Source organism: Mesorhizobium sp. M8A.F.Ca.ET.218.01.1.1 (assembly GCF_004791165.1).
Taxonomy (GTDB): Bacteria; Pseudomonadota; Alphaproteobacteria; order Rhizobiales; family Rhizobiaceae; genus Mesorhizobium.
Genome location: NZ_SRUZ01000005.1, coordinates 57,672 through 112,987 on the forward strand (window position 1 = coordinate 57,672; position 55,316 = coordinate 112,987).

A 55,316-nucleotide genomic window follows, 5' to 3' on the forward strand; every position below is an offset into this window, starting at 1 on the left:
TCATCGGGGTTACGGCGTGCGCCTATTGCCATTTTGCCTATATGCGTGAACTCGGCATGCGCGTTGAACCGATGCGTGTCCGGCTCATGGCACTGCAGAGAGATTTCTAGCGCAGCGTGGCCGAGGCCAAAGCTAGTTTATCTTGTGATAGGTGACCTTGCCTTCCGGGGATACGATCCGCTGGTAGTTGGAACTTGGCGGGGGAGGCGCTGCCGGAGCCGGCCTCCGTCGCGTTGTGCGCGGCATATCCTCGGTGGCCGGTTCCGCCTCGGTGGCGCTGGCAACCGCCGCCGTATCTTCGGCGGGCGGGGGGAGCTCCACGACGCGCGGCTCGTCGCCACCGTGATTTCCCGACATTTCCGGTGCCTGCTTGGCGATGCTGGCGTTGACCTCGCCGAAGCTCGCCCGCAACCGGTCGTCCAGCGCCTCGAACCGGCTTTGAAATCCGTTGTTGACCGTGTCCAGCCGCGCGCTCATTCGCTGCTCGAACTGGCCGAGGTCCTCCAGCCGCGCCTCGATCGTACGCAGGTCGTTGATGCCACGGTAGAGATAGACGGCAGCGGTGGCGTTCAGAAGGGCAAACAGCGCCAGGCCGACGCAGACGGCAACGGCCACTCTGAACCGGCTCTTCTCCTTGTCGAGCAACGGCGGCTCGACCGCCGCCACCAGTTCGTCGGGATCGCTGATCGTTGTCATTGGACCACCACCTTGGTGCCGACAGGCACGCGCCTGAAAAGATCGATGACATCGGTATTGGTCAAGCGAAAACAGCCCGACGTGCCGTCGAAACCCACGCCCGAAGGGTCGTTGGTGCCATGGATGCGATAGAGCGTGTCGCGACCGTCCCGAAGCAGATAGAGCGCCCTTGCGCCGAGCGGATTGTACGGCCCCGAGGGAACCATCTCAGGCAACTCCGGCCGGCGGGCGCGCATTTCCTTGGGCGGGCGCCAAGCCGGCCATTCCGTCTTTGACCCCACCTGGACCGTACCCGTCCAGCCAAACCCATCGCGTCCGACGCTGATCCGGTAGCGCAGGGCCTCGCCCTTGCCGGTCACCAGGTAGAGCGCTTTTTCCTGCTTGCGGATGATTATGGTTCCAATCTTCTCGGCCGTGGGAAACGCCACTATCTTGCGCAGGCTGGGACCCATCGCCGGCAAAGGCGGGCGGCTGTCCGCCCACGCGCTCTGTCCGGCTGGAAGAGCCAGCGCCAGGCCGAGGAGGCAGGCGGCCGTCAGTCGAAAGCGATGGCCGCTAGCGGGCCGCATCGTCGAGCCGCTCGCGGAACATCTTCTTCAGATCCTTGTTGAAGCGGGCCCGGCCATCCACTTCGGACGGCAGCATCGCGCGGTTCAGGGCGTCGGCAAGCAGGGCATTGTCGAGGCTGACCGATTTGATGTTCGGCGCCTTGAAGATCTTTTCCAGCTCGCCGCGCGAGAAGTGGTTGCCGAACCATTTGCGCTTGTGCTTGTTGGCCACCAGCGTGATGCTGACGTTATTGCCGCGCAGCTCGCGGATCTTCTTGTACAGCCGTTTGCCTTGCCGCAGCGAAGCGACATTGAGCTCGAAGACGATGAAGATCTCGTCGCTCGTCGACAGCACGGAATTTTGCCAGGGCGTTTCGATGTTCGGCAGGTCGATGACGATGTCGTCGAAACGGTAGGCGACAAGATCGAGCAGCCGGAAGACGAAATCGGCGCCCTGCCGCTCGAACGGCAACTGCGGCCGCTCGAAGGCATAGAGCGTCAGGCCGGAAGGCCGCGACAGCTTGATGACATCCATCAGTTCGACATCGAGCCGTTCCGGCTGGCCGATGATGCCGGCAAGGTCGAACTGGTTGAACAGGTTGAGATAGGCGCCGCAATTGGCACTCTGGAAGTCGAGGTCGACCAGGCAGGTCGAGGCCGCGCGCTCGGTCGATTTCGAGGCCAGGAATTCAGCTGCCGACAACGCCAGCGTCGTGGCGCCGGCGCCGCCGCTGGCGCCGACGAAGGTGATGATGCGGCTTTTGGTACCCTGGTTGCCGCTGTCGTGGAAGGTGACGGCGTTGAGCAGTTCCTTGCCGTCGAGCGGCTTGTGCAGCCAGTCGGAGGCGTTCATGCGCACCAGCACGCGCGTCTGTTCGGACGTCAGCTCGTCCGAAACCGCGATCAGCGGCACGGTTGCCCACAGTCCACGCGCCTCGACGATGCCTGGATTGCCAAGCAATTCGCCATTGCCGAGATCGAGGATGACGATGCCCGGGCGCGTCTCGGCCGGTGGGCCTTTGAGGAAGTCGCCCGTCTCGGCAACCCGCACGTCATAGATCGCCAGCGCATCGAGCCGGGTCGCCACATCGCGCTTGAAATTCGGATCGGAGGAAAACAGCGCGACCTGCTTTCGCTTGGTGGGCAGGACCTTGGTGTTGATGGCGTTCATGGATACGTGCTCTTCATGTCTTCGCCCGTGACCGTGCTCAGCATGGAGGGCATGGTGATGGTTCCGAATCCGAGAAACCCGGCCAGAAAGAAGAACTGGAAGGGATGATTGACGATGCTGACGGTGATCGTTGGCACCGGCCCGCTGGGGCGAGTCCAGTAACCGAGGCCTGAAGCCTGATATTGGATCTGGACCTCGGATTTCAGAAGGGTTGGCAGGAATGTCAGCATGCCCGGCCGGGAGCTGCTGCCGCTAAAGATAAAGTCGAAAGCGGCTTGGCTCACATTGAGGTTCTGGCACGTGGCGCCTGTTCCGCAGCTGCAAGATACTGCTCCGGCGGCACTGGCGGTACAGATGTAGCTGTAAGTGTTGGCTGGAACCGCCTTTCCCACGTCCAGTGGGTCGCTGGGGGTTTTTGCCTCCAGCAGAAGTCCGCTGGCGATCGGAGCGGAAATCTGCGCCAGCCTGGCGCCAGCCTGCACCGCCTTGTTTCCGGCATTCCATTGGTAGAAGGCGTAACCGAAGTCGACGAAACCAAGCAGCAGAGTGAGCAGCACGGGCATTGCGATGGCCGCCTCCACCATTGTCGCGCCGGATTGGTTTCTCCAGAACGTGCCGCCCGACATCACCATCCCAAGACACGCTCCTGATGGAAAACATTGAGCGTAAGGGCACCAAAGCCAAGATAAGACCAGAGGCCCAGAGTGGGATACGGATATGCGGTGCTGACCTTCACCACAATGACCGTGCCGGTGCTGCTGAGATAGAGCTCGGTGCCGGTCGAATCGATCGCCTGGATCGATTTTGCTTTGGTGATGGAGACTTGACCCGTGGTCCACCCGGTAACCCTAGCGCTACCGTTCGTGACGGCCCCGTTCACGGCCAGGTTTGTTGCCAACGCGGAACAAGTATCCCAGTCGCTGCTGCAGCGCGCCATATAGCGAGCGGCATCCTCGACGCCAGCTGCGAGAAGCAGACGCGTGTTGAAGATGTTCGAGAATTCGAAGACGCCGGCCGACAGCAGCAACACGAGTGGCATGACGATCGCTATCTCGACCAAGGCAGAGCCTTGTTCGTCATGGTGGAACCGCTGGAGGAACTGCCTTAGTTTGATGAACATGGCGCTACCGGTACAGTTGCGCTTCGTTGCGAAACGCCTTGTCGACAAGGGTATTATTGGCAAAGGCGCCATCCACGTCGACGATCTCCAGACTGATGGGTTTCTCGCCTGCGGAAGGATCGTCTGGATCCTTCGTGTTGTCCTGCTTCTGAACCGGCGTGTTAATGAACACGCTGACATAGCCGTCCGGCTTGATCGAGACGTGACCGTTTAGCTTGTCCTCGTTGGCGAGGCAGTTGACGATCGCCATGTTGAGCAGCCGGCGATCTGGATCGAGTGTCGGGTTAGGACCCTTGTAGCAGGATGGATCGCCGCTTTCCTTGGTCGGATTCAGCGACTTGTCACCGACAAGGCTTTTGGCGATCTCGTACTTGTAGACGTCATATCTTGATGCGGGAGCGCTCGTGGAGCCGGTCGGGTTGGTGGTGCTGGGGACGTTCGGATACGCCGTCCCGTGGTTGACCTGCCAGTAGCTTGTCCAGAAGCTCTGCGATCCGATCGCGTCGGACATTCCCTTCGCATCGACGTAGTTGGTGCCCGGAGGCAAAGGCAACGCGGTGTTGTCCGTCACGGGATCGTACTTGCTGCAGCCGGTCTTCTGGCCCTTGCGAACGTTGGTCGCCGGCCTGTAATTGAAGTCCTTGCTGTCGTTGTTCAACGAGCCGCTGTAGAGATCGAATCGGGTGTTGAGGCCAGTGTTGACCTGGCCAAGGGTGACGCCGGTCTTCGTGGTCAGTGCGTTGCGATTGTAACAGGTTCCCGAGGTGCCGATCGCAATGGCATCTCGCAGCGAGCTGAGATTGTTGTCGATCAGGCCGAAATTGCCGGGGCCAGGATTGGAATCGACTTTCAAAATACGGAACTCTCGCCCGTAAGTATCGCCCGAGGCAAAGGCTTGCTGGATCGTCTTGCTGGTCGAAGAATCCGCTGTCTCGAACGGGTTGCACATGAACAGGGGAACGGTTTCGCAGATTGATTGAACGAACCCGGCCACCGCCTGCGGCTGGATATCCATGGTGTCCCTGCTGCCGACCAGACTTGCCGGAAAGATCGTCGCGAAGGCACCTGCGCCAGCCGCAACGCCGGAAGCGTTGATCGTGACTTCAGCGAATGAAACAGCCTTGGGATCGATGCTTGCCCAGTTTGTGCCATCGGCATCGACGCCGGCAGCACTCAATGCGGTTTCGTCGCTGGCGGGGATGCCGGTCAGATAGGTGACGGTCATATCGGCTAAAACCAGCGGATGATCCCCCGATGTCGAAAACAGGGTGTTGTTGGTGACGAGGGTTGTCACGGCCAAGTTGGCCCGGGTGATGGAATCCGATCTGCCGTCGAGTTCCGCCGCGGCGGCAAGCGCCATCGCGTCGACGCCCTTCTGCAGATCGTTGTGGAGCCCGTTGACCCGGCTCATGTCGATGGCAAGCACCGAGAAGCCGATGAGCACAGGTATCATAATTGCCACGAGGATCATCGCTATGCCGCGTTGATCGTTCCAGAAGGCTCGAATGGTCCCCAACATGACCTTACTCTCTGCTCTCTCGCGCAAGGGCCCCTCGCATGCCCAGCGCCCTCCGCATCCTTCCGTTCAGTTCACGGCGTCGTCACACCCGATCCACCGACATTGACCGTGATGGCCGGCGGTGGCGGGGGTGGCGGCGGAAATTTGTAGTTGTGCGCGATAGCGGCGGCGCGCGTGCCGTCGCCTTCGATATGCGTGTTCCTGGAGGCCGGATTGAGCGGGTCGACCGTCTGAAGCATCGAGTTGAACTTCTGCGTGTCGCCGGCGGCCAAGGTCACCGTGTCGTAGTGGTTCAGATAGTCCGCGGCGCAGCCCGAAAGCGACCCGGCGCACAGAATGAGGATCAAGGCGCTATTTCTTGACATAGAGCATCTTGTCCTTCGATTTGAAGTCCAGCATGTGGCCGTACGGGCCGGTGACGCCGTCGCCTTTTTCATATTTGCGGATCATGTCCTTGTTCACTTCGAGCTGCCCGAGCAGGAAGAGCTCCGGGTCGTTGGCGGGCCGGGTCTTGTCGAAAGGCGTCGCCAGCTGTTCGCCGGGCTTCACCGGCCGCACGAGGTGCGGCGTGACGATGACGACCAGTTCGGTCTCTTCCTTCTGGCTGCTCGAGTTGCGGAACAGTGTGCCGATGACCGGCACCTGACCGAGCCACGGCACCTGCTCCTGCAGCCTGGTGATCTTGCTGGACAGCAGCCCGCCAACGGCAAAGCTCTGACCATCGCGCAACTCGACCACGGTTGACAGTTTGCGGTTGGTGAAGATCGGATCGCCGGCGCTGGTGAAGCCGGTCAGGTCGCTGACCTCAGGGGCAAGGCTGATATGGATTTTGTCGTCGTCGAGCACGACCGGCGTGAACAGAAGATTGACGCCGAATTGCTTGTACTCGATCTGGACCTCGCCATTGGCGTCGACGCTTCGGATGGGGACCTGGCCGCCGGCGTTGAAGCTAGCTTGCTCACCGGAAAGCGTGGTGAGGTTCGGATTAGCGAGCGTCCGCACGACGCCCTTCTCTTCGAGCGCTTCAATAATCAGGTCGACCTTGATGTTGCTGTCGATGATCTGGGTGATCAGTGTCGCGAAAGGATTGCTTTTCGACAGCAAACCCGTGAGCAGGGTCCCTGGGGCCGTTCCTGTTGGCGTGGTAGCTGCGATGCCCGTTCCAAAATGAGTTGCATTGCTGTCCCTGCTTCTGAACGACACACCGAGATCGCGGCCGGCGTTGCGCTTGGCTTCCAGCACACGCACTTCGAGATTGACCTGCTGGCTGTCGTCGACAGTGACGGAATTGATGATGGCGTCGGGACCATATTGCTGGGCCACTTCCATGATCGCCGACAGCGTGGCGCCGTCCTTGACATGGCCGCCAAGCCTGACCTTGCCGTTGATCGAGCCGATTTCGATGCGCGACCTCGGCGAAACCTGACGGATCGCCGCCGCCATGTCGCTGACATCGACGCCGACCTCGATCTGGATGACGCCGAGCGAGCGCTTGTCGGGCGAGAACAGGTTGACCGTGGTGGTGCCGGCACCCTTGCCGATGACATAGAGCGTGCGGTCGGTCATTGGCTGCGCATCGGCGATCTTCTCGTCGCCGACGACGATGTCGCCGAGATTGGCATTTACCTGGATTGTCACCGATTGCGACATCGGCAGGAAAACACGATGGACGCTGGGGTTGGACACGTCGATGAAGCGGTCAGCCGCCTCGGCCACGAGGCTCGACAGCAAAAACGCCACCAGACAGGCCAACGCGCCCGCCGCCATCCTCAACCAAGTCCCCTGCATCCCCGTCTCCCAAATGCTGCTTAAGGCAGCCACCGTGTCGCGCGGTACTATGCCGCAATATTATCATGGTTGTCGCGGCACGTCATATGTCTCGAGCTTCACGCCCCGGAACACGCCCACCGACACATTCTTCGGCGGCTCGGGCTGCACATACTTGACCACTTCCTTGACGACTTCCCGCACTTCAGCTGCCGCCGCTGGAGCGGGCTTAGCCTTGCCCAGCTCGTCAAGCCGGCTTCCAACGCGCTCCACGGCCTGGGTGAGCCCGGCAATCTTGTCCTCGGCACGCTTGCGCTCAGCTTCCGCCAATGCGTCCGCGGCAGCTTTCTTCTCGAGCTCGGCCTGTCGCTTGGCGACGTCTTCTGGCATTTCGCCGGTCAGGTCGGAAAGCGTCACCCGTTCGGTGGCCTCGCCCTTGCTGGCCGCCGCCTGGCGCAGCGCCAGAGACAATTGGCCGGCGCCGGCTGCCAGGGTCAGCTTCTGTGCGTCCTTGGTGCTGACCTCGAGCGTCACTGACTTGACGACGGTCGGGCTGTCCTTGCTCACATCTGCAACCTGGTCGATGGCGAGCACCTTCATGCTCTGCAGCAGCACGTCGACGAAACTCTTGTCCGCACCGTCGTCGCCACGCACCGTGCGCGTCAGCAGAATATCGACGCGGTCGCCGGGGAAAACGAATCCAGCCACCCCAAGCACGTCGTTGACCCTGATGGAAACGGCTTTCATGCCTTCGCCCAGCACCGCCGAGAGCGTGGCGCGCTGGCCGGGGCCGGTGATCTTGGTGGCGAGAACGGGCTCGTTGGTGCCGATCGCCTGCAGCGCCTGCTTTACGCCTTCGCCAGCCAGCATCTCTTTCGTTGTCTTGAAAGCGCCGGCCGGAACCGCGCCCGCCGGCCACGCTATCTCGCGCAACTTGTCGTCGGTCAGCGTGTCACCGAATTTCAAAGGTACGGCCGCCACCACCACCGTATCATGCGGGACGTCATCCGTCCGCGCCATGGCATTGCGCTGGCTGGCCAGCCAGATATTGGCGAGCACCACCGCCAGTACGCCGAACACGCCGGCGAGGACAATCATGATAAGCGTATTAGCGCGCATCTTCCCACCCCACCATCGCCCGCCGGGCGAATGTCAGCCCCTTCAAAGCGCAGAATTCTGGGCCGAAATCGAGCGATTCCGGCCCAGAAGGTTTTTAGCAAGTGCCACCGGCACTACCATCAGCCTTCAGGCCCTTGCCGTTCAGGTTCGCGCAAAGGCCGGTGAATTGACTGCCGACCCATCCGCCGATGGCAATAACCGCAATGATCGATGCCGCCGCAATGATGCCGATCAGGATCGAGTATTCCACCATGGCAGCACCGTTCTCATCATCGCGGAACTGCCTGGCTGCAATGATAAGCCTTTTCATGGCTGTATCCTTCGCCTCAGCAGGTGCCGCCAGCGGTACCATCAGCCTTCAGGCCCTTGCCGTTCAGCTTCGTGCAGAGGCCGGTGAACTGGCTGCCGACCCATCCGCCGATGGCAATAACCGCAATGATCGATGCCGCCGCAATGATGCCGATCAGAATGGAATATTCGACCATGGCAGCGCCGTTTTCATCGTCGCGGAACTGCCGGGTCATCGTCATGAGCTTCTTCATGTCAATTTCTCCCTTTGGAGGTTTGAACCCGACGAGACAGAGCCAAGGATGAACTCCATACCCAAGCATCCCCCGTCATCTCGATCCTAGGTCCCGAGAAATTGCGGAGTCAAACGGGATTAACGGTTCCTTAACTTCCCAATACATGAACTTGCGAGTTGAGAGCGGCTTTAAATTTCAGCAAGAGCTTGATTCGTCTAATTTTTCAAGCGCCCTTAACCATTCGTTCACAATTATGCGTAAGGCCTAATAAAGTGACAGCTACTTTAGATGTGTAGCATATCCCTTTATATCTAGGGGGTTATAGCCAGATATGGAGTGGATTCCGATGTCGGAGCACGCAAGGGCACAGGAGGATCTAAAGCTTAGTCGCACACTCATGTTTGGCAACGCGGGGATCATAAATAAAAACGATATTTTTTGGGTGCGCTCCTTAACTATGTTGAAAGTATTGCCGGCATGTGAGGCGCCCCGGCGCTTGTGCGTCGCTTGGTTAACGTTTAGTTTCCGCTAATATGCGCTGGAGGGGTATAAGGGATTATGCTGGGGCGGTTTATCAAGGGACCAAGCGAGCAGCAGGCCGCGACAAAGGCCGAGCCGCTGACTGTACTGCCCATCGTTCCGGCTGTTTCTCCAGTTGTTGATATAGAACCCCATGGCGACGACTTCCTGACGCTGAAAGTCGAACTGCATCGCCATTTGATTGACAGGTTCAACCTATCCGCGCTCGAAACCGCGTCCAAGGACGAGATTCTGAACGAGATCCGCCCGATCGTGCGCGAGTTCGTGCGCAGCCACAGTGTGCCGCTGAACGCTCGCGAGCTTGATCAAATTACCAGCGAGACTGCCGACGAGATGCTGGGACTCGGCCCGATCGAACCGTTGCTCAAGGATGACACGATCACCGATATCCTGATCAACACCCACAAACGCGTCTTCATCGAGCGGCGTGGCCTGGTTGAAGAGACGGCCATCCGGTTTCGTGACGAGGCGCATCTGCTGCGGGTCATCAACAAGATCGTTTCAGCCATCGGCCGGCGCGTCGATGAATCCTCGCCGATGGTCGATGCCAGGCTGGAGGATGGATCGCGCGTTAACATCGCGGTGCGGCCGATCTCGGTCGACGGCCCGCTGGTGTCGATTCGAAAGTTTTCCAAGAATCCCTATTCGCTCGAACGCCTGGTGGCGCTCAATTCGATCCGTCCGCCAATGGTCGATCTGCTGCGGATCGCCGTGCAGGCGCGCAAGTCGGTCCTCGTTTCGGGAGGGACGGGCAGCGGCAAGACGACTTTGCTCAACGCGCTGTCGAGCTACATTCCGTCCAGGGAGCGCCTGATCACCATCGAGGACGCGGCGGAACTGCAGCTGCAGCAGCCTCATGTCGGCCGGCTGGAGACACGCCCGCCCAGTGTGGAAGGAAAGGGAGAGGTTCGCCAGCGCGAGCTGGTCAAGAACGCGCTCCGCATGCGTCCCGACCGTATCATCGTCGGCGAGGTTCGCGGCGAAGAGGCCTTCGACATGCTGCAGGCCATGAACACCGGCCACGAGGGCTCGATGACCACCATCCATGCCAACACGCCGCGCGATGCGATCTCGCGGCTTGAGCAGATGGTCGGCATGGCGGGAATGCCGATGACGCATGAGTCCATCAGGGCGCAGATTGCTTCCGCCATCGACGTCATCGTGCAGACACAGCGCCTGTCCGACGGCGGCCGGCGCGTGACATCGATATCGGAGATTACCGGTATGGAAGGAAATGTCGTCCAGATGCAGGAGATCTACACCTTCGTGCGTCGCGAGGTGACGGTTGACGGTCAGATCGTCGGGGAATTTCGCGCTACCGGCGTTCGCCCACGTTTTGCCCCGGAAGCGGCGACTCTCGGGCACCATTTCGCCAAGGACGCCTTCAATCCCCAGGTTGCGCTCTAATGCCCACCGGCCAGACCTTGCTCTACTTTATTTACACGCTTACGGCCGCGGCCGTCATTCTCGCCGGCGAGGCGCTTTATCTGTCTTTCGCCGATCGCCGATCCCGTGCCGGCATGATCAACCGGCGGCTGAAGCGATTGTCCGATGAGGTTCCGGCCGAAAGGACCTTGCAGGGATTGCTGCGCGAACGCGGCCTGACGGATACCGGTGATTTTCTTTTCGGCATGGTCGGCTTGAACAGGCTCTACACCCAATCCGGCATTACCGGAAACCCGCTGACTTTCGCCGCGATGTTCCTGGCCTCAGCCCTTGCGATCGCGCTGCTTTTCTCATTCCTTCTGCGTTTTTCCATATTGCCTTGCATCCTGATTTTTCTGGTGACCGGATTTGTCCTGCCACTTCTGCTTCTGCGTCGTGCGCGCAGGAAACGGATCCAGAAATTCGCGAAACAGCTCCCGAATGCACTCGACATGATCGTGCGTTCGCTGCGGGCGGGGCACCCGGCAACGGTGGCCATAGGTCTGGTCGCGCGCGAAATGCCCGATCCGATTGGCACGGAATTCGGCATCGTCTCCGACGAAATCACCTTCGGACTGAGCATCGAACAGGCGGTGCGGAAGCTTTCCCAGCGCGTGGGCTTCGAAGGCCTCCACCTATTGTCTGTGTCGCTGTCGATCCAATCGAAAACTGGCGGCAACCTGACCGAGATCTTGGCTAATCTTTCGTCGGTTCTGCGCGAGCGTCAAAAACTCAGGATGAAGATCAGGGCGCTTTCGTCGGAGGGCCGGGTGTCCGCGTGGATCATTTCGCTTTTCCCGCTCGTAATGTTCCTGCTCCTCCAGCTCGCCGCTCCGACATATTACGGCCAGATATGGCACGACCCTTTGATCATGCCGGTGTTCGTGATCTTCGGAACATGGGCGCTGCTGGGTGACTTCATCATGTATCGCATGGTCAATTTCGATTTCTGACAGGAGCGAGCCATAAACCTGCTATCGAATATTCAGGGACTGAGTTTCCTGGTTTCCACCGCGGTGTTCGTGGCGGCTGCGTCGCTGTTTCTGTTCGGTGCGCTTGTCTTCTTGCCGGCGTTGCAGACGCGCAAGCTGGTTGCCCAGAGCCTGACGTCGGAAGGCATCGTCGACCGCCGCTCGCTCGCGGGGCAGGAACAGTTGCTCAAAATCTCGGCGCAGCGTCCAGTTGACGCCTACTTTCGATCGATGGAGAAGGAACGCAACGAGCCAAATGCGCTCGAGGCGAAGCTTTTTCGCGCCGGGTTTTATCAACCCAGTGCTCCGCTCATCTACACCTTGTCGCGGCTGGGCGCGGTCTGTATCGGCTTTTTGGTTGCCTATGCCCTCCTTGTACGAGTACTCCCGCCTCAACTCCCTGCTTTCATGGCCTTTGCCGGTTCCGCGTTGTTCGGTCTCGCCTGCATCGTGATCCCGGCTATCCTGCTCGACCGCTTCGAGAATGCTCAAAAAAATATCTACCGTCGCGGATTCCCCGATTTCATGGACATGATGATCACCTGTGCCGACGCCGGCATGAGCCTGGAGGCGGCGGTCGAACGTGTCGGCGCCGAACTGGCCGGCACCCACAAATGGCTGGGCATCCAGCTTGCTATCATGAACCTGCAATTACGGGCCGGCAAACCGTTGCGGGAGGCGCTGCGTGAACTCGCGGACCGCATCGGGCTGGAAGAGGCGCGCTCCCTGGCCGTGCTGTTCCGGCAGTCGGAGGAACTCGGCACCAGTCTGACGGATGCGCTGCGCGTCTATAGCGACGAGATGCGCGGACAAAGAATTCTGAGCGCTGAGGAGAAGGCCAACGCCCTGCCTGTCAAAATGATGATCCCGTTGGGATTATGCATCTTCCCGGTGGTCATGATGGTGATCATGTTGCCGGTGATCATCCGCATGAAGGGCATTTTCTTCTAAACGGTTCTATGCTTTGATTCTAAAATAGAGTCGCCGGACTCTGGGGGATAAAATGACAGGGCCAATGCGCCTCGCAACCGTCGTCGCTGCCAGTCTCTTGATGGCAGCCCTTGCCGGCTGCCAGACAAACGGCGCCGACACCACTGGCGGTGTCGTGCGCACCAATGAACCCTCGAAAGGCGATGTGACGTCCTTTGGCGATGCGTTCGACGGATTGAAGACGGTCAGCGACGTCGAATATTACGCATCGGACCAGGCCGTGGCCGAAGCCAAGAACCAGTTCCGCGCGGAAAACTATGGCAACGCCGGCGCGCTGTTCTTCAAGGCGACGCAACTCGCCCCCAATGACGGCGGCGCCTGGATGGGACTGGCCGCTTCGTGCGACCGGATCCACCGCTTCGACCTCGCCGACCGTGCCTATGGCCGCGCCTTCAAGCTGATGGGGCCGTCGCCCGAATACTACAACAATGTCGGCTATTCCGATCTGCTGCGCGGCAAACTGCAGGACGCGCGCGGCAATTTCCTCAAGGCTTATGAGCTGGCACCAAACGATCCGACCGTAGCCAACAATCTGAAGCTGCTGTCGTCGAGCGTGCAGAACATCGAGCGCTAGCATGCTGCTCGTCGAAGCGCTGCTGTTGAAGGCCCTCGCCATCCCGCTGCTCGCCAGGATTGCGTGGCTCGACTTCACGACGCAGAGGATTGCCAATCGCGATGTGCTGCTGCTGCTCTGCCTGGGAGTGGGGTCCCTGTTGCTGCTTGTGCTCCGATCCGGATCCTGGTTGGACATGGGCTTGAGCGCGGCTGCCGGCCTCGTGCTGTTTGTAGCCTTGTTCCCGTTCTGGCTCTTGCGCAAGATCGGCGCCGGCGACGTCAAGCTGATGGCGGTCGTGCCTTTTCTGACCGGCGGCGAAGACCTCGTCGTTTTTTCCGTGCTGCTCCTGGTTTTCGCCCTCGTCACCGCAGGGGCAATGAAGAATCCATTCCTGCTGCCCGCGGGCGCCTTCCGCATCTACGTCCAGCATCTCGATCGCAAAGGCGTTGTGCCGTTTGGCGTGCCGATCTCGGTCGCGGCGATCTGCACGACAGCCCTCGTGATCTATGAAAATATGGTGTTGGCGAACAGTTCTGGAATCCTGAATCAGCTTAACTAACCCCGGCAGCGCGGGCAGCCGCCATCGACCAGAAGATTCCGGTTGTGATCGTCGATTGGATGGCACCTGCGCGATCGACTGCCAAGGGGTCAACGGACATAGGCTTGGCGCCCTTGATCTGGTCCTTGCAGGTACTTCGCTTCGTTGCCGCGCTGATGGTCGTATATGTCCACGCGGCCCAGACCGCCGTTACGGCCACCGGATCCAATGGCCTGTTGCCTCACGATTTGCAGGTGGCCGGCTTCGCGGGCGTAGACATCTTTTTTGTCATATCCGGGGTGATTATTGCCAGGACGGCACCTGGCCTGACCTGGCGATCCTTCGCTTGGAGACGGTTCCGGCGCATCGTTCCGCTCTATCTGCTGATCAGCATCCCCTATGCGATCGTCGCCTACAAAACCGGCTTCGGCTGGCGGGACGCGGTGGCGACCCTCCTGCTGTGGCCCGCTACGGATCAAATGACCGCGCCAGCATTGCCCGCGGCCTGGACGCTGTGCTTCGAAATGCTGTTCTACGCCGCCGCAACCGTGGTTCTCGTCGACCGGCGGCTGCTATGGGGTCTCCTCGGTATCTTCGGCCTCGCAATGATGTTTCGCTCGGCGGGCCCGGTGCTGCAGTTTCTTGGCAACCCGCTGATCATCGAGTTCGGCTTTGGCATCGCTCTCGCCTATGCACCCAAGTGGAAACCGGCGGTATGGTGCCTGCCGATCGGCGCCGCGGCGATGATCACGGTGGGATTCATCGGGATGGCGCCGCAAGGGGGAACGATGGAGTTTCTCGCCGGCGAGAACGGGTTCCAGCGCGTGCTGGTTTACGGTCTCCCGGCGGCGATGATCGTCTTCGGCACTATGCAGATCGACGCACAGCCGAGCGCATGGACGGTTCTCGGTGATGCCTCCTATATGCTTTATCTGATCCACACACTGCCGATAACGCTGCTTCTGGTGGTGTGGACCGTTTTTCCGATTCCTGCCGACCTCATCATCGTGATCGGCACCGCAACATCAGTTCTTTTCGCTTGGCGGATGTACATCCTGTTCGAGTTGCCGCTGCGCAAATTCCTGCGCCGGTATGATCCCCAGCTGAAGACTGGCCGCCATCCAACTGGCCTGGCACTACGGGATTGACGCATGCGCTTCGACAGAAGCTGCCCAGCTTCGAGACGGAAATCTTGTTCCCGACGACTTCTCCATGATCGGCGGCGGCAGTCACGAAATATTACGTGAGGGAACGCCCGGGCCGCCAGTAGCTTTGACAATCGAGGCGGTTGTCGCCTCGTTCAAAACTCCAAAGGAGATCAAGAATGCCCAATCAAGGTGGAAGCCATGAGCAGCATGTGAAAGCAGGCCAGCAGAGCCATAAGAACATGGACGACAAGAACCGTCAGCAGCAGGCGGCGGGCGGCAGCCAACGCCAGCAAGGTGACGGGTCGGGCACGCGCGGCGGGACCCATGAACAGCATGTGAAGGCTGGCCAGCAAAGTCACAAGAATCGCTAGCCAGAGCTTGATGGCACCGAGCCCGTCCCGAGCAATCGGGATGGGTTCTGCATGTCACACCACTCATCGAAAGCCGCCCGGTTCACTGCCGGCCAGCAAACCGAGAGAAAAGGATTTTGATGCCCGATCCGAGAGAACCCGATCCCAACCGCGATGTGCCCATGCCGGCTCCCAATTGGAAGCCCGAGCCGATCGGCGAACCGGAGCCGGACCGATTGCCCGACGAGGCGCCGCTACCCAATCCCGACGAGAATGAAGAGCCCCCGATGCATGCGGCCGGCTGACCGGATTGCGCACGTCGTTGGGGTCACTCTTCGTCGAAGCGGCCGCCTTCCCTCGAAGGATCGCGTGAAATGACCGCCTCCTCGACATCGTCGGGCAATGCCTCGTCGCTTTCCTGGTAGGGGTTGTCGTCGTCTTCCTCGGGCAAGTCGCCTTCCTCCTCGGCCCCGTCTTCCACCGCCGCATTGTCGGGAAGGATTTTCGCCCCTGCGAGCGCGTCCCAGTCCTGCTGCCCCATGGCGGGACCTTCGGTTTCGTCGGGGTCTTCGGCCTGCACCGCCGGTTGCTCTGTTTTGCGGGGGTCCATCGTCGTTCTCCGAAATCCTGAGGAGTTGCCCCGGTCGCCTGGCGCCCGGGGCACAAACTTGCCAGCTAGGCGGCCTGTTCCAGGGCACGCTCGTTGACGCCGCCCTCGCCAAGGCTGGAAAGGGCCTCGTCGGTCGCCATCTCCTCCTCGAGGGTCGCGTTGAGGAGGTTGACCACCTCGCCCTTGCCGAGCTGTTCGGCCCAGGCGATCAGCGTGCCGTAGCGCGCGATCTCGTAGTGTTCGACGGCCTGCGCCGCCCCAACCAGCCCGGCGTCCAGCGCGGGGGCGCCCTTGTATTCCTCGAGGATTTCCGAACCCTCCTCGAGGATGCCGTCGATGGCGGGGCAGGTCTTGCCCCGGGCCGGCTTGTCGAGAAGCTCGAAGACCTGTTCGAGGCGATCGACCTGGCCCTCGGTCTCCGCCAGATGTTTCTCGAACGCCGCCGCAAGGTCCTCGGATTCGGCGCCCTTTGCCATTTTCGGCAGCGCCTTCAGGATTTTCTTCTCGGCATAGTAAATGTCCTTCAGCCCGTCGAGGAACAAGGCTTCAAGGCCCTTCGTTGCCGCTTTCTTCGCAGTCGCCATAATTGTCATCTCCAATTGTCGTGAAGCCCACCATCGGTGTAGCTGGGACTCAACTTGCTATCGGGACGGTTGTTCCAGCCGTCTCGCAAAGAGGCTGCCTCCGGCTCGGCCCACGCGCCGCCGCGGGGCGAACTCCCTCACTGGATCTGCCGCATGGTGCACTGGCGCGGCGCCTTGTCCGGCCGCCAGCGCAACAATTTGGTGCCATGCCGGAACCTGTCGCCGGTGACGTGATCGAAGCGGACCTCGACCACCAGTTCCGGCCGCAAGGGTTCCCATTCGCCGCTGCGCTGCGTGCTCCAGCGGCTCGGTCCGCCTGGCGCCTTGCCGGTGAAGCCAGGTCCGCCACGCAGCTTTTCCAGCTTTCGGGTGACGCCGGCCCGGTCGTCCCTGCCGATGGTCGAGGTAAAGCCGACATGGTTGAGTTTGCCGCTCTCCTCGTAGAGGCCGAGCAGGAGCGAGCCGACCTCCTTGCTGCCGGCCAGATAGCGAAATCCGCCTACCACGCAGTCGGCCGTACGCAACCGTTTGACCTTGACCATCGCGCGTTCGCCAGGCCGGTAGGGGTCGGCCAGCAATTTGGCGACGACGCCATCGGTGGGGCCGTGGCCGGCCCCTTCCAGCCAGCGCCTGGCGGCCGCCGGATCGGTCGCGCTGGGCGAGAGCCGCAAGCCGGGTTTGGCGCTATCCCGAACCAAGCCTTCGACCGCCCGGCGGCGGCTCGACAACGGTTCGTCAAGCAGGATCGTCCCGTCCGGCGCAACCGGCATGTCGAACAGGATCAGCCGCGCCGGCGTTTGCACGCTCAGCTTGCGGATACGGCTTTCGGCCGGGTGAAGCCGCATCTGCAGTGCGTCGAAAGAAAGCTGGCCTTCGAGTTCGATGACGATTTCGCCATCGACAACGAAGTTGCGGGCCTCGACCTGCTGCAGCATGGCGACGAGCTCCGGGAAGTAACGGCCGAGAGGTTTGCCGGATTTCGCGCGCAGGTCGACATCCCTGTCGCCTTTGAAGGCGAGGCAGCGAAACCCGTCCCATTTGGGCTCGTATTGCCAAAGGCCTTCGCCTTCCGGGAGGGCATCGGCGGCCATGGCCTCCATGGGAGGCGTGTCCAGGGGGAGGGCAAACCTGTCCTTCATTGAGCCGTTCAGTGGGCGTGGTGTTCGGCATTCCTCTTGCGCGTCGCAGCCGCCTTCTTTGCCGATTCGGACCGGCTCGCGGCCGATCGGGAAGCCGACGCCTTTCCGCCGCTCTTGCCGCCCTTGTGCGCTGCCGGATGGCCCGTGTGCTTGCCACGCCCGGAGCCACCTTCCTTCTTGCCGCCACCATCGTCCTTGTTGACCGTTGCCCATGCGCGGCGCTCGGCTTCCTTGTCGGAGACGCCACGCTTCTCATAGCCTTCGGCGATATGGTCGGCCTTGCGTTCCTGCTTGTCGGTGTATTTGGATTTCTCGCCTCGTGGCATGATCGCTACTCCTTCTCGCTGGAGGTTGAACGTTAGGCCGGCGCCCGGGTTCCAACGCGGTCGGCGAACCGCCGTTCCCGACATCGCCCATGACCGCGGCCTGGCTGCTACTCCTCAGGCGCCGTCGCTGGTGCGGTGTAGCGCCGCCGTACGGCATCGAGCACCCGTTTGCGGCTCTCTTCCGCCGAAAGCTTCCTGTCCTTTTCCGCCTCGGCGGTTTCGCGGGCGAGGTCCTTGTCCCTGATCTGGTGGCGGAACCATTTCGAATAGTCGCCCGCGCGCAGATGGAACTCCCAGGTCTTGTCGTCTATGCCTTCGGCCATCTGGGCAAAGATCATCAGATTATGGGCCCTCAGGTTCATTGCATCGTCGGGACCGCGGAAATAGAAGCTCCCGGTCTCATCGAGTTGGCCCTCGGCATATTTGCGGCTGTGGCGCTTGAGAGACTGGCGAGGTTCGATCACCTTGACCGTCGTGAGTTTTTTGCGCACCTGCGGCCGCCAGAACAGGACGCGGTCGCCCTTGGGCGTGGGAATGTCCTTCGGTGGCTCGATGCCGGTCTCGCGGCAGAAGGCCTTCACCACGTCCTTCGCCGTCGGTCCAAGGGCGATAACGGCCGTAACCAGGCGCAGGGCGTCGGTCGAAATCGCTTCGGGATGGACGGTGATCAGGATTGTTCCCGGCAGTTCCAGGGAGAGCACGGAGCGCGTATCGTCGCGCCGCTTCGGAAGAAGATGGTGCGCTTCGTCGATGACCAGCCAATGCGGTCTCGCGGTGCGGCGGCGGAAGCTGCCAAGGCCAGGCAGCAGGTCGGCAAAGAAATCAGGCCGTTCGTTGACACGCAGCGAAAGCCCGTTGACGACGACATTGCTGTCGGCCTTGGCGACCAGATCCAGCACCTGCGCCTTTGTGGGCGCGCTCGATCCGTCCCCCAGCCGAACCGCACCCTCGAGGCCATCATAGTCGCCCTCAGGGTCGAAGACGCAAAACTGAAATCGGTTCTCGACAAAGCGTTCCGTCAGCGCGGTGGCCAGGGTGGATTTGCCGATGCCCGAACTGCCGGCGATGAGCACGCTGTCGGTCGGCGACAGATAGATGTCGTCGCCACCTGACGATCCCAGAACAATGCCGTCGTGGCGCCTCGGCACGATCCCATGGTCGCGCTTGATCAGCTTGGCGATCAGTTCCTCGACGCCTTTGCCGCGTGCACCGCTCGTGACCAGGGTTGCGGTGCTCTTGACCGCGGGAATGGCATTGTCGACCGCAACGCTGCAGCCGCAGGCCTGCAGGAAGGCATGATCGTTCTCGGCGTCGCCGATACCCACCACATTGTGCGGCGACAGGCGAAGATCCTCGAGCGCGGCAGCCAGCCCGGTGGCTTTGTTGACCCCGCTCGGCAGGATCATCACCGCACCCTTGTTGAAGATGATTTCGAGCTCGAGCCCCATCTTCTTGATGACTTCGAGCACGGTCGCCTGATGTGGCTCCCAGGTGGCGACGATCGAACGTCCCACCGAAAGTGGCTTCACCCCCTGCTTTTTCAGTCTGGCGACGAATTTGGGCTCCGGCGATAGCGAGATCACCCGCTCCTCCTCGCTCGCCGGGGTATAGATCAGGGCACCGTTCTCGGCGACGACCTTGTCGAACAGGCCGACATCGGGAAACACGCGCTTGAGGTCGGGCAGCTCGCGTCCGGTGACCAGAAGCAGTTTACGGCCACTTTTCTTGAACCGCTCCAACGCGGCGAGCGTCTTCTCGGAGACAGCCCCGTCATGCGCGAGCGTCCCGTCATAATCGGTCGCCAAGGCAATGAAATACATTGCGATGACCTCAGTAGCCGCCGACGATCGGCAGGATCTCGCCGGTGATGTAGCTCGAGCAGTGCGGAGAGGCCAGGAACACATAGGCCGGAGCCAGTTCCTCCGGCTGTGCCGGCCGTTTCATCGGCGTGTCCGCGCCGAATTTCGAGACGTCGCCGGCTTGCTTGTCGGACGGATTGAGTGGCGTCCACACCGGGCCAGGCGCGACCGCGTTCACTCTGATGCCCTTGGCGATGAGATTGCCCGAAAGCGCGCGCGTGAAGGCATGGATGCCGCCCTTGGTCATCGAATAGTCGACCAGTTGCTTCGAGCCGTCTATGCCGGTAACCGAACCGGTGTTGACGATCGCCGAGCCCGGCTTCATGTGCGGCACCGCTTCCTGCGCCATATGGAAATAGCCATAGAGATTGGTCTTCAGCGTCGTGTCGAAATGTTCTTCGGTCAGGTCGCCGAAGTCGCTGGAATGGATCTGGAAGGCGGCGTTGTTGACCAGCACGTCGATGCGGCCGAATGTTTTGACCGTGGCCGCCACGGCATCGTGGCAATCCTGCCGTTCGCTGACGTCGGCCTTGATCAGGATGCAGCGTCGACCTTCTTTTTCGACGGCGGATTTCGTCTCTTCGGCGTCCCTGTCCTCGGCCAGGTAGACGATCGCGACATCGGCGCCTTCGCGGGCGAACAATACCGCCACCGCACGACCGATGCCGGAATCGCCGCCGGTGATGAGAGCCACCTTCTCCTCGAGTTTCCTTGATCCGAGATAATAGGGAGCATCGTAGAGCGGGGCAGGTTCGACCGCCGCTTCATGCCCGGGTTTGGCCTGATGTTGCTTGGGGAAGGGCGGCTCGGGATAGGTGCGCGCGCCTGCCTGCATGGCGTGCTCCGCCTTGCCGTTGCGCTTCGATTTGTCCCTGGCATCGACGCCGCGCTGGATATGGCGCTGCTTGGCGGCTTCACCGGCGGTCCGGGATTTCGTCTCCATGGCTGTCTCCTCGGCTGAAGAAAGTTCGCGCGCCAAACCGAAAGGTCAGCGCGACGCATAAGCTTGTCGAAATGTGTCGCCGCCCGTCCGCGTCAGTCCTTGACATAGGCGCCGAGTTGGCGGCCCGATTTTGGAGACTTCGCGTCCTTCGAACGTTCGGAGATCGCCGGGCCCGCACCGGATGTCTTTTCGGTTGCAGGGCTGGGTGTCGCCTTGCCAGGCGGGTTCTGGCCTTCGGACTGATGTGTTTTCTCATTTGTCTGATCCGCCTGTCGCGTGAGCCCCATCCCGCCTGCCGGCGGCTTGTTGCCCGCCGCATCGGGCGAGAAATCGTCGCTCGGATCCGGGCCGGTCCTGGCGGGATACTTCCGTGCGCCGGTTTCATATTCGGTCCTGTCGCGTGCCATGGCTGCCTCCGTGTTTGCCTGAACGCAAAACAGCCGCGGGCCGATCAGGTTCCGAACAAACGCCTTTGAACCGCCATGCAGGCTGTGCCGCCAGGGCAAGTGTTTCGCATCGGTCGCCAAAAACAGAATGTCGTTCCTTACGGATCGCATAAGTGCGATATAAATATCGGCTACTGGCGATATACGGGGAATTCATGGATCACGATGCCATCCTGAAGGCGTTGGCCCATCCGGTTCGGCGCCAGATGTTGAACTGGTTGAAAGAGCCGGAAATGCATTTCACGAGCCAGGAACATCCACTGGCCATGGGCGTTTGCGCGGGGCAGTTCGAACGTTGCGGTCTGTCGCAATCAACCGTGTCGGCCCATCTCGCCACGCTTTCATCGGCGGATCTGGTGACCACACGCCGCCTTGGTCAATGGGCCTTCTACAAGCGGAACGACGAAACGATCGCCGCTTTCCGCGCTTCGCTCTCCGATATCTGAACCTGCATTTGCTTGAGTATGAAAGGCCTTCCGATGACCACACTTTTCGACCCGATAGCGGCCGGCGACCTCGCCCTCGCCAACCGCATCGTCATGGCGCCGCTGACGCGCAATCGCTCGCCGAATGCGGTTCCAGGGGATCTGTCCGTCACCTATTACCGCCAGCGTGCCACCGCGGGCCTGATCGTGACCGAAGCGACCGCGATCACTCATCAGGGCCAGGGCTATGCGAACGTGCCGGGTCTTTACGCGCCAGAACAGCTCGCCGGGTGGAAGAAGGTCACCGACGCAGTGCACGCCGAAGGCGGCAAGATCGTCGTTCAGCTCTGGCATGTGGGTCGGATTTCCCACACATCGCTGCAGCCGGGAGGCGGCAAGCCAGTTGCGCCGTCGGCGATCCGCGCGAAATCCAAGACCTTCCTGGTGGGTGCCGACGGCAGCGGCAGCTTTGCCGAGACGTCCGAGCCGCGGGCCCTTGAGGAAGGCGAGATCCAGGGTATCGTGCAGGATTTTCGGCGTGCGGCGAAAGCGGCAATCGAGGTCGCCGGTTTCGACGGCGTCGAGATCCACGCGGCCAATGGTTATCTTCTTGACCAGTTCCTGCGTTCGGGCAGCAATCATCGGACCGATGCTTATGGCGGTTCGATCGAGAACCGTGCCCGCTTCCTGTTGGAGGTGGTGGAGGCGGTCGTCGGGGAAGTCGGCGCCGGCCGGACCGGCATTCGGCTCTCGCCGGTGACGCCGGCCAATGACTCCTCCGATCCCGAACCCCAGCCGTTGTTCGAATACGTGGCCAGGAAACTCGGCCGTCATGGATTGGCCTATGTCCATGTCATTGAAGGCGCGACAGGTGGGGCCCGTGATTTCCAGCAAGGCGAGCGGCCGTTCGACTATGCCTCCTTCAAGGCGGCCTACCGCGATGCGGGCGGCGCCGGCGCCTGGCTGGTCAACAATGGCTATGACAGGGAACTCGCGGAAGCCGCGGTTGAGGCAGGGCGTGTCGATCTGGTCGCTTTCGGAAAATTGTTCATCGCCAATCCCGATCTCGTAGGCAGATTACAACAAGGCATCGCGCTGAACGCCCCCGACAGCAATACATTCTACGGGGGCAGTTCGAAGGGATATACAGACTATCCGACGGCGGCATAGCAGGTCGCCGACTGAACCGAAGTTCCGGCGGATCGCGGTCAATCCCGCCATGCCGGAACTTCGACCGATCACTCAATGCCGCTCGGGATGCCCAGCCCATGACACATAAAAAGCAGCTGCGGCTCGGCGCGTTCATGCGCCCGGTCAGTTTGCACACAGGCGCCTGGCGTTATCCCGGCGCCTATCCGGACGCTAATTTCAACTTTGCCCATCTGAAGCGCTTCGCCCAGACGCTTGAGGCGGCGAAGTTCGATGCCTTCTTCATGGCCGATCATCTGGCAGTGCTCAACATGCCGATCGAAGCGCTGCGGCGCAGCCACACGGTAACGTCGTTCGAGCCATTCACGCTGCTGTCGGCGCTGGCCGCTGTCACCGATCATATCGGGCTGGTCGCCACGGCATCGACGACCTTCGATGCGCCTTATCATGTCGCGCGCCGCTTCGCCTCGCTCGATCATATCAGTGGCGGCCGCGCCGGCTGGAATATCGTCACCACGTCCAATCCCGACGCGGCGCTGAACTTCGGTCTCGACGAACATGTCGAGCATGATGAGCGCTACCGGCGGGCGCGGGAGTTCCACGATGTCGTGACGGGGCTGTGGGACAGCTTTGCCGACGACGCCTTCATCCGCGATCCTGAAAGCGGGCTCTATTTCGATCCGGCGAGGCTGCATGTGCTGGATCACAAGGGCGAGCATCTTTCGGTGCGGGGCCCCCTCAACATCGCTCGGCCGGTGCAGGGCTGGCCCGTCATTGTCCAGGCCGGCGCGTCGGAAGCCGGACGGCAACTGGCGGCCGAGACGGCGGAGGTCATCTTCGCCGCGCATGCCGACCTCGCCGCCGGGCAGCGTTTCTTTGCCGACGTCAAGGGCCGGGCGCAGAAACTCGGCCGCTCGCGCGACGACATCAAGATCCTGCCCGGCGCCTTCGTCATCGTCGGCGACAGCGCCGAGGAAGCACAGGCCAAGCGAGCCAGGCTCGACAGCCTCGTCTATTACGAAAGCGGCATCGCCTCGCTGTCGATCGCGCTCGGGCATGATGCGTCCGGTTTCGACCCGGACGCGCCCTTGCCGGACATTCCCGAAACCAACGCCAGCAGGAGCGGCCGCGAGCGCGTCATCGAACTGGCGCGCCAGGAGAAGCTCACCGTCAGGCAGCTCGCGCAAAGGCTGGGCGGCTATTCCGGCCTTGCCTTCGTCGGCACGCCAGGGACCATCGTCGACGACATGGAGGAATGGCTCGTCGCCGAGGGCTCCGACGGGTTCAACGTCATGTTTCCCTATCTGCCCGCCGGACTTGATGATTTTGTCGGCAAGGTCGTGCCTGAACTGCAGCGGCGGGGCATATTCAGGCAGCAATATGAAGGATCGACCCTGCGCGAGAACCTCGGCCTGAAGCGGCCTCCCAACAGGTTCTTCGCGTAGAACATCATCCGGGGAGGGCTATGCAATGTCGACGCTGACGAACACCCGCATCGTGCTCGCGGCGCGGCCGCAAGGCCGGCCCAAGCGGAGCGATTTCCGCGTCGAGTCCGTCGCCATCGGCGAGCCGGGGGAGGGCGAACTGCTGTTGCAGATCCTCTATCTGTCACTTGATCCATATATGCGCGGCCGCATGAACGCCGCCAGGTCCTATGCCAAGCCGGTCGAGATCGACGGCGTGATGGAGGGCGGCACGGTGGCTCGTGTCGTCAGATCCCGCCATGCCGGCTTCGCCGAGGGCGATATCGTGCTGTCCCACTCGGGATGGCAGAGCTTTGCCGTGTCCGACGGCGTCGGCCTGCGCAAGCTTGATCCTGCGGCGGCGCCCGTCACCACCGCGCTTGGGGTGCTCGGCATGCCGGGCTTCACCGCCTATGCCGGCCTGCTCACCATAGGACGGCCTAGGGCCGGCGAGACCGTGGTCGTGGCGGCCGCCAGCGGCGCGGTCGGATCGGCCGTCGGCCAGATCGCGCGCATCAAGGGGGCTCGTGCGGTCGGCATTGCCGGCGGCCCCGAAAAATGTGCCTTCGTGCGCCAGGAACTCGGCTTCGACGCGGTTGTCGATCATCGCGCCGATAATTTTGCCGAGCAACTGAAGGTTGCCTGTCCCGGAGGCATCGACGTCTACTTCGAGAATGTCGGCGGTCCGGTCTGGGATGCGGTGTTTCCGCTGCTCAACGAGTTCGCGCGTGTTCCGGTCTGCGGATTGATCGCGCAGTACAACATCCCTGCGGATTCCGGCGCCGACCGGCTTCCGGCGCTGATGCAGCAGGTGCTGCATCGCAGCCTGACGATAAGGGGCTTTATCCAGCGCGAATTTGTCGATCAACGCCCAGCCTTCTATCGCGAGATGGCCGAATGGATAGCGTCCGGGCGTGTGCGGTACCGGGAAGATATCGTGGACGGCATAGGGAATGCGCCACAAGCTTTTCTGAGGCTTCTCGAAGGAAAGAATTTCGGCAAGCTCATTGTGCGGGTCGCGAGATAGTCATCTCCCGGACGGCCAATTTCGGGAGGCAGTCTTTTAGGAATGAGAGCGTGGCGATACACTTCCGTGCCTGCCGGCCCGCTTCATGGCCGGGCTCGCCCCCGCAGGCAATCCCGTCGAGCAGATTGATGCGCGCGCTGCCAGACACCGCCATGCTTCTTCTTCAGCGCGTCCCGGGAAGAAAAATCTTCTCCGATTTCCTCCTACGGCGATCGTCAATTCCTTTCGTTCGATACCAATGTCTATAAAAACTATGGACATTCTGGCACACTGGCTCGAACATACAACAAGGCGTCCATCATGACCAATCCGGCCATTGTCGGCTTCTCCGGCAATTTCACGCGGCCCTCCAAGACCCGTGGCTTCGTGGACCATATCGTGACGGAGATTGCCGGGCGATACGGCCTCTCCGCCAGCACCCATGACATCGTCGATCTCGGTCCCAGTCTTGGCGGTGCCAAAGGGACGCGCGACCTGGATGGACAGGCCCGCGCCATTCTCGAGCGGATCCTGGCCGCCGATGTCCTGGTGGTCGGCTCGCCCACCTACAAGGGCAGCTATACCGGTCTGTTCAAGCATTTCTTCGATCTCGTCGACCCGGCCGCCCTCAGGGGCAAGCCGGTGCTATTGGCGGCGACCGGCGGCGGCGACCGCCATGCGCTGATCGTCGAGCATCAGCTGCGGCCGCTGTTCGGCTTCTTTGAAGCCTTTGCGCTGCCGACGGCCGTCTACGCCTCGGAGAAGGATTTCGTCGACGGCGTGCTGGCATCCGAAGCGATCCGGGCCCGCGTCGGCCTTGCGGTTGACGATGTCGGCCTGGCGCTCTTCGGCAGGCAGCGCGCCAGGATCGCTGCCGAGTAGCGTGCTCCGGAATATATCCCGCGCGCCAACCTCGTCAGGCGCGCGGTGGTGCGACTTCCAGGCGCTGCCTGAACCTCTTGGCCGTCCGGGGTAGCAATCGGACGTAGCCAGCAATCCAAATGTCCAATCCGTCACGGTTGCCGTGGTCCCAGCCGATGCCGTAGACAAGCGGCGGTGAATCACGTTTTCCGTTGGCGGAGAAGAAACACATGTCGGATCGGATGAAGATCATCTCCGCTGCCAGGTCGCATGGCGGCGTGCAGGGCGTCTATTCCCATGTTTCGGAAGTCTGCGCCTGCGACATGACGTTTGCCGTCTTCGTGCCGCCGCAGGCCCGTGAAAGACCTTGCCCTGTCGTATGGTACCTCTCCGGTCTCACCTGCACCCACGTCAATGTCATGGACAAGGGAGAGTACAGGCGTGTGGCCGCCGAGCTCGGCCTGATCGTCGTCTGTCCCGACACCAGTCCCCGCGGCGCCGATATTCCCGACGAGAAGGACAATTGGCAGTTCGGCAGCGGCGCCGGATTCTATGTCGATGCGACGCAGGAACCCTATGCCAGGAATTATCGCATGTATTCCTATGTCACCGAGGAATTACCGGCGCTGATCGCAGCGGAATTTCCGGCCGACATGAAGCGTCAGGCGATCTTCGGCCACTCGATGGGTGGACATGGCGCATTGACCATCGCGCTGAAGAATCCCGAACGCTTCAAGAGCTGTTCGGCCTTCGCGCCGATCGTGCAGCCCAGCACCGCCGGCTGGTCGAAGCCGGCCTTCGAAAAATATCTCGGTTCCGACGAGAAATCATGGCGGCGCTACGATGCCACCTTGCTCATCGAGGATGGCCACCGCTTCCCCGAGTTATTCGTTGACCAAGGGACATCGGATGGATTTCTCGACGACGGACTGAGGCCCTGGCTCCTGGAAGCGGCCTGCGCCAAGGCCGGTATTGCGCTGACGCCGCGCATGCAGGACGGCTACGATCACTCGTATTTCTTCATTTCGACATTCATGGACGACCATCTGAGATGGCACGCCCAGAGATTGTTGGATGCTGAAGTCTGAAGTCTAGTCCCGCAGCAGGTCGAACATCAGCTTGAAGAAACGGTCGGCGTCGACCTCATAGGCGATACGCGCATTGTCTTTTTCACCGCGCTCGCTCCAGAAATCGGCAACCGTCGCGCCGAACGCATAGGTGCCCGACAGATCGACGCCGATATGGGCCGGGCGCGTGCGCACCAGTGTCGGGTCGATGGCGAGCGCCAGAGCCAACGGGTCGTGCATGGCGCCGCCGACGCCCATCGAGTTGCGATGCAGCTTCTCGTAGAACAGTAGCCAGTCGTTGACGAGCTTGCCGAGCGGCGTGTCGATCGTGGCAAGCTCGGCATATTGCGGCGCCTCGATCAGCACCTGCATGGTGACGTCGAGGCCGACCATCAGGATCGGTACGCCCCTGTCCAGCACGATCTTCAGCGCCTCCGGGTCGCAGAAGGCATTGAATTCCGTCGGCGTGATGATCTCGCTCTTGCGGTAGAACACACCGCCCATCCAGATCAGTTCCTTGATCTTGGGCAGCACGTCGCGATGCTTGAGGATCATCAGGCCGATATTGGTCAGCGGGCCGGTGGCGACGACCAGGATCGGCTCGGGCGCGGCGCGGAGCTTGTCGGCCAGGAAATCGACAGCGTGCCGGTCGACCGGCTTGATCGTGGCCTGCGGCAAATAGGGCGAGCCCTCGAGGCCGCTCGGGCCGTCGGCGGTGCCGAGGACCAGCGGCCGCGCCAGCGGACGGTGGCACCCCCGCGCGACCGGCACGTCGCCGGCGCCGATGTACTCCAGGATGCGCAAGGCGTTGGCGGTCGTCTTCTCGACCTCGGCATTGCCGCATGTCGTGGTGACGCCGACGAGTTCGATGGCCGGCGAGCGATGCGCCATGACCAGCGCAATGGCGTCGTCGTGGCCGGGATCGCAGTCGAACAGGATGGGAGTTGCAAGGGTCATTTTATCGGTCCTCACGCCACTTGTTCGTAGCGCGCGATGGTTTGCTTGAAGATGTTCAGGAAGCGGCGGCCGTCGAGATCGGTGCAGATGCGCGTGGTCTTCGGTCCGCCGCCGGGCAGCAGTTGCCGGCCGCGATGGGCAACCGTCTGTCCGCGCGCGAGGCGCCCGTCCAGCACGACATCGACGAAGAGCGGTTCGGTCATCGTGGCCAAGGCCGGGTCGAAGGCCAGCGCCACGGTGATGACGTCATCCATCGGGAAGCCGACGAGGTCGAAGAACTCGCGCCAGATGTCGATGTAGATCGGAAAGCTGTCGGTGATCATCTCCAGGACGGCATTCTTCCGCGCCACGGCCTGCATGTCGGCGATGTCGTCGCGCGTCAGCATCGAGGCGGCGACGCGGTTGTCCTCGCAGATGTCGAGCGGCACCAGGATCTTGTCGACGTCGGCGTTGAGCACGATGCGCGAGGCCTCAGGATCTGCCCATATGTTGTATTCCGACAGCGGCGTGATGTTGCCGGGCGTCTGGAAGTTGCCGCCCAGCACCATGAGCCGCTTCAGCGCGCCGGTCAGGCGCGGCTCCTGCAGCAGCGCCATCGCCGCATTGGTCAATGGGCCTGTGGTCACCAGCGTGATCTCGCCCGGATTGGCCATTACGGTATTGATGATGAAATCGACGGCATGCCCCGGCGTCGCCTGACGCGACGGGGTCGGCGCCGGCGGGTTGAACTTCTTCAGCCGGTCGCCGAAGCGGGCAACGAGCCGCTTCTCGAAATGGACCGGCGCCTCCATGTCGGCCTTGGCATTGCCGACGATCGGCCGCCAGGCGCCGGCATGAACCGGGATGTCGTCGCGCCCGGCAAGCGTCAGCGTGTTGAGCACGACATTGGTGACCTGCTCGATCGGGCCTGCCGCGCCGGTCACCGTGGTCACGCCTTCGAGCCGGACATTCGGGTTCGCCGCGGCAAACAGCACGGCCAGAATGTCGTCGCCGGCGGAATCCACGTCGAGGATTATGCGTTCCATGGGAGTTCCTTCATTGCGGATTTTTGTCGACCGAGGCGCTGTTCCTGTCCGTCGACAAGAGTTTCTGCATCGACGCCAGCGTCTCCTTGATGATCTTTGGCCGTGCCTGGTAGGACAGCACGAACAGCGCCGTCAGTGCCACGACATAGGGCACGGTCAGCACCAGATAGGACGGAAACCCGAAGGTCTGCAGGCGCAGCGAGAAGGCGTCGGCGAAGCCGAACAGCAGGCAGCCGGCCAGCACCTTGAGCGGATCGCCGTTGGAGAAGATCAGGATCGCCACCGCCATGAAGCCGCGGCCGGAAGACATGTTCTCGGTGAACATGGTGATGTAGCCGAGCGACAGATGCGCGCCGGCCAGCCCCGCCAGCAATCCGCACAGCAGCGAGGCGATGTAGCGGACGCGGGTGATCGAGATGCCGAGCGCCTCGGCCGCCTCGGGTTTCTCGCCGACGACGCGGATATAGAGCCCGAGCCGGGTGCGGTTGTAGAACAGCACCAGCAGCGGCACCGCGATGAACGCGACATAGACGATCGGCGTGAACCCCGAGATCAGCGGCGCCCATGAGCCGAGCAGTGCCTGCGCGCCGGGTATCTGCACCTTCGGCAGGCCGACAATGCCGTGACCGACGATCGATCCGCGCGTGCCGAAAATCGCTTTCATCAGCGAGATCGTCATGCCGCCGGCGAGGATGTTGAGCGCCAGCCCGACGACCACTTCATTGGCCCGGAAGGTCACCACCAGAACGGCAAAGGCGAGCGCGAAGGCAAGTGCTGCGGCCACACCGCAGGCGACACCCGCGAAGGCCGAACCCGTCCAGATCGAGCCGATGACGGCGAAGAAGGCGCCGGCCAGCATCTGCCCCTCGAGACCGATGTTGAAGATGCCGGCCTTGGTGGTGAACGACCCGCCAAGAGCGACCAGGAGAATGGGCGCGGTGGTGCGCAGCGTCGCCGCGATCAGCGCGACGTTGATGAGCTTATCTAGAATTTCCATCGCCGCTCCCCCGCCTGGCTGTCGCCGCGGCGTTTGATCAGAACCTGCGCCGACACGCTGAGGATGATCAACGCCTGGATCACGGTGATGATTTCGCGTGACGCGCTGGTATCGACCTCGAGCAGCAGCGACCCGCTGCGCAGCGCGCCAAAGAACAGCGCCGTGACGATGGTGGCAACCGGCGAGCCGTTGGCGAGCAGGGCGGCGATCAGCCCGTCGAAGCCGAAGCCAGGCGCAAAGCCTTCCATGAACCGGTGGTGCACGCCGAGCGTCTCGACGCCGCCGGCCAGTCCGCCGACGGCGCCCGAAAGCAGCAGGACCACGAAGCCCTGACGTTTCACGTTGACGCCGCCATATTCGGCGAATTTCGGCGCCGAACCGACCATGGTCACGCCGTAGCCCCAGCTGGTGTAGCGGAAGACCAGCGCGACGCCGACCGCCAGCAGCAGGCCGATCGCCAGTCCCCAGTTCAGCCGCGAGAATGAAAAGATCTCAGGCAGATAGGCCGTCGCCAGGATCGGCGGTGTCTCCGACCAGCCGCCGGGCCGCTTGAACAGGAAGATGGTGAAATAGGAGGTGAGCAGAACGGCGATGTAGTTCGACAGGATCGTCGAGACCACTTCGTTGGTGTTGTAGCGGGCGCGGAAATAGGCAGGGATGGCGACCCAGGCGGCACCTGCGGCGATCGCGAGCGCCAGCGCAGCCAGCGTATGGATGCCTGGCGGCAGGGAAAAGCTGAAGCCGACCCAGGCGGCGGCAAATCCGCCCAGGAAAAGCTGGCCCTCGATGCCGACATTGAACATGCCGCCGCGCAGCCCGATGCAGGCGGCGACGCCACAAATCAGGATCGGTGTCGTCTGCAGCAAGGTACCGGCAATTTTCTCCTGGTCGCCGAAGGCGCCGCGCAGCAGCGTCATCAAGACACGGACCGGGCTTTCGCCGACCATGAGGATGATGATGGCTCCCAGCAGCAAGGCAACGCCGATGGCGATGATCTGACCGGAAAAGGCGCGCAAGCGGTCATTCATCATGCGGGCTCCAGCTCAGGCGACACGCCCGCCATCATCATGCCGATACGGTCCTCGTCGGCATCATCACCGGCGACTTCGCCCATGATCCGCCCGTTGAACATCACCAGGATGCGATCGGCAAGCGCCGCCAGCTCATCAAGCTGCACGGAAATCAGCAGGATCGCACGGCCGGCCGCGCGCTGGCGCATGATCTCGTCATGGATGGCCTCCTGGGCGCCGATGTCGACGCCGCGCGTCGGCTGATCGATCAGCAGGAAGTCGGCACCATTGGTGAATTCGCGCGCCAGCACGACCTTCTGGATATTGCCGCCCGACAGCCGCTTGACGGGATCGCCCGACCCTTGCGCGCGAATATCGAAGCTCTTGATCAGCGCTCCGGCATTCCCGGCGATCGCCTTCCAGTCCAGCACGCCGCCGCGGCTCCACGGTGCACGATGCTGGCGGCCCATCAGCGTGTTTGCCGCGATCGACGCATTGCGATCGACCCCGCGCACCATGCGGTCGCCCGGCACATGGGCAAGGCCCGCCTCGCGTATCGCGGCTGGGGAAAGCATGGTGAGATCCCGGCCTTTCAGCCATGCCTCGCCATGGCTTGCCGGCCGCAGGCCGGAAAGCACCTCCGCCAACTCCGTCTGCCCATTGCCGGCCACGCCGGCGATTCCCACCACTTCGCCAGCGCGAACGGTGAAACTGGCGCCGCGAACAGCCGGCAGCCGGCGGTCGTCACGCGCCCACAGATCCTTGACCTCGAGGACGGCGCCGCCATGCAGCGCCGCGCGCGGCCGGCGGTCGAAACTGACCTCGCGGCCGACCATCATGCGCACCAATTCGTCCTTGCTGAGTTCCGATGTCGGACGAGTTGCCACCTTCCTGCCGTTGCGCAGCACCGTCACCGTGTCGGACACCTCCATCACCTCTTCCAGATGGTGCGAGATGAAGATCACCGTCATGCCTTCGGCCACGAAACTGCGCAGTGTCTGGAACAGCTCACGGCTCTCCTGCGGCGTCAGCACGGCGGTCGGCTCGTCGAGGATGATGGTACGGGCGCCGCGCACCAGAACCTTGAGGATTTCGATGCGCTGCTCGATGCCGACCGAGAGCAGTCCGACGCGCTCCGTCGGGTCGACATGCAGCCCGAAACGCTTCGACAGGTCGCGTGTGCGTTCGATCTGGGCGGCATGGTCGATCAATCCATGACGGCGGATTTCCATGCCGAGAAAGACGTTGTCGGCGACCGAGAGCGAAGGCACCAGCTTGAAATGCTGGTGCACCATGCCGAGCCCGGCCTTGATCGCGGCGGCCGGATCGGCGACCACGGTCGTCTCGCCATTCAGCCGGATCGAGCCCTCGTCCGGCTGGAGCAGGCCGAACAGGATGTTCATCAGCGTCGTCTTGCCGGCGCCGTTCTCGCCGATGATGGCGTGGATTTCGCCCCGGCGTACGACCAGGTCGATGCCGTCATTGGCGATGAAGGCGCCAAACCGCTTGGTGATGGCAGCCAGTTCGACGGCCATCGCGGAGGTGCTGTGGAGGGGCGGTGACCCCGGCGCGTTCGACACGATGCTCTCCCAGATTGGGGGCTCACATAAACTGGACGCTGATCCGTCGCGGCAAGCCGCGGCGGATCAGCGTAGCGCTTTCTTGGGAGGGATGCGCTGGTGTTGGCCTATTTCGCCTTGGTGATCGCGATCTTGCCGTCGACGATGCCCTTTTTGATGTCGTCCAGCTTGGCGGTCACGTCGGCCGGGATCGTGGGGGCAATATCGTCGCACACCTTGAACTCGACACCGCCCGAAGCGAGGTCGAACGTGCGGGTGCCGGCGGTCACCTTGTGGCCCCCGACTTCGTCCTTGATCAGCGTGTAGACCGCGATGTCGCCCCGCTTCAACATGCTGCCGAGCACATTCCCGGGAGCCGTGCCGCACATGTCGATATCGACGCCGATCGAATATTTGTCGGCGGCGGCACTTGCCTGCATCACGCCTTCACCCGTCGGGCCGGCAACGTTGTAGACGATGTCGGAGCCCTGGCCGTAAAGCGCCTGGGCAAGTTCGCTGCCCTTGGCCGGGTCGTCGAAGGTTCCGGCGAACACGGAATTCACCTTCACATCGGGCGCGGCATATTTTGCGCCCTGCTCGTAGCCGCCGAGGAAGTTGCGGATCACCGGGATATCGCGGCCGCCGACGAAACCGATTGCCTTGCCGTCGCCGATCTTGGGAAATTCACTGCCCTTGGCCTCGACCATGCCGGCCAGCGCGCCGGCGACGAACGAGCCCTGCTCCTCGGCGAAGTTGGCGTAGATCATCTTGGGATTGTCGAGCACGCCGTCGATGAACACGAAGCGCTGGTCGGGATATTCCTTGCTGACCTTCTGCAACGAGTCCACCAACTCCCAGCCCATCACGAAGATGAGGTCGTATTGCTTGCCCTTGGCGAGGTTTTCGAACTGCTCCTCATAGTCGAGGGCACGATTGCCGGTGTCGACCAGCTTGAGGTCGATGCCGAAATCGGTCTTGGCCTTGTTGAGGCCGTTGACGATCGAAACGCCGAAGCCCTGTGCGAAATATCCCGAGATGGCGGCCACGGAAACCTTGGACTGTGCGGCGGCCGATCCCAACGAAACGGCAAGCATCGTGCCGGCCAGAAACAAACTCTTGAGTGCCCTTGTCATGTCATTCCCCTTCAGCTTTTTTCAGCTTTTGAAGCCACGCCTTGACCATCCCCTAAATATCGCCGGGACACTGGCGAGTTCGTTGATGGTCATATGAGTTTATGAGCGGCCAAACAGGCTGTCAATCGTCCTCCGGTGCAGTTTTCTCACCGCTTTGTCCGCATGGTCCTTGTCGACGCTTGACAAATATCGGCGATGCATAATTGTTGGTACTCTAACGAGTTTCATCAGAACGACGGGACGAAGGAAACGCGCCATGCCGGCTGTTGTGGTCAGGAAATTTCTGGTTCAGGTCGAAGAGATCTTCCATGAGGGCGGCCCCCTCGCGGCCCGCCCGCCCAAGCGCGGCGCGATCGTGGCGGTCATCGCCAACCCATTTGCCGGACGCTACGTGGAAGAGATCACCGGATTCATGGAGGACCTGAAGCCGCTCGGCCTCGACATGGCCCGGCGCCTGATCGACGCCATGGGCGAGGGGGTTTCAGCCATCGAAGGCTATGGCAAGGGCGCCGTCGTCGGCGCCGCCGGAGAGCTCGAACACGGTGCGCTCTGGCACAATCCGGGCGGCTACGCGATGCGCGAACTTCTCGGCAACGCCAAGGCTATCGTGCCGTCGACCAAGAAGGTCGGTGGCCCGGGAACGCGCATCGACATTCCGATAACGCACATAAACGCCTCCTATGTGCGCAGCCATTTCGACGCCATCGAGATCGGCGTCGGCGATGCGCCGCGCAGCGACGAGATGGCTGTCATCCTGGCGATGACCACCGGGGCGCGCGTTCACGCTCGGGTCGGCGGCCTGGCGGCAGCCGATATCAAGGGCGAGGACGGCTTGCGATGAGCCCTGAAATCCGCCGCGTCATTACCATCGTCGAGGAAACCCTGATCGAAGGCGGCCGCCCCGTCGATCCGCCAACGCGTCGCGCCGCGGTGATCGCGGTGATCCGCAATCCCTATGCCGGCACTTTTGTCGAGGATCTGTCGGCGCTGAGTGTCGTTGGTGAGGCGTTGGGCGACATCTTGCCCAGGCGGGCCGTCGCGGCCCTCGGCATTGGCGGTGACCAGGTCGAGAGCTTCGGCAAGGCCGCCGCCGTCGGCGCCGATGGCGAGCTTGAACATGCCGCCGCCATCCTTCATCCAACGCTCGGCGCCCCGTTCCGCGATGTGCTCGGCAAGGGGGCCGCGCTCATCCCCTCATCGAAGAAGCGCGGTGGCCTTGGCGTGCCGCTCGACATTCCGCTCGGCCACAAGGACGCGGCGCGGGTGCGCAGCCATTTCGACGGCATGGAGGTTCGCGTTCCCGACGCACCGCGTGCCGACGAGATCGTCGTCGCCATCGCCGTCACCGATTCCGGCAGGCCGCATCCGCGTGTCGGCGGGCTGACCACGGACAAGATCGTCGGCAAGGACGGCGTAAGTTGATGCGTTCGCAGGTGGCTGCCGCTACGCCGCCCTGACTTCCGGCACCCGCATCGCCGGCGGAGTATTGCGGCTGCGGTTGGTGCGCACCTCGCCGTCGATGATCACCATGCCGATACCCGGCAGATTGCCGAGCGCCACGCTGTCCAGCAGTCCGTCACCGGCGCCACCAATCGCCTGGTCGATGAAGATGAGGTCGGCGGCGCGGCCGACCTCGATGATGCCGCGGTCAGCCAGTCCGCGCACGCGCGCCGTGTTGCCGCTGGCAAGGCAGAACGCCACTTCAGGGGCGATACCGCCCAGCGAAGCGAGCATCGTCAGCGTCCTCAGGATGCCGAGCGGCTGCACGCCCGATCCGGCTGGGCTGTCGGTGCCGAGGATGACGCGCGAAAGTTCGCCGCGCTGCCTTGCCAGCTCGAGCACGAACAGGCCGGTGCGCAGATTGCCGTTGTGGACGATTTCCAGCGCGCGCGAGCCGTTCTCGCAGATCTGCCGGATCTCAGCTTCCGGCAGTGCCGTCGGTCCGCCATTGACGTGAGCCACGATGTCGGCATCGACCTCCAGCACGACATCGGCGCCGATGCGGCCGGAGCCGGGCAGGGATGGGCCGCCCGTATGGGTCATCGAGGTCATGCCGTATTTGCGCGCCCAGCCGATCATCTGGCGGCCGGTCGGACCGTCCTTGACGCCGCCGAGCCCGACCTCGCCGACAAGCGTCACGCCGGCCTCGGCGAGGGCGCGGAAATCCTCCTCGACTAGGCCTGGTTCCAGTATGGGAGCGCCGGCCAGGATCTTCATGCCGTTGGGGCGGAAGTTGGAGAAGGTCCTCTGCGCCGCGATCGCCAGCGCCTTCAGCCCGACCAGGTCGCGCGGGCGGCCCGGTGTGTGGACCTCTCCCGCCGAAATGATCGTGGTGACGCCGCCATGCACGGTCGAATCCATCCAGCCGATCTGGTTTTGCCGCGGCGTCCAATCGCCCGCGACCGGATGGACATGGTTGTCGATGAGCCCCGGCGCCACGGCGCAGCCCATCGCGTCGATGATCGTCGCCGCATTGCCGCCGTCGACCTCGCTTGCCTTGCCGATGGCGGAAATGCGCCCGTCGGCAACGACAATGGTGTCGGCCTCGAGGATCGGTCGGCCGAGGTCACCGCTCAGCATCAGGCCGATATTGCGGACGACGAGCGTGTTGGCAGACGACTTGGGGTCGGACGACATCGGTTCTCACTTCTGCTGGTATGGAACGTCCCGACGCGGCCTATTTGCCGCTGTCGCCATTCGATGGATCGTCGTCGTTGATGCGCGTGAGCAGGCGGAGCAACGTCGCCTGCTCGGCGGGTGAAAGCGGCGACAGGAAGCGGCGCCCGACTTCGACGCTGCGTTCAAGCCGTTCGAGCGTATACTCGGTCCCCTTCTCGGTCAGAGCGATCATCGACAGGCGCTGGTCGGTGTCGGAGGCGCTGCGCGTGATCAGTCCGTGCTTGAGCAGCTTGCGCATCACGATGCTGATGGTCGACGGGTCCATCGCCGTCAGCCGGCCGAGGTGGTTCTGCGAGACCTCGCCATGTTTGAGGATCGTGGCAAGCGCGGCGAACTGGGTCGGCGAAAGGTCTTCGCCCGCCATCACCTGCTGGAACCGCAGCGTCGCGCGCTGATGCGCCTTGCGGATGACGTGAGCCGGATGGAGGTCCAACGCGTATCCGGTCTGCGCGTATTGCTGCAGCACCTGCTCGCGGCTCAGCGGCGGCGCCTTGCCGCGCTGCCGCTTCGGTGTCGCGTCTTTCTCGGATTTCTTTTCGGTCGTCAAACCGGACTCCTGTTGCCTGTCTTGGATGTTGCTCACTCCAGGGCTCAAGCCGCAACTTCAGCCGGTTGCAGTGAGGCTCCATCGCGAAGAGCCGCGACGACATCAGCCGAACCGCTGACCACGCCGAAATGAGTCGCTATATCGTAGAGCGAGCTTTCCTGCTCGCGCGGTCCCGTCGCCGCGCAGCAATCGCTTGGCACCACCACTTCATAGCCCTGGAAAAAAGCGTCGTGGACGGTCGAGCGCACGCAGATATTGGTGACCACGCCGAATATGACCAGCTGGTCGACCTGCATGTCCTTGAGCGTCAGGTCGAGGTCGGTCTGAAAGAAGGCCGAGTAGCGGCGCTTGATCACGTGGATCTCATCGTCGCGGGCACCCAGGTCCTCGATGATTTCAGGTCCCCAGCTTCCTTCCACGCAATGCGGCGTGCGCTTCACCCATTCGCGCTCGCGGCGCATGCCCGGCCGGTGCGCGTCGTGAACCCAGATCACCGGGACGCCGGCGGCGCGCGCAGCCTCGATGACAGCCAGTTGCGGTGGGACCAGCGTCTCATAGCCAGGCAGGACCATGGCCCCGCCGGGCTTGCAGAATTCATTGACCATATCGATGACCACGATCGCCGCACGGTGCCGATCGAGGCGCATCGCGTCGTCGTGCCGGTGTGAGGAAAAGACGTCCACGGCCATGGCGGTCTCCTTGGGTCGATCGTTGATGCTCATACAAAAAACCCTGGCGAATGCCAAGTCAATCCCGTTCGACGCAAAGCGGTGACCGCCAGCCTTGCGCACGTTGGTCGCACCAGCGTATGCGCTATTTGTCCGGCGCGACATGGCCTTGACAAGAGGTGGCAATCATGTGCTCGATTTGTATGACCATCAATGATATTCAGATCGCCAAGTTTGCCGGGCCGAGGGCTGTGATATGAAGACAATCATCACCGGGGCCAGCGGTCTGCTTGGGCGCCATGTGGCCGAGGCCCTGGTTGCGGCCGGCCACGATGTGCTGGGCATCGACGCGGTGGCGCCCGCCGGCGCGGCATGGCGGCACGCCACCGCCGATCTGACGGATCTGGGATCGACCCTGCAGCTGGTACGCGATTGCGATGCCGTGGTGCATGTGGCGGCGATCCCGCGCCCAACCGGGCGGGCCGGCGGCGAGGTGTTCAAGACCAACATCGCGACCGCCTACAATGTCGTCGAGGCCGCTGCCCTGGCCGGCGCCAGGCGCCTCGTCTATGCCTCGTCCTTCAGCGTCTTCGGCTATCCCTTCTTCGAGAAGACGGTCATTCCGCCTTATCTGCCGGTCGATATGAACCATCCGGTCGGTGCGCAGGATCCCTACGGCCTGTCGAAATGGCTGGGTGAGGAGATCGTCGACGCCGCGGTGCGCCGCGGCGCGTTTTCAGCCGTCAGCATCCGCATGCCGTGGATCCAGACCCCGCAGTCCTTCTTCGCCGGCGTCGGTCCGCGCCGCGCCACCGCCGACAGTGCCCGCGACCTGTGGAGCTATCTCGACGCGCGCGATGCCGGTCAAGGCTTTCTGCGGGCGCTCGAGTGGCAAGGCAGTGGCCATCTGCGCGTCCTGCTCAGCGCCGCCGACACCTTCATGGAGGAGGAAAGCGAGCCGCTCGTGCGCCGGGTCTATCCAGCTGTCCCGCTGTCGCGGCCGATTGCCGGCTTCGGTTCGGTGCTCGATACGGCCCATGCGCGCGAAACGATCGGCTTCGAGCCGCGGCACTCATGGCGTTCCTATCCAAAGCCGGAGACCCAGGGATGAAGCGGTTCGACCGGAAGAAAGTCCTCGTCACCGGCGGTGCCGGCGCCATTGGCAGCGCCGCGGTCCGGCGTTTTCTCGACGAAGGCGCGCGGGTCGCGATCGTCGACCGCAACGGCGCGGCGGCGCGGCAACTGGCCAGCTCGCTTGGCAAAAAAATCATCGCCATCGAGGCCGACGTCACCGACGAGAACAGCGTGCGCGGCGCCGTCGAAACGGCCGTCGAGGCCTTCGGCGGGCTGGATGTGGTGTTCAACAATGCCGGGATTTCCGGTGTCGTCGCTCCCGTGCACGAGCTGCCGGTGGAGGATTGGGACGCCGTCATCCGCATCAATTTGCGCGGTATCTTCCTCGTCTTGCAGGCATCGCTCCAGGCCATGATCAAGGCCGGAACCGGCGGCTCGATCGTCAATATGGGATCGTCGATGGCCGGTTGGGACGTCCTGTCAGGCGGCGCCGGCTATGTCGCGTCGAAACATGGCGTGGTCGGACTGACGCGGGTCGCGGCGCTCGATGCCGCGCCTTACGGCATCCGGGTCAACGCCATCTGTCCGGGTGTCATCGAGACGACGCTCGGCGTGCCGGCTTCTGGGGAGGGCGATTTCAAGAGCAGCGTCCAGCATTTCGCCGACCGGATTCCGTTGCGCCGCATCGGCCAACCGGACGATGTCGCCGCGGCGGTGGCTTTCCTCGCCTCGGACGAGGCAAGGCACGTCACCGGCGTCGACTGGCTGATCGACGGCGGCCAGACCTTGCAGAGCTGGGCCAACGCGCCGGCCGGCGACACGTTTCCGAAGGTTCGCTAGGAGATGCCGGGCGGGCTCTTCTCGTCAGAGGCCGAATCGGTCCTTCACCCGGCCCGAAAGGATCGCCGCCTTGACGCCAAGCGGCCAGAAGCGATGGAACCGGATTGGCTTCAGCCCCGATATCGGCATCGGGAAGGGCGTGGTCGCGTCGCCGCGAAGGCGATTTGCCAGCGCATTGCCCATCGCAGAGGCCATGGCGACGCCACGGCCATTGTAACCAAGGCAAATCAGGATGCCGTCCTCCGGCTCGTGAACGTGCAGGAGATGATCCTTGGTGATGGCGACCCGGCCGTTCCAGCCATGTGTCCACGCGGTTCCAGCAAGCACCGGCCAGAGCCGTAGCGCATAGTCGGTAAGGTAGCGGATGGCGGAAGCATCGCCGATGGGTCTCATCGGTCCCCGGCCGCCCATGAGAAGCCGGTTTTGCGCATCGACGCGGTAATAGACGGTGATATTGCCGGCTTCGTAAACGACGGGCCTTTGAGGGAGGATTGCGGCCGCGACCGTTGGTGACAGCGGTTCGGTCGCCGCGATGGCGCTGAACACCGGAACGAGCGACTGCTCCAGGCGCGGCCACAGGTCGCCGGTATAGCCGTTGGTCGCGACAAGGACCTTCTCGGCGCTGACAGAGCCGTCTGCCGTCTTGAGGACCCAGCGTCCGGCCTGCCTGTTCAGCGAGAGGACTTCGCTGCCGCCGAATATCCGCGCGCCGGCCTTCCGCGCGGCGGCAGCCAGGCCGAGCGTGTATTTCAAGGGATGAAGGTCGCCGCCGCGGGCATCGAACATGCCGGATATGTATCTGTCGGTGCCGGTTCGCGCCGCCATCGCCTTTGCGTCGAGCAAGCCGACCGGCATCCCCCGCCGCTTGCATTGCGTTGCCGTGGCCCGCACCGCGGCTGCCGGCTTCGGCCGGATGGCCGCGCGTATGGTGCCGTTTTGCCGGGCCTCGCAATCGATCGACAGGCGCTTGATGAGGCCGAAGGTGAAATCCGGCGCACCGTAGGAGAAGTCGATCATCCGCTGCCCGAGATCGGGGCCGAACATCGCCTCGATCGTGTCGGGATCGTATTTGAGACCGGGATTGACCTGGCCGCCATTTCTGCCCGACGCCCCCCAGCCCGGCTGATGGGCCTCGAGCACGCAGACGTCGTCACCAGCTTCCGCCAGATGCAAGGCGGTCGACAGGCCGGTGAAGCCAGCGCCGACAATAGCGACCTTTGCCCGCTGTGCGCCGGCAAGGGAGGTGTAGTTGCCGGCGCCGCCAGCCGTATCGCGATAGAGACTTCTGAGCGGGCTGCTTTCCAGCATATGACGGGCTCTTACGATAGGGCGGCGGGCTTGACGGGCAACCTGGCTTTCAATTGCCCGATATCCGGCACGCGCGGCAGACCCAGACTTTGGTGTCGGGTACGCCAGGCAATTCTGCGTGGCGTCGGGAAATCACAACAGTTGCGACAGGGCGGCCATGAAGTGGTCGTTCTCCGACGGCGAACCGATGCTGACGCGCACATAGGTGTCGAAGCCTTCCTGTTTCCAGGGTTTGACGATAACACCTTCGCGCAGCAGGCCTTCGACGAAGGCAGTGGCATCTTGCCGGCAGTCGAAGAACAGGAAGTTGCCTCTGGACGAAGCGACTTCGAGGCCCTTGCCCGCCAGGAAACGCTCGACGCGTGCCCGCTCCGTCCTGGCCAGCGCGACGACCTTGGCCAAGTGCTCCTCATCGGCGAGCGCCGCAAGCGCGGCGGCCTGCGCGACGCCATTGACATTGAAAGGCGTGCGCACCCTGTCGAGCAACGCGCGCAATTGCGGGTCGCCGACAATGCCGAAGCCGATCCGCAGCCCTGCCAGTCCGAACGCCTTGGAAAATGTCCGCAGCACGATCCAGGGTTGATCGCGTTTGCTCAGACAGGGCAGGGACGAGACATAGTCGTCGCCTTCGGCATATTCGGCATAGGCTTCATCCACGACGATCAGCGTCTCGTCGCTGACAGCGTCCAGGAGCCTCGACAGATCGCCGCCGGAGAGCCAGCTGCCGGCCGGGTTCATCGGATTCGAGAACAGCAGCATGCGAGGCCGTTCGCGCACCGCCTCGATCAGCGCGTCGAGATTGATGCTGAGATCGCCGTTGACGGTTACACGGTTGACGCTTGCACCCATCAGCGTCGCATAGTCCTCGTGCAGCGGGAACGATGGATAGAGCGTGACGACGACGTCGCCGGGCCGCAGGACGGCACGGCTGATGACGGAGAGGAGATCTTCCGATCCGTTGCCGAGGATGACCTGATCCTCGCCGGCCGCATGTCTGGCGGCGATGGCCTGCCGCAGTTCGCGCCCGGCCGGATCCGGATAAAGGCGGAACATTTCGGAGCCGCCCTGCATCATCTTGGCCAGGGTCGGGCTCGGGCCGATCGGGTTTTCATTCGAGCCCAGTTTGGCGATCCTGGCCGGGGCGTATCGCAGCATGACCTCGGCGATGGTCAGCCCGGAATTGTAAGGCGACAGGCGCGTGACTTCGGTGCGGACCATGTCTGAAGCGTTGGACATGTCTGGTCTCCTCCATCGCCGGCCGATTATTGTCGCCAGACAAACCTCGAACAATCGCCGCCCGTGGCATCTCGTATTAAAGAGCCAGCTATGTGGTCGCGCGTGCGGCGGACGACGTCACCACTATCGCACTCGAGGCTGTTTGTATATGCTTGTCTATGTAAGTCGATCTGATAGTCTCCGTGCCACGCAACCGGAGCGGCCAAGGAGGATCACATGCGCAACGCTGCTCTTTTCGACCTCTCTGGCAGGAAGGCGCTGGTCACCGGTGCCAGCCGCGGCATTGGCCGCAGCATCGCCGAGGCGCTGAGCGCCGCCGGCGCCGACGTCGCGGTCACGGCGCGTAGCGTGGACTCGCTTGATGAGACAGCGGCGGCCATTCGCGCGGGCGGCGGGGTTGCGCACGCCATTGCCCTTGACGTGACCGATGTCGGCCAGTGCCGCGCGGCCGTTGCCGAGGCAGCCCGCCTGCTTGGCGGCCTCGACATTCTCGTCAACAATGCCGGGGTGGAAGAGGTCCGGCCATCGCTCGATGTCGACGAGGCGCTGTGGGACCGGATCGTCGACACCAATCTCAAGGGGGCGTTCTTCTGTGCCCAGGCGGCGGCGCGGCAGATGCGGGATGCTGGCCGGCCCGGCGCCATCATCAACCTCTGTTCGCTGACGTCAGAAGTCGGCATTCCAACGGCGGTGCCGTATGGCTCTTCCAAGTCGGGTCTGCTCGGCATGACACGGGCTCTCGCGGCGGAGTGGGCGCAGCTTGGCATCAGGGTCAACGCCATTGCCCCGGGCTATTTCAGGACGGCGATGACGGAGGTGTTTTACGGCAATGAGGCATGGCGGCAATCCATGCTCGCCAAGATTCCGCAGCACCGTTTCGGCGATCTGCGCGATCTGCACGGCATCGCCGTGTTCCTTGCCTCCGATGCCGCCGCCTACATAACCGGCCAGTCCATTCCGGTGGACGGCGGGTTCCTTGCCTCGGTCTGACGTAGATCGTCGATGTTTCGAATTGAATGTCTTGCGCAGATGTGACCGGTCGGCACATTGCGCTCTGAACTGAAGGAAAAATCCATGTCCGACATCAGCTTCCACGATCTGTCATCCCTCGATGCCACTCGGCGGGCCGGGCTGCTGAAACGCGCCGAGGGCGATCTGTCGGTCTTCATCGAAAAGGTTCGTCCGATCATCCAGGCGGTCAGGGACGAGGGTGACGCCGCCCTGATCCGCTTCGCCAGGGACCTCGACAAGGCCAATGTGGCCGAAGGCGGACTGAAGGTGTCGGAAGCGGAGTTCGACGCGGCGTTCGACAAGGTCGAGAAGGATGTCGTCGAGAGCATCAGGTTCGGCATCGACAACATCCGGCATTTTCATGAAGAGCAGAAGCCGGAAACCATGTGGCTCAAGGAAGTCCGCCCGGGCGCCTATGCCGGCGACAGGTACACGCCGATCGCCTCCGTCGCGCTTTACGTGCCGCGCGGCAAGGGCGCCTTTCCGTCTGTGACGATGATGACGTCGGTACCAGCCGTCATTGCCGGCGTGCCGCGGATTGCCATCGTGACGCCGCCAACCCCGGATGGTTCCGTGGACGCGGCCACACTGGTCGCCGCTCGCCTTGCCGGCGTCGAGACCGTGTACAAATGCGGCGGCGCCCAGGCCGTCGCCGCGGTCGCCTACGGCACCGAAACGGTGAAGCCGGCACTCAAGATCGTCGGCCCGGGCAGCCCCTGGGTGGTGGCAGCCAAGAGCGTTCTGTCCTCGATCATCAACACGGGTCTGCCGGCCGGACCGTCGGAAGCCATCATCTTTGCCGACGACAGCGTCGACGGCGGCCTTGCCGCGCTCGATTTGCTGATCGAGGCCGAGCACGGGCCGGATTCCTCCGCCTATCTGGTGACGCACAGCCGCAAGGTTGCCGAGGCCGCCCTGGCCGCTATCCCGCAGCACTGGTCGCGCATGACCGAGCAGCGTGTGGAATTCTCGCGCGCGGTGCTGACGGGAGAGCGCGGCGGCATCGTGCTGACCGGGTCGCTGGAAGAGTCTTACCGCTTCATCAACGACTATGCGCCCGAACATCTCGAGATACTCTCGAAGGAGCCGTTCGCGCATCTCGGCCACATCACCGAGGCGGCGGAAATCCTGATGGGTCCGCACACGCCGGTGACCCTTGCCAATTTCGTCCTCGGGCCGAATGCGGTGCTGCCGACCAGCCGCTGGGCGCGCACCTATGGGCCGCTCTCGGTGACGGATTTCGTCAAGCGCTCGTCGGTTGGCTATGTGACCTCGGCCGCCTATCCGGAACTGGCGCTGCATGCCCGCCGGCTCGCCCGCTACGAGGGCTTCAGCTCGCATGAAAACGCGGTTTCGGAGATCCGCGACCGCTATCTCGCCGGCTGAGGGGGGCCATCGCGATGAAGGCGGCGCGACTTTATGGACCGGGGGATCTGCGCGTCGAGGATGTCGCCGCGCCAGGTATCCCGGATGCCGGCTGGGCAAAGCTCAGGATCGATGCCGCCGGAATCTGCGGTTCGGACCTGCACAATTTCCGCACCGGCCAGTGGATAAGCCGTTCGCCTTCGACGGCTGGCCACGAACTGACCGGCACGGTGATGGCGCTGGGCGAGGGCGTCGACACAATCGCTGTCGGCGACAGAGTCGTCGCCGATTCCCGTTTCTGGTGCGGGGATTGCGCGCAATGCCGTGCCGGCAAGCGGCATCTCTGCGCTGCGCTGGGCTTCGTCGGCGAAATATGCGACGGCGGTTTCGCCGAACAGGCGGTGTTGCCCGCACGTTTGCTCCATGTCATCGACGCCGGCCTTGACGAACGGGTCGCCGCCATGGCCGAACCCCTCGCGGTCGCGCTGCACGCGGTGCGGCGTCTGCCGAAAACGGTCGGTTCGGTGCTTGTCGTCGGCTGTGGGCCGATCGGTGGTCTTGCCGCGTTGCTGCTCTCCCGAACCTTCGCCGGAACCGTGCTTGTCGCCGACCGCAACCAGGCACGTTGTGCCCGCGTGGCGCGGGTAACGAGCGCCACGATCGTCGATCTCGACCGCGATGCCATTGCCGCAGCCATCTCCAATGCCCCGCTGCTGGCGGCCGTCGAGGCGACGGGCAGCATCGCTGCGTTCAACCAGTTGCTCGGCGTTCTCGATCCAGGTGGCGCGGTGGCGATGGTCGGGATATTTCATGGCCGCCTCGACATCGACCCCAATCTTCTGGTCGAGCGCGAGATTGCATTGCTGGGATGTCACGCCTTCGCCGACGAATTGCCCGACGCTGTCCGCATGCTGGGTGAACTCAGCGAGCCGCTTCTGGCCTTGGTCGACCGCGAGATAGGCCTGGACGATATTCCAGCCGCCTATGAGCGGCTGTTGGCCGGGAAGAGCGATGGCTTGAAAACAATCATCCGCATGCGGCAACCTGCCGGAAAGGATTTTTGAAATGATCGATTTGCCCGATACGGCGAGCCCCCTTTACGAGAAGGTGAAGGACTACATCCTGACCAACATCGGAACGGGCAAATGGGGCAAGGACCGCAAGCTGCCGTCCGAGAACGAGCTGGTGGTTTCGCTGGGTGTGTCACGGATGACGGTTCACCGGGCCTTGCGGGAACTGACCGCCGCGGGATTCCTGATCCGGCTGCAAGGCGTCGGAACATTCATCGCGCCACCCCGGCCGCAATCGACTCTGATCGAGATCAACAACATCGCCGCCGAGATCGTCGAGCGCGGCAACAGGCATCGCTCCGAAGTCCTGGTCCTCGAAACCATCGTGCCGACGAAGGAACTCGCGCTGTCGTTCGAGTTTGCGAAGCGCACCTCGATCTATCACTCCGTCGTCGTCAATTTCGAGAACGACCTGCCGGTGCAACTGGAAGAGCGCTTTGTCAATCCGGGCCTGATCCCCGACTATGACAAGCAGGATTTCACCAGGACGGCGACCTATGACTACCTGATGCAGAAGACCCCGGTCACCGAGGTCGAGCATATCATCTCCGCCGTCCCGGCCGACAGGGAGTCGGCGCAGCATCTGGGCATCGATGTCGGCAGTTGCTGCCTTCTCCTGCATCGCCGGACATGGACTGGGGCGGTCGTGGCCACGATCAGCAAGCTGACCTATGCCGGCAGCCGCTACTCGCTAGGCAGCCGCTACTCGCCTTCCAGGGCAAGCTGACGTCGACGAACCAATGCAAGCCGAGGCTTCGTTCAAATGTATATACCTGTATCGATAAGAGTGCTTCGGCTGGTGGACGCACGGGTTTGCGGAGCCTGGGGATGACGCCGGCACTGAGCCGCACGGCCCGGATACGGGCTCTCGCGCAGCATGATGTAGCCGAAGCGCAACGCGCGCTGACTGCGTTGCTGGGGGACCTGTTCGGGATGAACCCCGGCAACGTCCGCATCAATGTCGACAAATACAGCCTCAACTCCCTGAATGGCTTCTTTGACAGTGACGGCCAACCGTATTTCTTCAAATTCCATCAGGAAGAAGGGGAAGAGGCGATGGCCGGCGAGTATTACCGGGCCGAAATCCTGTCGCGCGCCGGCTTGCCGGTCGACCAGCCCGTGCATATGTCCGCCCAGCCCGGCGAGCAGATCCTTGTCTATAGCCGCCGCGTGGATCCTCGATTTTCGGATGTTCTGTTCGCGCTGGACACCAAGGACGATGCCGGCAGGCGGCGCGAGGCGGTTCTTGCCGAGCGTGACCTGTCCGCCAGGCTGCTCGATGTCTATCTCGAAACGCTGCATCCGGTGACCGTCGCGCAGGTGTCGGCCGAGCCGATCCACCGGCTGTTTCATGAGCGGCTGATCGACGCCGATACGCGTTTGTCGCCAGGTGGCCGCCTGGCCGATTTCTACGTCGGCAAGTCGTTTGTCTTTCCCGGCGCGGAACTGGATTGGGATCGGTTTTCCCGGCTGAAATTCGTCATCAACGGGCAGCGCTACATCAGCAGCATCGGCGAGCTCTTCGACGCCGCCGCGGAGCGCCTGCGGCCGGACCGGCTTGCCGATGCCGGCGGCGTGGTCGCGCATGGCGACGCCCACAATGCCAATGTCTGGTACGTGGAGACGGCGGGACGGGCGGAACTGTCCTTCTTCGATCCGGCCTTTGCCGGCTCGCACATCCCGACGCTGCTGGCCGAGGTGAAGGCGACGTTCCACAACATCTTCGCCCATCCCTTCTGGCTCTACGATCCGGCCATGGCGACCCAGGCTTTTCAAGCGCGGGCGCGGCTGGATGGCGACTTTCTGTATGTCGACACGGACTGGGATTTGAGCCCGATCCGCCGCGACCTTCTGGAGGTGAAGGCGATGGAACTGTGGCGGCCCTTGCTGCTGGAACTCAAGCGTCGCGGCATGCTGCCGGCGGATTGGCGAACGGTGCTGCGCTCTGGGCTGTTCCTGTCGCCGACCCTGGTGATGAACCTGCGGGCCGGCGCGCGCAGCCACACGCCGGTCTCGTCTCTCATCGGGTTTTCGGTCGCGGTCATGGTCGGCAGCGAGCCCGATGGCGGAACCGACCGGATGACCGGTTTTCTCGATCGGATCGATCCTGAAAAGCATGAGTAGTCAGGCAGGGGACGCGCCGGATCAACGCAAAATTTGAGTCACTTCAACTTGTATATGCATGTATGTATTTTAGCCTTGACATCCGCTTCCGCTGACGCTGAAATGTGCCAGCACTTCAACCACGAAGTGGCGGGCAAGACGCCGAGGCACAGTGCCGCAAGAGCAGAACCCGCAGTCTCACCAGACCGGATGCCTGGGTAAAAAAGCGGTCTGATCACCAAGGGGAACGAAAGATGACGCTTAACCTAGCAGGACAATTTCGCGCGTTGGTGATGGCCGTTGCCGTCGGGCTCACCGCCGCCCCGACAGCCCATGCCGCCGATGCGGCCATTCCCACGACGCCCGAGGCCGGATCGTTCAAGATCGGCATCGAGCCCTGGCTTGGCTATGGCCAGTGGCACGTCGCCGAGGCCAAGGGCCTGTTCAAGACGAACGGCCTGTCGGACGTCCAGATCGTCAATTTCGCCGAGGACAAGGATATCAACGCCGCACTCGCCAGCGGCCAGCTTGACGCCGCCAACATCGCCACCCACACGGCGATGGGCATGGTTGCGGCCGGCCTGCCGGTGAAGATCGTGCTGCTGCTCGATGTCTCCATGACGGCAGACGCCATCGTCGCCGGCAAGGACGTCACCTCCATCGCCGGTCTCAAGGGCAAGCAAGTCGCCTTCGAGGAAGGCACGACGAGCGACATCCTGCTCAAATACGCGCTCGCCAGGAACGGCATGTCGGTCGCTGATATCCAGCCGGTTCCCATGCCTGCCGCAGATGCCGGCGGCGCCTTGATCGCGGGCCAGGTGCCGGTCGCGGTTACCTACGAGCCGTACCTCACCGTCGCCATGGCGCAGAACAAGGACGTCAAGCTGTTGTTCACCGCCGGCGAGGATCCCGGCCTGATCAGCGACGTGCTGGTGGTGCGCGACGAAGTGATCAAGTCGCGGCCCGGCCAGGTGCTGGCCATGATCAAGAGCTGGGACGCCGCGCTCAAGGACTACAATGCCGATACATCAGGCGGTCGCGCCATCATCGCCAAGGCGGTCGGTTCCGACGTCAAGGACCTCAACACCGCCTTTGACGGCGTGCGCTACTATTCCCTGGCCGAAAACAAGACGGCGCTCACCGGCGATTTTACCACCAAGACATTCGCCGATGTCGAAGCGGCGGCGAAGAACGCCAAGCTGCTTCAGGCCGATGTGACGCCGGAGCAGATGATCGACCCGTCCTTCGTCAAGGCGGCGGAATGACGAAGGCCGGATCGCGGTGGTAACGCAGATGTCGGGAGAACCCACCGCGAAAACCGATCTGGCCCGTTCCGCAGCGAAGCCAGTCACGAAGAAGGCCACGCGTCGCCGATCCTCCGGGATCGGCGTGCCGATCGCCCGGTCACGTTTCCTGGCGATAGCGGTGGCCGTCTTTGTCGGCCTCGGCCTCGCCTGGTGGGCGGCGACCGGGCTGGAATGGGTAAAACCCATCTTCCTGCCGTCGCCGGGCAGCGTCGCGACCCAGATCGCCAAGCTCGCGGCCGACGGCACCTTGTGGCTGGACCTCCGGGCCTCCATGTACCGCATTTCCATCGGCTTTCTTCTCGCCTCGGCACTGTCCATCCCGATCGGCGTGCTGATCGGCAGTTTCCGCTCCTGGGAGGCTGCGATCGAGCCGCTGGTGGATTTCATCCGCTATATGCCGGTTGTCGCTTTCGTACCGCTCTCCATCCTGTGGGCCGGCACCGGCGATACCCAGAAATTCCTGATCATCTTCATCGGCACCTTCTTCCAGCAGGTGCTGATGATCATGGACAATGTGAAACGGGTCCCCGCCGACTTCATCGGCCTCGGGCGCACGCTCGGCCTGCCGGACCGCAAGATCCTGACGCGCATCGTCGTGCCCAGCGCCTTGCCGGGCATCTGGGACACGCTGCGCATCAGCCTCGGCTGGGCATGGACATGGCTGGTTCTGGCCGAACTCGTCGCCGCGACATCCGGTCTGGGCTATCGCATCACCGTATCGCAGCGCTATTTCCAGACCAACACCATCATCGGCTACATCCTGCTCCTGGGCGTGCTTGGCCTCATCACCGACCAGGTCATGAAGGCATTGGAGAAGGTGCTGTTCCGGCAGGATGGCCACTCGCAATGAGGAACCGCCGATGACTGTTCCCAAATTGCGCATTGCGGGTCTCGACAAGAGCTTCGGCGCCGGCGAGCGGTGCACGGAAGTGCTGCGGGACATCAATCTTGACCTTGCCGACAACGAGTTCGTCTCCCTCGTCGGCACGTCGGGCTGCGGCAAGAGCACGTTGCTGTCGATCGTCGCCGGACTGCAGGATTTTGACGCCGGCGATCTCAGCATCGACGGCGCGCCGATTCTGCAACCGGGTCTCGACCGTGGTGTCGTCTTCCAGTCCTACACGCTGCTTCCCTGGCTGACGGCGCGGCAGAACATCGAGTTTGCCCTCAAGGCCGCCGGCTATGATCGCTCCGCCTGCCGCGAGATCGCGCTCGAGCATCTCGACCTCGTCAAGCTGTCGCAAAGCGCCGATCGCTTCCCGTCCGAACTGTCGGGCGGCATGAAGCAGCGCGTCGCCATCGCGCGCGCGCTCTCCTATCGCCCCAAAATGCTGCTGATGGACGAACCCTTCGGCGCGCTCGATGCCTTGACGCGGCACCAGATGCAGGAACTCCTGACCCAGATCTGGGAAGAGCACAGGCTCACCGTGCTGTTCGTCACGCATGACGTCGAGGAGGCCGTCTATCTGTCGGACCGCATCGTCGTCATGGGGATCGGCCCGGGACGCATCATGCAGACCTTCAACGTCGACATCGAGCGCCCGCGCCGCGAAGAGGTGATGGAAACGCCCGCCTTCATGGATTTGCAACGCGGCGTGCACAAGGCGATCCGCGAGGCGTCAAGACGTCCCGAAATGGCGTAAACCTTCGTTGGTCTCACCGGCGGTCAGGAATTACGGGCCGTGGGGACTGCATATCTCGAGCGTCCATGCGATGGTTCCGCAAAAGTCGCCGGCAAACCCACGGTAACTGCCGTAGCCATTGTAATAGCTGTCCATCCAGTTGCTGTTGTCGGTCGAATTCTCGCCGGTCCAACTGCTACCGACCCAACCATAATGGTGTCTGTGTCCGCGGTTCGCGGCGTGCGTGTTGCCATTATGGGCGGTGGTGACGCGGACATAGTGGTGCCTGACAACGGTGGCATCGGCGCCTGTGGCAAACGGGACAACGCTCGTCGCCAACGTCAACACGATGGAACAGAGGAATACACTTGGCTTTTTCATAAGCATGTCTCCTTTTCATTCGAGACATATGGAAAAGAACGCGCGCCTCGCTGCACATGTTCCTTCACGAAATCGGGCTTCACGGTCCCGGGACGGCGTGCAGTCAGCGGCCACATCAGGGGATCTCGCAAATAAGGTCTTCTCGGCAAGGATATGGAGCAATCCGTCCGGTTCGCGCCATGCCAGCACCGGCTCACGTCGCCTTGCCGGCCGCCGCATCCATTCCCATCTCTTCGTCGGAAATGTCGTCGAAGGAAGCGTAGTTCATGTTGTAGAGGCGGGCGTAGAGACCTTTCGTCTTCATGAGCTGCTCATGGTTGCCGCTTTCGACGATCTCGCCATTCTGCAGGACGATGATGCGGTCTGCGCCGCGGATGGTGGCCAGGCGATGCGCGATGACCAGCCCGGTACGCCCTTCGAGCAGTTTGATCAGCGCCTTCTGGATCAGCATCTCGGTGTAGGAATCGATGCTGGCGGTGGCCTCGTCGAGCACAAGGATTTTGGCATCGGCCACCAGCGCGCGCGCAAAACTGATCAGCTGGCGCTGGCCGAGCGAGAGATTGCCGCCGCGCTGCTCGAGTTCGGTGTCGTAGCCGTCGGGCAGGTCTTCGATGAAGTCGTGCGCGCCGACGGCAACTGCTGCGCGCACCACTTCTTCGCGGCTGGCGCCGGTCTTGTGATAGCGGATGTTCTCCAGCACCGTGCCGGAGAACAGGAACGGCTCCTGCAGCACCATGGCCACCTGGTCGCCCAACGAATCCTGCGTCAGGTCGCGCACGTCATGGCCGCCGACCAGGACCTCGCCCGACCAGACATCGTAGAAGCGGTGCACCAGCGCCATCGAGCTCGACTTGCCCGATCCGGTCGGGCCGACAAGCGCGACCGTCTCGCCCGGATTGACGCGGAAGGAGATGTTCTTCAACACCGGCTGATTTTGACGGTAGCCGAAGGTGACGTTCCTGAACTCGACCGAACCATCCATGTCGCGCGACAGCGCGATGGCGCCGTCCTTGTCGCTGACGTCGACGGGCACGTCGAGCACTTCGGAGATGCGCTGGCCCGAAGCCATGGCCCGCTGCATGACGCTGTACTGCATGGTGAGCGAGCGGATCGGATCGAAGAAGCGCTGGATGTAGAACAGGAACGCCACCATCACGCCGATATCGAGACTGTGCGACAGCACCATCGACCCGCCGACGACGATGACGGTCGCCATGGCGATGCCGGTCAGCGTGTCGACGATCGGCACCATCACCTGTGCATATTTCGCCGACCGCAGATGGGCGTTGAGATTGGCCATCACCTTTTCGTCGTAAAGGTCGAAATTGACATGCTGGCGCTCCAGGCTCTGCACCGTACGCACGCCGTGGATGCCTTCGGCAAGCGCGCCGTTGGCGATCGAGTTGGTTTCGTGCGCGGCCATGAAGGCGACCTTGGCCCGCGGCAGCCAGAACAGGCGCACGATGAACAGCATCGGCATGGTCGACAGCGTCAGCAGGCCAAGCCGGAAATCGAGCCAGAGCAGGACGGTGACGATGCCGAAAAGAAGCACGATATCGCCTACCGACATGACGGATGTTTCGAGGAACTCCTGCATCGAATTGACGTCGCCCTGCAGGCGCGACATCAGCCTGCCGACCTCGGTCTTGTCCATGAAGCTCAGCGAGACACGCTGCAGGTGGCTGAACATGGCGCGGCGCAGGTCGGACAGCACGTTCTCCGCCACCTTGCCGACGACGCTTTCCTGCACATGGCTGGCGGCATAGTTGATGAGGATGATCACGGTGAAGGCGGCGATCGCGGATATCATCACCGAGCGGTCGAGCCTGCCTGGCGCCATGCCGTGATCGATGGCGTAGCGGATGACCAGCGGGATCGCCAGCTGTGTCAGCGTGAACACCAGCACGGCGGCGACCGAGATGAAAATCCGGCCCTGATACGGTCTGACGAAGCTCCAGATGCGCCTGACGATGCGCGGGTCGTAGGCCTTGCCGAAGACCTCTTCCTCATCGCGGTGCGAGCCGACGACCGCCTTCGTCGGGCGTCCGCTTGTGTCTTCCTTCTCGTCGTCGTCCTGCGTCGACATCAGGCGGCTCCCTCGAGCCGATCGTCGTCCGGCCGTAGCTGCAGGTCGTAAAGCGCGCGGTAGCGTCCGCCGAGCGCCAGCAATTCCTCATGCGTGCCGCGTTCCACGATCCGCCCGCCCTCGACGAAAAGGATCTGGTCGGCATGCATCAGCGAACTCAGCCGATGCGAGATGATCAGCGTCACGCGATCCCGGGCGAAGCGCTTCATCGCCGCTCGTATACGCTGCTCGGTGCCGGCGTCGACGGCGGCCGTGGAATCGTCGAAGACCAGCACCGATGGCCGCAACATCAGGCTGCGCGCTATGGTCAGGCGCTGCCGCTGGCCGCCGGAAAGCGACGCGCCACGTTCGCCGACGACCGTGGTGTAGCCGGCTGGAAGGCCGATGATATAGTTGTGCAGCTGGGCATACTCGGCGGCCTGGCCGATGCGGGTCTCGCGCGCCCAGGGATTGCCATAGGCGATGTTGTTCTCGATCGAGGTGGTGAACAGGAACGCGTCCTGCTGGACGACGCCGACCGCCTTGCGCAGCGACTGCAGCGTGACCTTGCGGATGTCCTGTCCGTCTATGGTGATCGCGCCCGACGTCACGTCGTAGAAGCGCGGGATCAGATGCGCGATGGTCGACTTGCCGCTGCCCGGCGGGCCGACGATACCGACGGTCTCGCCCGGCCTGGCTTCGAACGAAACGCCGGAAAGCGTCGGACGCTCGCCCGCGCCCTCATAGCGGAAACCGACATTGTCGAAGCGCAGTACGCCGTCGGTGATGACGAGCTCCCTGGCGTCGGGCGCGTCCTTGATGTCGAGTTCGGCATCGAGTAGTTCGAACAGCCGCGTGCCACAGGTCGAGGCGCGCGCGAAGGAGTTGACCATCAGGCCGAGCTGGCGCACCGGCATCTGCAATATGGTCATGAAGGTGAGAAACTGGGCCAGTGTGCCGACGCTGATCTGCCCCGCGATCACCTTCTGGCCGCCGAACCAGAGAACCAGGCCCATGGCGGCCAAGAAGGAAAAGTTCATGGCGCTGGTGTTCGAGACGCGGATGTCGACGCGCTCATTGGCGAGTTCCAGCGCATCCTGCTTGGCGCGGTCGAATTTTGCCAGCTCATGCCGCTGCGCCGCGAAGGCGCGCACGACACGGATGCCGCCGAGATTCTCATCCATCACCCGGCTCAGCACGGACAGCCGCTCCTGCAGCGTCAGCCAGGTGCTGCGCAGTCGGAGTTGCGTCACCGAAGAGCGCCAGGCGACGAACGGCACGAAGCTGAGGCTCAACAACCCGAGCACGAGATCGGTGCTGATCAACAGATAGGCGCCGACGCCGATCAGCACGCCGAGCAGCACCACGCGCAGGATGCCGGTGGAAAAGAACATGCGCACGCCGTCGAGGTCGAGCAGTCCGAGTGTGATGAGATCGCCGGTATGAACCTTGTCGTGGAAGGAAAAGCTGAGCCGCTGGATCTTCTCGTAGAAGGCGAGCCGCAGCTCATAGCCGGTCTGATGGCCGACGGCCTCGCCATAGTAGTTCTGCGCCATGGTGAAGAGGCCGCGCAGGATGCTGACGGCCAGCAGTGTCAGGGCCGTATTCCAGAGCGCCTGCTCGGCCGCGGTGCCGGCCCCCGCGGCCATCACGCCTTGCGCCTGATCGATGGCGCGCCCAAGGAGGCGCGGAATGAAGAGCTGCAACGTCGCAGCGATAAAGGTCGAGACGAGGGTGATGGCAACCTGCCAGGGATGGCGCAGCGTCATGCGCACGATGCGCAGCAAGGTGCTGAGGCCCTTGCCCCAGGAGGCTTCCGCCACATGGGCAAATGATTTGCCGCGCCTGGCCGCGCTGGTTGCATCCGTGTGCAAGGAAAATACCCAGACCGATCCGGACATTAGCCCGAACGAATGTAGCAGACTCAATCAGATAGCTGGATTTTACGCGCGTCCGGCTTGCCCGTACAAGGGGCCAATGGCGACATCGCACTGTACCTGAAAGGGGTGCCGCGTGCCTTCTCGGCCATGGCCATCAGGGCCTGATCGGCGGCGCGGTCACCGGCAAGATCGTGTCGCAACTCGCTGCTGGTCTGCCGCCGGTGATCGATCTCACGCCGTTCCGGGCGGATAGGTTCTGAGTGTTCAGCGCCTGCTCCACCAGCAGGCCTTCCGTCTGCATGAGGGGAACGACGTGACCGCGACCACAGACACACACGCCGTTGAGGCGATCGATCCGCAACGCGCCTACGCCGTCCTGGTCTGCGATCTGATCGGCCTGCGCTTCGACGCTGACGGAAAACCGGACCCTTCGGAGGTGCGGGCCCATATCGAAGCCAAGGGCGGCCGCTTTCATGCGGCCGGACTTGGCGACAAGGCCGCTCTCGAACGCGGGCGCGTTCATTTCTTCTACCAGCCGGATCTCAGCACTCACGAAGAGCTGATCGAAGCCGCCAGCGACGGACGCTATGATGCCGTCATTGCCGCCGCGACCTTCCTG

The 55,316-nt window shown here is 62.8% G+C and carries 59 protein-coding genes and 1 pseudogene (2 of these 60 cut by a window edge); 28 read left to right on the forward strand and 32 right to left on the reverse strand.

Features of this window, described 5'->3' with window-relative positions; all coding sequences use genetic code 11:
• Nucleotides 1–110: the 3' portion of a hypothetical protein gene (locus tag EN861_RS18975; RefSeq protein ID WP_135864961.1), read on the forward strand. Its footprint begins 427 nt before the window's first position; only the last 110 of its 537 coding nucleotides appear in the window; its start codon lies off the left edge, out of view; its stop codon occupies nt 108–110.
• Between the two features lie 22 nt (nt 111–132).
• On the opposite strand, the gene EN861_RS18980 is transcribed toward EN861_RS18975, so the two are convergent.
• From EN861_RS18980 to EN861_RS19030, 11 genes are all read right to left on the reverse strand, one after another.
• Entirely contained in the window at nt 133–696 is a 564-nt protein-coding gene (locus EN861_RS18980) for a hypothetical protein (protein ID WP_135864963.1), read from the reverse strand.
• A complete protein-coding gene (locus EN861_RS18985; RefSeq protein WP_135864965.1) occupies nt 693–1,265 on the reverse strand; it encodes a L,D-transpeptidase in 573 nt (190 codons plus the stop codon). Before EN861_RS18985 ends, EN861_RS18980 begins: the two co-directional genes overlap by 4 nt.
• Nucleotides 1,252–2,415, reverse strand: coding sequence for an AAA family ATPase (locus tag EN861_RS18990; RefSeq protein ID WP_127275395.1), 1,164 nt, complete (start codon nt 2,413–2,415; stop codon nt 1,252–1,254). The genes EN861_RS18985 and EN861_RS18990 overlap by 14 nt, the downstream gene beginning before the upstream one ends.
• Complete coding sequence (locus EN861_RS18995) at nt 2,412–3,047, reverse strand: TadE/TadG family type IV pilus assembly protein (protein ID WP_135864967.1); 636 nt, start codon at nt 3,045–3,047, stop codon at nt 2,412–2,414. The genes EN861_RS18990 and EN861_RS18995 overlap by 4 nt, the downstream gene beginning before the upstream one ends.
• Nucleotides 3,041–3,535, reverse strand: coding sequence for a TadE/TadG family type IV pilus assembly protein (locus EN861_RS19000; protein ID WP_167531360.1), 495 nt, complete (start codon nt 3,533–3,535; stop codon nt 3,041–3,043). Before EN861_RS19000 ends, EN861_RS18995 begins: the two co-directional genes overlap by 7 nt.
• 4 nt (nt 3,536–3,539) lie before the next feature.
• The gene (locus tag EN861_RS19005; RefSeq protein ID WP_135864969.1) at nt 3,540–5,054 is read right to left on the reverse strand and encodes a pilus assembly protein TadG-related protein; all 1,515 of its coding nucleotides are present in this window, start codon (nt 5,052–5,054) and stop codon (nt 3,540–3,542) included.
• Between the two features lie 71 nt (nt 5,055–5,125).
• Nucleotides 5,126–5,401: a hypothetical protein gene (locus tag EN861_RS19010; RefSeq protein WP_245511741.1), complete on the reverse strand. Its 276-nt coding sequence runs from the start codon at nt 5,399–5,401 to the stop codon at nt 5,126–5,128.
• Between the two features lie 4 nt (nt 5,402–5,405).
• Complete coding sequence (locus EN861_RS19015; protein ID WP_135864972.1) at nt 5,406–6,842, reverse strand: type II and III secretion system protein family protein; 1,437 nt, start codon at nt 6,840–6,842, stop codon at nt 5,406–5,408.
• A gap of 63 nt (nt 6,843–6,905) precedes the next feature.
• On the reverse strand, nt 6,906–7,940 hold the full coding sequence (gene cpaB, locus EN861_RS19020) for a Flp pilus assembly protein CpaB (protein ID WP_135864975.1): 1,035 nt from the start codon (nt 7,938–7,940) through the stop codon (nt 6,906–6,908).
• A gap of 94 nt (nt 7,941–8,034) precedes the next feature.
• The gene (locus tag EN861_RS19025) at nt 8,035–8,250 is read right to left on the reverse strand and encodes a Flp family type IVb pilin (RefSeq protein WP_135864977.1); all 216 of its coding nucleotides are present in this window, start codon (nt 8,248–8,250) and stop codon (nt 8,035–8,037) included.
• A 16-nt stretch (nt 8,251–8,266) separates the two neighbouring features.
• Entirely contained in the window at nt 8,267–8,482 is a 216-nt protein-coding gene (locus tag EN861_RS19030) for a Flp family type IVb pilin (RefSeq protein ID WP_135864980.1), read from the reverse strand.
• 540 nt (nt 8,483–9,022) lie between these two features.
• Between EN861_RS19030 and EN861_RS19035 the strand changes: the two genes are divergently transcribed.
• The 8 genes from EN861_RS19035 to EN861_RS19070 all read left to right on the forward strand — a co-directional run bounded on the left by EN861_RS19035 (nt 9,023) and on the right by EN861_RS19070 (nt 15,287).
• The gene (locus EN861_RS19035) at nt 9,023–10,411 is read left to right on the forward strand and encodes a CpaF family protein (RefSeq protein WP_127870465.1); all 1,389 of its coding nucleotides are present in this window, start codon (nt 9,023–9,025) and stop codon (nt 10,409–10,411) included.
• Nucleotides 10,412–10,524: 113 nt separating this feature from the next.
• A complete protein-coding gene (locus EN861_RS19040; protein ID WP_245512068.1) occupies nt 10,525–11,382 on the forward strand; it encodes a type II secretion system F family protein in 858 nt (285 codons plus the stop codon).
• A gap of 18 nt (nt 11,383–11,400) precedes the next feature.
• On the forward strand, nt 11,401–12,351 hold the full coding sequence (locus tag EN861_RS19045; protein WP_135864984.1) for a type II secretion system F family protein: 951 nt from the start codon (nt 11,401–11,403) through the stop codon (nt 12,349–12,351).
• Nucleotides 12,352–12,403: 52 nt separating this feature from the next.
• Complete coding sequence (locus EN861_RS19050) at nt 12,404–12,964, forward strand: tetratricopeptide repeat protein (protein WP_167531359.1); 561 nt, start codon at nt 12,404–12,406, stop codon at nt 12,962–12,964.
• A gap of 1 nt (nt 12,965) precedes the next feature.
• On the forward strand, nt 12,966–13,505 hold the full coding sequence (locus tag EN861_RS19055) for a prepilin peptidase (RefSeq protein ID WP_127870468.1): 540 nt from the start codon (nt 12,966–12,968) through the stop codon (nt 13,503–13,505).
• A 104-nt stretch (nt 13,506–13,609) separates the two neighbouring features.
• On the forward strand, nt 13,610–14,632 hold the full coding sequence (locus EN861_RS19060; RefSeq protein WP_245512069.1) for an acyltransferase: 1,023 nt from the start codon (nt 13,610–13,612) through the stop codon (nt 14,630–14,632).
• Nucleotides 14,633–14,808: 176 nt separating this feature from the next.
• Nucleotides 14,809–15,003 carry a hypothetical protein gene (locus tag EN861_RS19065; RefSeq protein ID WP_127870469.1) on the forward strand — a complete coding sequence of 65 codons (195 nt, stop codon included), beginning with the start codon at nt 14,809–14,811 and terminating at the stop codon, nt 15,001–15,003.
• A gap of 119 nt (nt 15,004–15,122) precedes the next feature.
• The gene (locus EN861_RS19070) at nt 15,123–15,287 is read left to right on the forward strand and encodes a hypothetical protein (RefSeq protein WP_127281181.1); all 165 of its coding nucleotides are present in this window, start codon (nt 15,123–15,125) and stop codon (nt 15,285–15,287) included.
• A 23-nt stretch (nt 15,288–15,310) separates the two neighbouring features.
• On the opposite strand, the gene EN861_RS19075 is transcribed toward EN861_RS19070, so the two are convergent.
• The 7 genes from EN861_RS19075 to EN861_RS19105 form a co-directional block, all read right to left on the reverse strand.
• Complete coding sequence (locus tag EN861_RS19075; protein WP_127281180.1) at nt 15,311–15,592, reverse strand: hypothetical protein; 282 nt, start codon at nt 15,590–15,592, stop codon at nt 15,311–15,313.
• A gap of 65 nt (nt 15,593–15,657) precedes the next feature.
• The gene (locus EN861_RS19080; RefSeq protein ID WP_127870470.1) at nt 15,658–16,176 is read right to left on the reverse strand and encodes a ferritin-like domain-containing protein; all 519 of its coding nucleotides are present in this window, start codon (nt 16,174–16,176) and stop codon (nt 15,658–15,660) included.
• A 137-nt stretch (nt 16,177–16,313) separates the two neighbouring features.
• Nucleotides 16,314–17,315, reverse strand: coding sequence for an ATP-dependent DNA ligase (locus EN861_RS19085; protein WP_135864986.1), 1,002 nt, complete (start codon nt 17,313–17,315; stop codon nt 16,314–16,316).
• An 8-nt stretch (nt 17,316–17,323) separates the two neighbouring features.
• Entirely contained in the window at nt 17,324–17,641 is a 318-nt protein-coding gene (locus EN861_RS19090; RefSeq protein WP_023771230.1) for a hypothetical protein, read from the reverse strand.
• A 107-nt stretch (nt 17,642–17,748) separates the two neighbouring features.
• Complete coding sequence (locus EN861_RS19095; protein ID WP_135864988.1) at nt 17,749–19,461, reverse strand: HAD-IIB family hydrolase; 1,713 nt, start codon at nt 19,459–19,461, stop codon at nt 17,749–17,751.
• 10 nt (nt 19,462–19,471) lie between these two features.
• Nucleotides 19,472–20,443 (reverse strand): SDR family oxidoreductase, encoded by a 972-nt coding sequence (locus EN861_RS19100; protein WP_135864990.1) that lies wholly within the window; start codon nt 20,441–20,443, stop codon nt 19,472–19,474.
• Between the two features lie 92 nt (nt 20,444–20,535).
• On the reverse strand, nt 20,536–20,970 hold the full coding sequence (locus EN861_RS19105; protein ID WP_245512070.1) for a hypothetical protein: 435 nt from the start codon (nt 20,968–20,970) through the stop codon (nt 20,536–20,538).
• A gap of 74 nt (nt 20,971–21,044) precedes the next feature.
• Here EN861_RS19105 and EN861_RS19110 point away from each other — a divergent pair, with 74 nt between their 5' ends.
• The 6 genes from EN861_RS19110 to fghA all read left to right on the forward strand — a co-directional run bounded on the left by EN861_RS19110 (nt 21,045) and on the right by fghA (nt 26,881).
• Entirely contained in the window at nt 21,045–21,335 is a 291-nt protein-coding gene (locus tag EN861_RS19110; protein ID WP_135864992.1) for a metalloregulator ArsR/SmtB family transcription factor, read from the forward strand.
• A gap of 33 nt (nt 21,336–21,368) precedes the next feature.
• The gene (locus tag EN861_RS19115; protein ID WP_135864994.1) at nt 21,369–22,484 is read left to right on the forward strand and encodes an alkene reductase; all 1,116 of its coding nucleotides are present in this window, start codon (nt 21,369–21,371) and stop codon (nt 22,482–22,484) included.
• Nucleotides 22,485–22,582: 98 nt separating this feature from the next.
• On the forward strand, nt 22,583–23,908 hold the full coding sequence (locus tag EN861_RS19120; protein ID WP_127870475.1) for an LLM class flavin-dependent oxidoreductase: 1,326 nt from the start codon (nt 22,583–22,585) through the stop codon (nt 23,906–23,908).
• Nucleotides 23,909–23,933: 25 nt separating this feature from the next.
• Nucleotides 23,934–24,953, forward strand: coding sequence for an NADP-dependent oxidoreductase (locus tag EN861_RS19125; RefSeq protein ID WP_135864996.1), 1,020 nt, complete (start codon nt 23,934–23,936; stop codon nt 24,951–24,953).
• A 300-nt stretch (nt 24,954–25,253) separates the two neighbouring features.
• A complete protein-coding gene (gene msuE, locus EN861_RS19130; RefSeq protein WP_135864998.1) occupies nt 25,254–25,814 on the forward strand; it encodes an FMN reductase in 561 nt (186 codons plus the stop codon).
• 209 nt (nt 25,815–26,023) lie between these two features.
• Nucleotides 26,024–26,881 (forward strand): S-formylglutathione hydrolase, encoded by an 858-nt coding sequence (fghA, locus tag EN861_RS19135; protein WP_135865000.1) that lies wholly within the window; start codon nt 26,024–26,026, stop codon nt 26,879–26,881.
• A 3-nt stretch (nt 26,882–26,884) separates the two neighbouring features.
• Here the strand turns inward: fghA and EN861_RS19140 are convergent, their stop codons facing one another.
• From EN861_RS19140 to EN861_RS19165, 6 genes are all read right to left on the reverse strand, one after another.
• Nucleotides 26,885–27,817 (reverse strand): nucleoside hydrolase, encoded by a 933-nt coding sequence (locus EN861_RS19140; protein ID WP_135865002.1) that lies wholly within the window; start codon nt 27,815–27,817, stop codon nt 26,885–26,887.
• 11 nt (nt 27,818–27,828) lie between these two features.
• Complete coding sequence (locus EN861_RS19145) at nt 27,829–28,842, reverse strand: nucleoside hydrolase (protein WP_135865004.1); 1,014 nt, start codon at nt 28,840–28,842, stop codon at nt 27,829–27,831.
• Nucleotides 28,843–28,852: 10 nt separating this feature from the next.
• Nucleotides 28,853–29,839: an ABC transporter permease gene (locus tag EN861_RS19150; protein WP_127870479.1), complete on the reverse strand. Its 987-nt coding sequence runs from the start codon at nt 29,837–29,839 to the stop codon at nt 28,853–28,855.
• Nucleotides 29,827–30,870 (reverse strand): ABC transporter permease, encoded by a 1,044-nt coding sequence (locus EN861_RS19155; protein WP_167531357.1) that lies wholly within the window; start codon nt 30,868–30,870, stop codon nt 29,827–29,829. The genes EN861_RS19150 and EN861_RS19155 overlap by 13 nt, the downstream gene beginning before the upstream one ends.
• Nucleotides 30,867–32,432, reverse strand: coding sequence for an ABC transporter ATP-binding protein (locus tag EN861_RS19160; protein ID WP_127278031.1), 1,566 nt, complete (start codon nt 32,430–32,432; stop codon nt 30,867–30,869). Before EN861_RS19160 ends, EN861_RS19155 begins: the two co-directional genes overlap by 4 nt.
• Before the next feature lie 104 nt (nt 32,433–32,536).
• On the reverse strand, nt 32,537–33,541 hold the full coding sequence (locus EN861_RS19165) for a BMP family ABC transporter substrate-binding protein (RefSeq protein ID WP_127870480.1): 1,005 nt from the start codon (nt 33,539–33,541) through the stop codon (nt 32,537–32,539).
• A gap of 256 nt (nt 33,542–33,797) precedes the next feature.
• Between EN861_RS19165 and EN861_RS19170 the strand changes: the two genes are divergently transcribed.
• Both EN861_RS19170 and EN861_RS19175 read left to right on the forward strand, forming a co-directional pair.
• The gene (locus tag EN861_RS19170) at nt 33,798–34,382 is read left to right on the forward strand and encodes an amino acid synthesis family protein (protein ID WP_127870481.1); all 585 of its coding nucleotides are present in this window, start codon (nt 33,798–33,800) and stop codon (nt 34,380–34,382) included.
• Entirely contained in the window at nt 34,379–34,963 is a 585-nt protein-coding gene (locus EN861_RS19175) for an amino acid synthesis family protein (protein WP_127870482.1), read from the forward strand. The genes EN861_RS19170 and EN861_RS19175 overlap by 4 nt, the downstream gene beginning before the upstream one ends.
• Nucleotides 34,964–34,984: 21 nt before the next feature.
• Here the strand turns inward: EN861_RS19175 and EN861_RS19180 are convergent, their stop codons facing one another.
• From EN861_RS19180 to EN861_RS19190, 3 genes are read right to left on the reverse strand one after another with little or no spacing between them, the layout of a single operon-like run.
• Nucleotides 34,985–36,178 carry an amidohydrolase family protein gene (locus tag EN861_RS19180; RefSeq protein WP_135865006.1) on the reverse strand — a complete coding sequence of 398 codons (1,194 nt, stop codon included), beginning with the start codon at nt 36,176–36,178 and terminating at the stop codon, nt 34,985–34,987.
• A gap of 40 nt (nt 36,179–36,218) precedes the next feature.
• On the reverse strand, nt 36,219–36,767 hold the full coding sequence (locus tag EN861_RS19185; protein ID WP_127276136.1) for a MarR family winged helix-turn-helix transcriptional regulator: 549 nt from the start codon (nt 36,765–36,767) through the stop codon (nt 36,219–36,221).
• Nucleotides 36,768–36,811: 44 nt separating this feature from the next.
• Nucleotides 36,812–37,456: an isochorismatase family cysteine hydrolase gene (locus tag EN861_RS19190; RefSeq protein ID WP_127276138.1), complete on the reverse strand. Its 645-nt coding sequence runs from the start codon at nt 37,454–37,456 to the stop codon at nt 36,812–36,814.
• Nucleotides 37,457–37,691: 235 nt separating this feature from the next.
• Here EN861_RS19190 and EN861_RS19195 point away from each other — a divergent pair, with 235 nt between their 5' ends.
• Nucleotides 37,692–38,546, forward strand: coding sequence for an NAD(P)-dependent oxidoreductase (locus tag EN861_RS19195; protein ID WP_127870484.1), 855 nt, complete (start codon nt 37,692–37,694; stop codon nt 38,544–38,546).
• On the forward strand, nt 38,543–39,349 hold the full coding sequence (locus EN861_RS19200) for an SDR family NAD(P)-dependent oxidoreductase (protein ID WP_127870485.1): 807 nt from the start codon (nt 38,543–38,545) through the stop codon (nt 39,347–39,349). Before EN861_RS19195 ends, EN861_RS19200 begins: the two co-directional genes overlap by 4 nt.
• A gap of 24 nt (nt 39,350–39,373) precedes the next feature.
• On the opposite strand, the gene EN861_RS19205 is transcribed toward EN861_RS19200, so the two are convergent.
• Together EN861_RS19205 and EN861_RS19210 are read right to left on the reverse strand one after the other, a co-directional pair.
• Nucleotides 39,374–40,657: an FAD-binding oxidoreductase gene (locus EN861_RS19205; RefSeq protein ID WP_127870486.1), complete on the reverse strand. Its 1,284-nt coding sequence runs from the start codon at nt 40,655–40,657 to the stop codon at nt 39,374–39,376.
• Between the two features lie 132 nt (nt 40,658–40,789).
• Nucleotides 40,790–41,893, reverse strand: coding sequence for a histidinol-phosphate transaminase (locus tag EN861_RS19210; RefSeq protein ID WP_135865007.1), 1,104 nt, complete (start codon nt 41,891–41,893; stop codon nt 40,790–40,792).
• 216 nt (nt 41,894–42,109) lie between these two features.
• Here EN861_RS19210 and EN861_RS19215 point away from each other — a divergent pair, with 216 nt between their 5' ends.
• The 8 genes from EN861_RS19215 (at nt 42,110) to EN861_RS19250 (ending at nt 50,392) form a co-directional block, all read left to right on the forward strand.
• Nucleotides 42,110–42,883 carry a glucose 1-dehydrogenase gene (locus EN861_RS19215; RefSeq protein WP_127870488.1) on the forward strand — a complete coding sequence of 258 codons (774 nt, stop codon included), beginning with the start codon at nt 42,110–42,112 and terminating at the stop codon, nt 42,881–42,883.
• Nucleotides 42,884–42,967: 84 nt separating this feature from the next.
• A complete protein-coding gene (gene hisD / locus EN861_RS19220) occupies nt 42,968–44,290 on the forward strand; it encodes a histidinol dehydrogenase (protein ID WP_127870489.1) in 1,323 nt (440 codons plus the stop codon).
• A 14-nt stretch (nt 44,291–44,304) separates the two neighbouring features.
• Nucleotides 44,305–45,333 carry a zinc-binding dehydrogenase gene (locus EN861_RS19225; protein WP_135865009.1) on the forward strand — a complete coding sequence of 343 codons (1,029 nt, stop codon included), beginning with the start codon at nt 44,305–44,307 and terminating at the stop codon, nt 45,331–45,333.
• A gap of 1 nt (nt 45,334) precedes the next feature.
• The gene (gene hutC / locus EN861_RS19230; RefSeq protein ID WP_127870491.1) at nt 45,335–46,066 is read left to right on the forward strand and encodes a histidine utilization repressor; all 732 of its coding nucleotides are present in this window, start codon (nt 45,335–45,337) and stop codon (nt 46,064–46,066) included.
• A gap of 101 nt (nt 46,067–46,167) precedes the next feature.
• Nucleotides 46,168–47,463 (forward strand): hypothetical protein, encoded by a 1,296-nt coding sequence (locus tag EN861_RS19235; protein WP_167531356.1) that lies wholly within the window; start codon nt 46,168–46,170, stop codon nt 47,461–47,463.
• A gap of 233 nt (nt 47,464–47,696) precedes the next feature.
• A complete protein-coding gene (locus EN861_RS19240) occupies nt 47,697–48,707 on the forward strand; it encodes an ABC transporter substrate-binding protein (protein ID WP_127870493.1) in 1,011 nt (336 codons plus the stop codon).
• Nucleotides 48,708–48,735: 28 nt separating this feature from the next.
• Complete coding sequence (locus tag EN861_RS19245; RefSeq protein WP_127276161.1) at nt 48,736–49,599, forward strand: ABC transporter permease; 864 nt, start codon at nt 48,736–48,738, stop codon at nt 49,597–49,599.
• Nucleotides 49,600–49,609: 10 nt separating this feature from the next.
• The gene (locus tag EN861_RS19250) at nt 49,610–50,392 is read left to right on the forward strand and encodes an ABC transporter ATP-binding protein (protein ID WP_135865011.1); all 783 of its coding nucleotides are present in this window, start codon (nt 49,610–49,612) and stop codon (nt 50,390–50,392) included.
• A 30-nt stretch (nt 50,393–50,422) separates the two neighbouring features.
• On the opposite strand, the gene EN861_RS19255 is transcribed toward EN861_RS19250, so the two are convergent.
• From EN861_RS19255 to EN861_RS19265, 3 genes are all read right to left on the reverse strand, one after another.
• On the reverse strand, nt 50,423–50,752 hold the full coding sequence (locus tag EN861_RS19255; protein ID WP_135865013.1) for a hypothetical protein: 330 nt from the start codon (nt 50,750–50,752) through the stop codon (nt 50,423–50,425).
• Nucleotides 50,753–50,945: 193 nt separating this feature from the next.
• Nucleotides 50,946–52,838: an ABC transporter ATP-binding protein gene (locus tag EN861_RS19260; protein ID WP_135865015.1), complete on the reverse strand. Its 1,893-nt coding sequence runs from the start codon at nt 52,836–52,838 to the stop codon at nt 50,946–50,948.
• Nucleotides 52,838–54,691 (reverse strand): ABC transporter ATP-binding protein, encoded by a 1,854-nt coding sequence (locus tag EN861_RS19265; RefSeq protein WP_135865017.1) that lies wholly within the window; start codon nt 54,689–54,691, stop codon nt 52,838–52,840. Before EN861_RS19265 ends, EN861_RS19260 begins: the two co-directional genes overlap by 1 nt.
• Nucleotides 54,692–55,049: 358 nt before the next feature.
• Here EN861_RS19265 and EN861_RS19270 point away from each other — a divergent pair.
• Nucleotides 55,050–55,316 (forward strand): annotated as a pseudogene (locus EN861_RS19270) (2-hydroxyacid dehydrogenase) (its annotated part continues 1,137 nt past the right edge of the window); the annotation flags it as partial.

Coding starts and splice junctions, on each gene's coding strand:
- EN861_RS19015 (WP_135864972.1), bottom strand. CDS start 6,842: ATGCAGGGGACTTGGTTGAGGATGGCGGCGGGCGCGTTGGCCTGTCTG.
- EN861_RS19095 (WP_135864988.1), bottom strand. CDS start 19,461: ATGTATTTCATTGCCTTGGCGACCGATTATGACGGGACGCTCGCGCAT.
- EN861_RS19250 (WP_135865011.1), top strand. CDS start 49,610: ATGACTGTTCCCAAATTGCGCATTGCGGGTCTCGACAAGAGCTTCGGC.
- EN861_RS19210 (WP_135865007.1), bottom strand. CDS start 41,893: ATGTCCAACGCTTCAGACATGGTCCGCACCGAAGTCACGCGCCTGTCG.
- EN861_RS19125 (WP_135864996.1), top strand. CDS start 23,934: ATGTCGACGCTGACGAACACCCGCATCGTGCTCGCGGCGCGGCCGCAA.
- EN861_RS19180 (WP_135865006.1), bottom strand. CDS start 36,178: ATGTCGTCCGACCCCAAGTCGTCTGCCAACACGCTCGTCGTCCGCAAT.
- EN861_RS19260 (WP_135865015.1), bottom strand. CDS start 52,838: ATGTCGACGCAGGACGACGACGAGAAGGAAGACACAAGCGGACGCCCG.
- EN861_RS19110 (WP_135864992.1), top strand. CDS start 21,045: ATGGATCACGATGCCATCCTGAAGGCGTTGGCCCATCCGGTTCGGCGC.
- EN861_RS19100 (WP_135864990.1), bottom strand. CDS start 20,443: ATGGAGACGAAATCCCGGACCGCCGGTGAAGCCGCCAAGCAGCGCCAT.
- EN861_RS19030 (WP_135864980.1), bottom strand. CDS start 8,482: ATGAAGAAGCTCATGACGATGACCCGGCAGTTCCGCGACGATGAAAAC.
- EN861_RS19235 (WP_167531356.1), top strand. CDS start 46,168: ATGACGCCGGCACTGAGCCGCACGGCCCGGATACGGGCTCTCGCGCAG.
- EN861_RS19035 (WP_127870465.1), top strand. CDS start 9,023: ATGCTGGGGCGGTTTATCAAGGGACCAAGCGAGCAGCAGGCCGCGACA.
- EN861_RS19155 (WP_167531357.1), bottom strand. CDS start 30,870: ATGATGAATGACCGCTTGCGCGCCTTTTCCGGTCAGATCATCGCCATC.
- EN861_RS19085 (WP_135864986.1), bottom strand. CDS start 17,315: ATGAAGGACAGGTTTGCCCTCCCCCTGGACACGCCTCCCATGGAGGCC.
- EN861_RS19115 (WP_135864994.1), top strand. CDS start 21,369: ATGACCACACTTTTCGACCCGATAGCGGCCGGCGACCTCGCCCTCGCC.
- EN861_RS18990 (WP_127275395.1), bottom strand. CDS start 2,415: ATGAACGCCATCAACACCAAGGTCCTGCCCACCAAGCGAAAGCAGGTC.
- EN861_RS19255 (WP_135865013.1), bottom strand. CDS start 50,752: ATGAAAAAGCCAAGTGTATTCCTCTGTTCCATCGTGTTGACGTTGGCG.
- EN861_RS19165 (WP_127870480.1), bottom strand. CDS start 33,541: ATGACAAGGGCACTCAAGAGTTTGTTTCTGGCCGGCACGATGCTTGCC.
- EN861_RS19050 (WP_167531359.1), top strand. CDS start 12,404: ATGACAGGGCCAATGCGCCTCGCAACCGTCGTCGCTGCCAGTCTCTTG.
- EN861_RS19090 (WP_023771230.1), bottom strand. CDS start 17,641: ATGCCACGAGGCGAGAAATCCAAATACACCGACAAGCAGGAACGCAAG.
- EN861_RS19080 (WP_127870470.1), bottom strand. CDS start 16,176: ATGGCGACTGCGAAGAAAGCGGCAACGAAGGGCCTTGAAGCCTTGTTC.
- hutC (WP_127870491.1), top strand. CDS start 45,335: ATGATCGATTTGCCCGATACGGCGAGCCCCCTTTACGAGAAGGTGAAG.
- EN861_RS18995 (WP_135864967.1), bottom strand. CDS start 3,047: ATGGTGATGTCGGGCGGCACGTTCTGGAGAAACCAATCCGGCGCGACA.
- EN861_RS19195 (WP_127870484.1), top strand. CDS start 37,692: ATGAAGACAATCATCACCGGGGCCAGCGGTCTGCTTGGGCGCCATGTG.
- EN861_RS19145 (WP_135865004.1), bottom strand. CDS start 28,842: ATGGAACGCATAATCCTCGACGTGGATTCCGCCGGCGACGACATTCTG.
- EN861_RS19205 (WP_127870486.1), bottom strand. CDS start 40,657: ATGCTGGAAAGCAGCCCGCTCAGAAGTCTCTATCGCGATACGGCTGGC.
- EN861_RS19175 (WP_127870482.1), top strand. CDS start 34,379: ATGAGCCCTGAAATCCGCCGCGTCATTACCATCGTCGAGGAAACCCTG.
- EN861_RS18985 (WP_135864965.1), bottom strand. CDS start 1,265: ATGCGGCCCGCTAGCGGCCATCGCTTTCGACTGACGGCCGCCTGCCTC.
- EN861_RS19245 (WP_127276161.1), top strand. CDS start 48,736: ATGTCGGGAGAACCCACCGCGAAAACCGATCTGGCCCGTTCCGCAGCG.
- EN861_RS19225 (WP_135865009.1), top strand. CDS start 44,305: ATGAAGGCGGCGCGACTTTATGGACCGGGGGATCTGCGCGTCGAGGAT.
- msuE (WP_135864998.1), top strand. CDS start 25,254: ATGACCAATCCGGCCATTGTCGGCTTCTCCGGCAATTTCACGCGGCCC.
- EN861_RS19215 (WP_127870488.1), top strand. CDS start 42,110: ATGCGCAACGCTGCTCTTTTCGACCTCTCTGGCAGGAAGGCGCTGGTC.
- EN861_RS19170 (WP_127870481.1), top strand. CDS start 33,798: ATGCCGGCTGTTGTGGTCAGGAAATTTCTGGTTCAGGTCGAAGAGATC.
- EN861_RS19040 (WP_245512068.1), top strand. CDS start 10,525: ATGATCAACCGGCGGCTGAAGCGATTGTCCGATGAGGTTCCGGCCGAA.
- EN861_RS19070 (WP_127281181.1), top strand. CDS start 15,123: ATGCCCGATCCGAGAGAACCCGATCCCAACCGCGATGTGCCCATGCCG.
- EN861_RS19140 (WP_135865002.1), bottom strand. CDS start 27,817: ATGACCCTTGCAACTCCCATCCTGTTCGACTGCGATCCCGGCCACGAC.
- hisD (WP_127870489.1), top strand. CDS start 42,968: ATGTCCGACATCAGCTTCCACGATCTGTCATCCCTCGATGCCACTCGG.
- EN861_RS19005 (WP_135864969.1), bottom strand. CDS start 5,054: ATGTTGGGGACCATTCGAGCCTTCTGGAACGATCAACGCGGCATAGCG.
- EN861_RS19055 (WP_127870468.1), top strand. CDS start 12,966: ATGCTGCTCGTCGAAGCGCTGCTGTTGAAGGCCCTCGCCATCCCGCTG.
- EN861_RS19200 (WP_127870485.1), top strand. CDS start 38,543: ATGAAGCGGTTCGACCGGAAGAAAGTCCTCGTCACCGGCGGTGCCGGC.
- EN861_RS19120 (WP_127870475.1), top strand. CDS start 22,583: ATGACACATAAAAAGCAGCTGCGGCTCGGCGCGTTCATGCGCCCGGTC.
- EN861_RS19190 (WP_127276138.1), bottom strand. CDS start 37,456: ATGGCCGTGGACGTCTTTTCCTCACACCGGCACGACGACGCGATGCGC.
- EN861_RS19025 (WP_135864977.1), bottom strand. CDS start 8,250: ATGAAAAGGCTTATCATTGCAGCCAGGCAGTTCCGCGATGATGAGAAC.
- EN861_RS19000 (WP_167531360.1), bottom strand. CDS start 3,535: ATGTTCATCAAACTAAGGCAGTTCCTCCAGCGGTTCCACCATGACGAA.
- EN861_RS19075 (WP_127281180.1), bottom strand. CDS start 15,592: ATGGACCCCCGCAAAACAGAGCAACCGGCGGTGCAGGCCGAAGACCCC.
- cpaB (WP_135864975.1), bottom strand. CDS start 7,940: ATGCGCGCTAATACGCTTATCATGATTGTCCTCGCCGGCGTGTTCGGC.
- fghA (WP_135865000.1), top strand. CDS start 26,024: ATGTCGGATCGGATGAAGATCATCTCCGCTGCCAGGTCGCATGGCGGC.
- EN861_RS18980 (WP_135864963.1), bottom strand. CDS start 696: ATGACAACGATCAGCGATCCCGACGAACTGGTGGCGGCGGTCGAGCCG.
- EN861_RS19150 (WP_127870479.1), bottom strand. CDS start 29,839: ATGGAAATTCTAGATAAGCTCATCAACGTCGCGCTGATCGCGGCGACG.
- EN861_RS19065 (WP_127870469.1), top strand. CDS start 14,809: ATGCCCAATCAAGGTGGAAGCCATGAGCAGCATGTGAAAGCAGGCCAG.
- EN861_RS19240 (WP_127870493.1), top strand. CDS start 47,697: ATGACGCTTAACCTAGCAGGACAATTTCGCGCGTTGGTGATGGCCGTT.